The organism is Pinisolibacter sp. DMC19 (genome assembly GCF_056313985.1).
Genome location: NZ_JBQUZF010000005.1, coordinates 279253 through 335163 on the forward strand (window position 1 = coordinate 279253; position 55911 = coordinate 335163).

Sequence of the window (55911 nt, forward strand, 5' to 3'; positions counted from 1 at the left end):
TCGCGCAACTTCTCGCTCGGTCTCGCCATCGGCGGCGGCGGCTCGGTCGCCGACCTGACGCGGCGCGGCACCAAGCTCGCCGAGGGCGTCCATACCGCCGCGGTCGCGGTCGAATACGCCGCTGCGCACGGCATCGAACTGCCGATCACCGCGGCGGTCGCCGACGTGGTCGCCGAGCAGCTCGACGTCGGCGGTGCCATCGAACGGCTGATGAGCCGGCCGCTCAAGCGCGAGGTCGGCTGATCGCCGACCGCGCACGACTCGGTGAATTGCGCGAAGAAGCGGCCCCGCGGGTGGACCCGACGGGTCCCGCCGCCTACATTCCGGCGACGATCAACTCCGGAGTTTCGCGATGCTCTTCGCCGCCATGTGCCACGACAAGTCCGATGCCCTGCCGATCCGGCTCGCCACCCGCGACGCCCACGTCGCCTGGCTGAAGAGCCTCGGCCCGCGCGTCCGCATCGCCGGACCCTTCCTCGACGAGACCGGCGAGATCATGCAGGGCTCGATCGTGGTGATCGAGGCCGACGATCTCGCCGCCGCCAAGGCGACCTTCGCCGAAGACCCCTATGCCGCGGCGGGCCTCTTCGCCTCGGTCGAGATCCGGCCGTGGCGCTGGGTCGTCGGCGCTCCGGCGGCGTGAGGCGACGATGGCGCACTGGCTCTACAAGTCCGAACCGAGCGTCTGGTCCTGGGATGCGCAGGTCGCGGCGGGTGACGCCGGCACCTACTGGGACGGCGTCCGCAATCCGCTCGCCAATGCCAACATGAAGGCGATGGCCGTCGGCGATCGCGGCTTCTTCTACCATTCCAACGAGGGCAAGGCCGTCGTCGGCGTGGTCGAGGTAGTCGCCGCCTGGTCGCCCGACCCCAACGACGTCCGGGGGACCTTCGGCGCGGTGACGCTCAAGGCGGTCGAGGCCCTGCCGCGCGCCGTGACGCTCGCCGAGATCAAGGCCGATCCGCGGCTCGCCGACATGGTCCTGGTCAAGAACTCGCGCCTCTCGGTCCAGCCGGTCTCGGACGCCGAATGGGCACTGATCCGCACGCTCGGCGGGCTCGCGCCATGAGCGGCGCCGAGATCTCCGACAAGCTCGCCTTCATCCGCGCCAACACGCGGCTGCAGGCGCCGCCGCACGTGCCGGAGATCTCGCTCCACCTCGCCGACGAGGCGATGGACCTGTGGAAGCTCACCGAAGAGCAGCTCGACACCCTCGGCCTGCCGCTGCCGTTCTGGGCCTTCGCCTGGGCCGGTGGGCAGGCGCTGGCGCGCTGGGTGCTCGACCATCCCGAGACCGTCGCCGGCCGCGACGTGCTGGCCTTTGCCGCCGGCGCCGGGCTGGAGGCGATCGCGGCGATGAAGTCGGGCGCCAAGCGCGTGCTCGCCACCGAGATCGATCCCTTCGCTCTGGTGGCGCTCGAGCTCAACGCCGGCATGAACGGCGTGTCGATCGGCATCTCGGGCGTCGACGTGTTGGAGACCGGCCTTTCCGGCCTGCCGTATCGTCCCGAAACGGTGCTGCTCGGCGACGTCTTCTTCGAACGCCCGCTCGCCGACAAGGTCGCCGCCTTCGCCGCGTCCTGTGCCGACGAGGGCATCCTGGTGCTGGTCGGCGACCCCGGCCGCAGCTATCTGCCGAAGGAACGCATGGAAACGCTGGCGGAATACCGCGTTCCCACCACCCGCGCGCTGGAGGACGCCGAGGTCAAGAAGACCCGCGTCTGGCGCTTCCTCGGCTGAATTCACCACGATCGCGAGAGACTGTCCGCAGCCGCCCGTCTCGGGGGGTCGCTGGCCCGCGCCTTGCCAATTCCTAACCGATCCTTGACAGCGCGTCCCGAAACGGGACGATCGGGGATGGTTGGAGTGGCGTGATGCGTATTTCGGAGAGCCGATCCGTCTCGATCTGGTCGCGCGACGCGTCGGGTGCGCGCCGGGTGGAGCCGGCCGCGCCGACGGCGGCGAACGACGGCGATCGGGGCGGCGCCTCCGCGGCGCCGGCCGAGGCGCTCTTCGACGAAGCGGTCGAGGCGCCGACGCGGATCGTCCGTCATCGCCCCTTCGCCCCCTTCATCGCCCAGCTGATCGCCAATCGCGAAGGCTTCGCCGAGACGCGTCGCCGCCGCCGGGCCGAACCCGGAGCGGTTTCGGCCTATGCCCGCGTCGAGCGCGGCGAAGGGCTGCTGGTACCCGGCTATCTCGTCGACGTGGCGCGCTGAGGCGGCACGCGGGTCAGGGACCGCGGTCGAAGCCGAAGTCGCGGCGAGCGCCGCGTATGGTGATGGTGAAGCCGCCGACCACGTCGATCAGCGCGATCGCCGTCAGGATGAAGAACACCGAGCTCGCGGCACCGACCACCGTCAGGAACTCGATCAGGTGGGCGACGAAGACGGCGAGCGACAGCGCGTGGTCGACGATCGTCGGCGAAGACGTGCGGGTCGCCTTGACGATCTCGACGAAGAGACAGATCAGCGCACCGAGGATCAGCACGTCGCCGAGCAGCAGCGTGAAGCGCGCGTCGGAGACCATGGTGACGGTGAAGACCGGCTCTACCCAGGGGTCGCCGGCATTGGCGCCGAAGACTCCGGCGATCACCAGATTGTAGACGAGGAGCGGCGCGAGGGTCAGCGGCACGTTGAGGAACATCGCGGACATCCCGGTGTGGTCGAGGAACGGTCCTCGGCTGCATAGCCCGCGACCGCGTCGAAAAAAAGAAGGGCCGGCGCGAGGCCGGCCCTTCGATCTCTTCGGGCTGAGGAACGATCGCTCGTTCCCGCGCCGCGATCACTCGCCCTTGGGCTCGAGGATCTGGCGACCGCGATACATGCCGGTCTTCAGATCGACGTGATGCGGGCGGCGCAGTTCGCCGGAATCCTTGTCCTCGACGTAGGTCGGCGCCTTGAGCGCATCCGCCGAGCGGCGGAAGCCGCGCTTCATCGGCGAGGTCTTTCTCTTCGGAACGGCCATCGTCCATACTCCAGATCAATGGCGCCGGCCTCTCGGGCGGCGCGAAACTTCATGTGGCACCTGAATGCCATCGGTTCCGGTCGGCCGGCCGAAGTCACGCATTTTCGGTGGATCGGCGGGCTTATACAGAACTCGCCGCGGTTTGACCAGAGGAAACGGGCGTTTTTTCGCGCGTCCCGACGAGGCACCGTCGGCGGTGCCGCCGCGCATGCGGAATCCCCTTGGAGCGACGGGCGATTCGCGCTAGCTCGGGAAGCATCGCCCATCCGGACCGATGCCATGCCCGAACTCGTCGCTCTCTCGCCCGCCGCCTTCCTCGACGTGCTCGCCCGCGAGGGCGCGCGGATCGAGGCGGTGCTCGATCGGCTCGTCGACGAGACGGCACTGCCGATGGAGACGGTCCGACCGCCCCGTATCGTCGCCGCCATGCGCCACGCGGTGCTCGGCGGCGGCAAGCGCATCCGGCCGTTCCTGATGATCGAGGCGGCGCGGCTCTTCGGCGTCGAGAGCGAGGGCGTCGCCCGCGCCGCGGCGGCGCTCGAGATGCTGCACTGCTACAGCCTCGTCCACGACGACCTGCCGCAGATGGACGACGACGACCTGCGCCGCGGCCGACCGACGGTGCACCGCGCCTTCGACGAGGCGACCGCCATCCTCGCCGGCGACGCGCTGCTGACCCTCGCCTTCGACACGATGGCCGATCCCGCCACCCATGCCGACCCCGCCGTGCGGGCCGATCTGGTGCTGCGGCTGGCACGTGCCTCCGGCGTCGGCGGCATGGTCGGCGGGCAGATGCTCGATCTCACCGCCGAAGGCCGCTGGAGCGCGGACGGCAAGCCGACGAAGCTCACCGACGCCGAGATCCGCCGCCTGCAGGCGATGAAGACCGGGGCGCTCTTGCGCTTCCCGCTCGAGGCCGGCGCGGTGATGGCCGGAGCGAACACCGCGGACGTCGCCCGGCTCGGCCGTTTCGGCGCGATCGTCGGCCTCGCCTTCCAGATCGCCGACGACCTGCTCGACGTCGAGGCCACCGCCGAAGCCATGGGCAAGGCGACCGGCAAGGACGCCGCGCGTGGCAAGGGCACGCTGGTCGCCCTGCACGGCATCCCGGCGATGCACGCCGAGCTCGACCGGCTGATCGCCGCCGCCGCCGCCGAACTGGCGCCCTGGGGTGAACGCGCCGAGACGCTGCTCGCCGCCGCGCACTTCATCGCCGAACGGCAGAGCTGAGGCGGCACTCCTCTCACCGCCTTCGCAGATGCTCCACCAGGGCGCGCGGCGCCGTCGCGACCCTCAGTGTCGCGACAGATGATCCACCAGGGCGCGCAGCGCCGGGCGCATCTGGCGGCGCGACGGGTGGTGGAGATGGAAGCCGGGGAAGATCGGCATCCAGTCGGTGAGCATCTCCTCCAACCGACCGGCGGCGATGTCCGCGACGACGTAGTCGGAGAGGAGGCAGGTCACGCCGAGGCCGGTCAGGGCCATCTCGAGCAGGGTCGAGCCGTCGTCGACGATCACCCGCGGGCGCGGAAGCAGGGTGAAGGCGCGGCCGTCGCGTTCGAACTCCCAGCGATAGAGCGAGCCGTCCGAGAAACGGCGCAGCAGACCGGGCATGGCCTCGAGGTCCTGCGGCGTTTCCGGCCGGCCGTGGAGGTCGAAGAAGGCGGGGGTGGCGACCACCGCGAGGCGCAACATCGGGCCGATCGCCACGGCGATCATGTCGCGATCGAGCAGCTCGCCGATGCGGATGCCGGCGTCGAAGCCTTCCGCGACGATGTCGACGCGGGCCTCGTCGACGACGATCTCCAGTTCGACGTCCGGGTAGGCTCGACAGAAGTCGGCGAGCCGGCGGTCGAGGCCGAGAGCGAGGGCCGAACGCGGCACCGACAGGCGCAGCCGGCCGGCCGGGCGTTCAGGCCGATCGACCGCCTCGTCGAGGGCGCCGCGGATGGCGTCGAAGGCCGGCGTGAGGCGTTCGACGAGCCGGCTGCCGGCCTCCGTCAGCGCGACCGACCGGGTCGAGCGGTTGAAGAGCCTGACGCCGAGCCGCGCCTCGAGCCCGCTCACCGCATGCGACACCGCCGAGGGCGAGACGCCGAGGCCACGCGCCGCGGCGCGGAAGGAGAGTGTGCGGGCGACCGCCAGGAAATGGTCGAGATCGGCGAGGTCGATGCGGGGCATGGACGAGCCATTGATGAGCCGAATTGAACACGGCGTTGCGAAGACATGAGCTTATCAGAACGATCGCCGTCGCATAGGTTCGGTTCACACCATCGAACGAGGGTTCACCATGCGCACGCGTCGTCTCGGACAAGATCTCGAAGTTTCCGCCATGGGGCTGGGCTGCATGGGCATGAGCCATGCCTACGGCGGCCAGGAGGAGGCGAAGTCGATCGCCACGCTGCACCGCGCCGTCGACATCGGCGTGACCTTCCTCGACACCGCCGAGGTCTACGGCCCCTACGAGAACGAGATCCTGCTCGGCAAGGCGCTGGCGGGGCTGCGCGACAAGGTGACGATCGCCACCAAGTTCGGCTTCAAGATCGCGCCCGAGGCGGGCGACGGCGTCAATCGGATGATCGGCCTCGACGGTCGGCCGGAGAACGCCAAGCGCGTCGCCGAGGCGAGCCTGAAGCGGCTCGGCACCGACGTCATCGATCTCTACTACCTGCATCGCCCCGACCCGGCGGTGCCGATCGAGGAGAGCGTCGGCGCCATGGGCGATCTCGTCCGCGAAGGCAAGGTGCGTTTCGTCGGCGTGTCGGAGACCGATGCCGACCAGCTGCGCAGCGCCCACCGCGAGCATCCGATTGCGGCGATCCAGAGCGAGTGGTCGCTGTGGACCCGCGGCATCGAGGACGAGGTGCTGCCGACGGCGCGCGAACTGGGCATCGGCATCGTGCCCTTCTCGCCGCTCGGCCGCGGCTTCCTCGCCGGTGCGGTCGACGCCTCGACCGAATTCGCCGAGACCGACTTCCGCCGCAACCTGCCGCGCTTCCAGAAGGAGGCGATGGAGGCCAACGCCCGCTTCGTTGCGACGCTCAACCGCATCGCCACCGACCACGGCGTCACCAAGGCGCAGCTGGCGCTCGCCTGGGTGCTGGCGCGCGGCGACGACGTCGTGCCGATCCCCGGCACGCGCCGGATCGACCGGCTGGAGGAGAACGTCGGCGCGGTCGCGATCACGCTGTCGCCCGACGACGTCGCGGCGATCGAGGCGGCGGTGCCGGCGACCGAAGTGGTCGGCGATCGCTACGGCTCGCGCACCTCGGCCTATCTGCCGCAGAGCGAGAAGAAGTGAGGCCCGCTCGGGCGCGCCGTCACTCGGCGGCGCGGCCCTTGCCGAAACGGGTCTCGATGTAGTCGGCGACCATCGTCTTGAAGTCGGCGGCGATGGTCGGCCCCTTCAGCGTCGCGACCTTCGCCCCGTCGACGAAGACCGGGGCGGACGGCGTCTCGCCGGTGCCGGGCAGCGAGATGCCGATGTCGGCATGCTTCGATTCGCCCGGTCCGTTGACGATGCAGCCCATCACCGCGACGTTCAGCGCCTCGACGCCCGGATAACGCTCGCGCCATTCCGGCATCGACAGGCGAATGTGCTCCTGGATCTCGTGGGCGAGTTCCTGGAAGACGGTCGAGGTCGTGCGGCCGCAGCCCGGACAGGCGGCGACGATCGGCGCGAAGGTGCGGAAGCCCATGGTCTGGAGGAGCTCCTGCGCCGCGATGACCTCCTTGGTGCGGTCGCCGCCGGGCTCGGGCGTCAGCGAATAGCGGATCGTGTCGCCGATGCCCTGCTGCAGCAGAATGCCGAGGGCGGCCGACGAGGCGACCAACCCCTTCGAGCCCATGCCCGCCTCGGTCAGGCCGAGATGCAGCGCGTAGTTCGAGCGCGCCGCGATCTCGCAGGAGACCTTCACCAGATCCTGGATCTGGCTGACCTTGGCCGAGACGACGATGCGGTCGCGCGGCAGACCGATCTCCTCGGCCATCTCCGCCGAGAGCAGCGCCGACTGGACCATCGCCTCGTGCATCACCGCGCGGGCGGTCAGCGGGCTGCCCTTGGCCGCGTTCTCGTCCATCAGCCGAGTGAGCAGTTCCTGGTCGAGCGATCCCCAGTTGACGCCGATGCGCACCGCCTTGCCGTGGCGGGCGGCGATCTCGACGATCGCCGAGAACTGGCGGTCGCGCTTGTCCTTGAAGCCGACGTTGCCGGGATTGATGCGATACTTCGCCAGCGTCTCGGCGCAGGCCGGGTGATCGGCGAGCAGCTTGTGGCCGATGTAGTGGAAGTCGCCGACCAGCGGCACCTTCACGCCCCAGCGATCCAGCCGCTCGCGGATCTTCGGCACGGCGGCGGCCGATTCGTCGCGGTCGACGGTGATGCGGACGAGTTCCGATCCGGCGCGGGCGAGGGCGCGCACCTGTTCGGCGGTCGAGAGGACGTCGGCGGTGTCGGTGTTGGTCATCGACTGCACGACGATCGGCGCGCCGCCGCCGATCACCACGCCGCCGACGTCGACGGCGACCGAGGTGCGACGGGAGAGAGGTTCTGCGGTCGGGTAGATCGCGGTCATCGAGAACGGCTCCTGAGGTCGCGGTGGACGAATAGCGATCGTGCCGCCGCCTTCCTTCCGATAGGGTCGATATCCATATCGGTCGAAGCATCATGTCTAGCGAATCGAGGCGCCCATGTCGTCAGCGGAGAAGGGAACCGGCCTTGCGGCGATCGCGCACGGGATCGCCGCGCCCATCGTCTGTGTCGCACTGGCGGTGGTGTTCCTCGTCTTCGGCACGGAACCGGCGGCCTTTCCGGCGCTCGGGCCGGTGCTGTCGCTGGTGCTTCTCGCCGTTCTGCTCCTCACCGTGGTGATCGCCGTGCATCATGCCGAGACCATCGCCCATCGCCTCGGCGAGCCCTACGGCACGCTGGTGCTGACCATGGCGGTGACGGTCATCGAGTGTTCGCTGATCCTCGCGGTGATGCTGTCGGGCAAGGGCAATCCGGCGCTGGCGCGCGACACCGTGTTCTCGGTCTTCATGCTGGTGATGAACGGGCTCGTCGGGCTCTGTTTCCTCATCGGCGGCCTGCGCTGGGGCGAACAGACGTTCCGCGCCACCTCGGCGCGTTCCTATCTGATGGTGCTGCTCCCCTTCGGCGTCATCACCATGGTGCTGCCGGGCTTTACCACCACGGCGGCGGGGCCGTTCTATTCGACGGCGCAGATCGTCTTCGTCTCGGTGGTGACACTCGCGCTCTACGGCATCTTCCTCTACGTCCAGACGGTGCGCCATCGCGGCTTCTTCGACGTCGAGGCGAGCGAAGCGGACATCGCGGCGGCGGCCGCGCCCGGGCCGGGGATGCGGCCCTATCTGCTGCTGTCGCTGTCGCTCGTCGCCATCGTGCTCTTCGCCAAGAGCTTCGCCGCCTCGATCGCGTCCGGGGTCGCGGCGGTCGGGGCGCCGCCGGCGATCATCGGCGTGCTGGTGGCCCTGCTGGTGCTCCTGCCGGAGAGCGTCGCGGCGATCCAGGCGGCCCGCGAAGACCAGCTGCAGCGCTCGATCAATCTGGCGCTCGGTTCGACGCTGGCGACGATCGGCCTGACCTTCCCGGCGGTCGGCGCTCTGTCGCTCGTCATGGGGACGCCGCTCGTCCTCGGGCTCGGGCCGACCGAGATGGTGCTGCTGGCGCTGACCATGGTGGTCTCGATGGTCACCTTCTTCGGCGGGCGAACCAACATCCTCTCCGGCTCGGTGCATCTGGTGCTGCTCGCGACCTTCGTCTTCCTCGTCTTCGTGCCGTGAGATCGGACCTGACGTCTTCCATTCGTCGTACCCGTTGCGGAGGACCTTCATCCTGAGGTGCGAGCGCAAGCGAGCCTCGAAGGGCGAAGGGCCGAGAGGCAAGGCTCGTCGAGGCTTCGCACTTCGAGGCCCGGCTCTGCCGGGCACCTCAGTGTGAAGCCGAACAACGGGACAGCGCCGGAACCTCGCACGTCGATCCCAGACGCCCTTGCGCCGAGAGCCGGGCGGAATCCCGCCCTGCGGCCTTGCGCGCGCGATCGTTCCGGCTAGAGTGCCGGCCGAATTCGATCTCCTCTTTTTCAACGATCCGGAGTGCCGACATGGCCGCGAACGACGTCAAGAAGGTGGTGCTGGCCTATTCCGGCGGCCTCGACACCTCGATCATCCTCAAGTGGCTGCAGGTGACCTACGGCTGCGAAGTCGTCACCTTCACCGCCGACCTCGGTCAGGGCGAGGAGCTCGAGCCGGCGCGCAAGAAGGCGGAACTCCTCGGCATCAAGGAGATCTTCATCGACGATCTGCGCGAGGAGTTCGTCCGCGACTACGTCTTCCCGATGTTCCGCGCCAATGCGCAGTACGAGGGCGACTATCTGCTCGGCACCTCGATCGCCCGTCCGCTGATCGCCAAGCGCCAGATCGAGATCGCCCGCGCCGTCGGCGCCGACGCGGTCTGCCACGGCGCCACCGGCAAGGGCAACGACCAGGTCCGCTTCGAACTCGGCTACTACGCCCTCGAGCCCGACATCAAGGTCATCGCCCCCTGGCGCGAGTGGGACTTCAAGTCGCGCGAGGCGCTGATCGACTTCGCCGAGAAGCACCAGATCCCGATCGCCAAGGACAAGCGCGGCGAGGCGCCCTTCTCGGTCGACGCCAACCTGCTGCACTCGTCGTCGGAAGGAAAGGTCCTCGAGGATCCGTGGATCGAGCCGCCGGAATACGTCCACATGCGGACGATCTCGCCGAAGGACGCGCCGGACGTCGCCACCGAGATCACCGTCGCCTTCGAGAAGGGCGACGCCGTCGCCATCGACGGCGTGGCGATGAGCCCGGCGACGCTGCTCGCCAAGCTCAACGAGCTGGGCAAGGCCAACGGCATCGGCCGTCTCGACCTCGTCGAGAACCGTTTCGTCGGCATGAAGTCGCGCGGCGTCTACGAGACCCCCGGCGGCACCATCCTGCTCGCCGCCCATCGCGGCATCGAGAGCGTGACGCTCGACCGCGGCGCCGCCCATCTCAAGGACGAGCTGATGCCGCGTTACGCGGAGCTCATCTACAACGGCTTCTGGTTCTCGCCCGAGCGCGAGATGCTGCAGTCGCTGATCGACAAGTCCCAGGAGAACGTCACCGGCGAAGTGCGGCTCGAGCTCTACAAGGGCAACGTCCGCGTCACCGGCCGCCGTTCGCCCTTCTCGCTCTACGACCAGGAACTGGTCACCTTCGAGGAAGGCAAGGTCGCCTACGACCACCGCGACGCCGCCGGCTTCATCAAGCTCAACGCCCTGCGTCTGCGCACGCTCGGCCGCCGCAAGAACCGGCTGGGTGCGTGATCGGCGAGACCGGTCGGACATTTTCGGAAGGGCGGCGTCGCGAGGCGCCGCCCTTTCTCGTTTCGGATGCTCTCCGCCCTCACCGCCGCGGGGCGAAGAGGTGAATGGCCAGCGCCAGGCCCTGCATCGTGGCGAAGACCGCCTGGAGGGCGACGACCGGATCGAGGAAGAACGATCCGGCGACACCGCCGAGGAAGCCCGATCCCATCTGCAGGAAGCCGAGGAGCGCCGAGGCCGAGCCGGCGATCTCCGGGAAGGGCGCCAGCACCCGGGTGGTCAGTGCCGGGATGACCAGCGCGACGGCGAAGGCATAGAGCCCGATCGGCGCCATCACCACCGCCCAGCCGGGCTCCAGCGGATGTTCGAGCGAGAGCGTCGCGGCGGCACCGACGAAGGCGATGACGAGGCCCGGCGTCACCAGCCGTTCGGCGCCCATGTGGCCCATCAGGGCGCGGGCGGCGAGACCGCCGACGAAGTAGGAGCCGGTCTGGGCGAGCATGCCCATGCCGAAGAGCGTCGGATCGAGCCCGACGCGGCCGATCAGCACGAAGGGCAGCAGCGTGCCGAGCGCGTAGATCGAGCCGACCGACAGGCCGAGCGACAGCGCGGGCGTGAGGAAACGGGCATCGCCGAAGAGCCGTGCGTAGGCGGCGATCATCCGGCTCGGGCGGACGAGATCGGCCTCGGGCGCGGTGTTGGTCTCCACCATGAAGCGATGGACGACGACGAAGGCGGCGATGCCGAGCAGCAGCATGACGACGAAGATCGCCCGCCATCCGGCGAGCTGCAGCACCACGCCGCCGATGGTCGGCGACACCGCCGGGCCGATCGACAGCACGATGCCGATGGTCGCCAGCACGCGGGCCGATTCCTGGCCGGTGAAGAGGTCGCGGACGATGGCGCGCGACACCGCCACCCCGACCGCGGCGCCGATGCCCTGCACCAGACGCGCGGCGATCAGGATCTCGACCGTCGGTGCGAAGACCGCCACGAAGCCGCCGACGACGTAGAGCGTCAGGAAGACGAAGGCGATCGGCCGCCGACCGAAGGCATCGGAGAGCGGCCCGACGACCAACTGGGTGAAGGCGAAGCCGGCGAAATAGGCGGTCAGCGTCGCCTTGACCAGGCTCATGGTGGTGCCGAAGGCTGCGACCAGCGCCGGCATCGCCGGGGTGTAGAGCGCCATCGACATCGAGCCGAGGGCGGTCAGCAGGGCGCCGATCACCGCGGCACGGGTCGGCGTCATCGCCGCCGCCGGTCGCTCGGCCGGCGGGGGAAGGGTGGACGCGGGTTCGCTCACGAACGGCCCTCCGGCGCTTCGAGGGCGACGAGGGCGGTCCGCACCCGCACCAGCATGTCGCGCAGCTGCGGCACTTCCTCGGGCAGGAGCGCGTCGCTGGGCGCGGCGCGGACCGCGGCGCCGAGCGTCAGCAGACGCTCGAGGGCGGGTGCCGCCGCCGCGGTCGGAACGACGTTCTTGGCGCGGCGGTCGTGGGCGTCGGGTTTGCGCTCGATCAGGCCGCGCTTCTCCAACCGGTCGAGGTGGCCGGTCAGCGTCATCGGCTCGATGAAGAGCGCCTCGGCGAGCCGCGTCTGGCGCTCGCCCGGCCGCTCGACCACGGTCTTGAGCACACGCAGCTCGGCGGCGCGCATGTCGACCTCGGTCGCCGCCCAGGCCTGCTCGAGGCGGCGCCAATAGAGACGCGCCACGTCGGAAAAGAGCGTGCCGAGGGTTTCGTGGGACGATGGAGTCGGGGACGGGATCATGGGTCTCTCGATCTGTTCGTAGCCCATATGATATGTTTCCCTTATCAAATGTCGACCGTCATCCGCCTGTCGTCGCCGGATGGCAGACGATCGCGACGCGCAAGGCTCGGCCGGAGCGGGGCGATCGCGAGGCGTTCCGCCCGCTCGCGCTTGCGAAAAAGGCCCGAAAGGGTTAGAGACGGCGCAATCCGTGAAAGTCCCAAGAAACTCGAGACACGGGCGGCGCAGCATCTGCGGCCGGCCCGATACCGGCAGGCGTTCCCAATGAAGCTCCGCAACATCGCCATCATCGCGCACGTCGACCACGGCAAGACGACCCTTGTCGACGAGCTCCTCAAGCAGTCCGGCACCTATCGTGAGAACCAGAAGGTCGCCGAGCGCGTGATGGACTCCAACGAGCTCGAAAAGGAGCGCGGCATCACCATCCTGGCCAAGGCGACCTCGATCGTCTGGAAGGACGTGCACATCAACATCGTCGACACCCCCGGCCACGCCGACTTCGGCGGCGAGGTGGAGCGCATCCTCAACATGGTGGACGGCGCCATCGTTCTGGTCGACGCCGCCGAAGGCCCGATGCCGCAGACCAAGTTCGTGGTCGGCAAGGCGCTGAAGGTCGGCCTGCGTCCGATCGTGGCGATCAACAAGGTCGACCGTCACGACGCCCGCGCCCAGGACGTCGTCAACGAGGTCTTCGATCTCTTCGCGGCGCTCGACGCGACCGAAGAGCAGCTCGACTTCCCGATCCTCTACGGTTCGGGCCGCTCGGGCTGGATGGCCTATTCGCCCGAGGGTCCGCAGACCGACGGCATGGCGCCGCTGCTCGACCTCGTGCTCGACCACGTGCCGGAGCCGACCGTCGAGGAAGGCCCGTTCCGCATGATCGGCACCATCCTCGAGGCCAACCCCTTCCTCGGCCGCATCATCACCGGCCGCATCTCGTCGGGCTCGGTCAAGCCGAACCAGACGATCAAGGTGCTGGCGCAGGACGGCTCGCTGCTCGAACAGGGCCGCGTCTCCAAGATCCTCGCCTTCCGCGGTCTCGAGCGTCAGCCGATCGAACTCGGCGAGGCGGGCGACATCGTCGCCATCGCCGGCCTGCAGAAGGGCACCGTCGCCGACACGTTCTGCGATCTCTCGATCACCGAGGCGATGCACGCCCAGCCGATCGATCCGCCGACCGTCACCATGAGCTTCCTCGTCAACGACAGCCCGCTCGCCGGCACCGAGGGCGACAAGGTGACGAGCCGCGTCATCCGCGACCGCCTGATGAAGGAGGCCGAGGGCAACGTCGCGCTGAAGATCGAAGAGTCGGCCGACAAGGACTCGTTCTTCGTCTCCGGCCGCGGCGAACTCCAGCTCGCCGTGCTGATCGAGACCATGCGCCGCGAGGGCTTCGAGCTCGCCGTGTCGCGTCCGCGCGTCGTCATGAAGAAGGACGAGGCGACCGGCGAGACGCTCGAGCCGATCGAAGAGGTGCTGATCGACGTCGACGAGGAATACTCGGGCGTCGTCGTGCAGAAGATGGCGGAGCGCAAGGCCGAGATGGCCGAGATGCGTCCGTCGGGCGGCAACCGCCTGCGTCTGGTGTTCTACGCGCCGACCCGCGGCCTGATCGGCTATCAGTCGGAACTGATGACCGACACCCGCGGCACGGCGATCATGAACCGCCTGTTCCACGAGTATGCGCCCCATCGCGGCGAGATCGCCGGCCGTCGCAACGGCGTGCTGATCTCCAACGACCAGGGTGAATCGGTCGCCTACGCGATGTGGAAGCTCGAGGACCGCGGCCCGATGATGATCGACCCCGGCACCAAGGTCTATCGCGGCATGATCATCGGCGAGCACACCCGCGAGAACGATCTCGAGATCAACGTCCTCAAGGGCAAGCAGCTGACCAACATCCGCGCCGCCGGCAAGGACGAGGCGGTCAAGCTGACCCCGCCGATCCGCATGACGCTGGAGCGCGCGCTCGCCTGGATCCAGGACGACGAGCTGATGGAAGTGACGCCGAAGTCGATCCGTCTGCGCAAGGTCTATCTCGACCCGAACGACCGCAAGCGCTTCGCCAAGGCGAGCGCCTGATCCGTTCGACATCCGACAATCGCGACGGCCGCGATCCGACACCGGGTCGCGGCCGTCGCCGTTTCAAGGCGCCGATGCCGCGGAAATCCGCGGCCGGAGCATGATCGGCGCGCAACTTGCTTCGCTGGAGGCATCGGTGGGACCGACGGGGGAATCGTCGGCTTTCTACTGATTGCGAATGCTTTTCACATTCGTTACGGATAGATCTCCAGCCACGGGATGAAGCCCATGATCCCCAGCCACGACGTCTCCCTCCTCGCGTCCTCGCGCGAGCTCCTGTCCCTCGGCCGCCTCGATCGCGGCTGGTCGGGTTGGGTCGCCGGTCTCGCACCGACAGGGGGCAACACGACGATCTCGTGGAACGAGCTCGAGCGTCGTCTGCTCGAGATGGGGCTGGTCGAGGGCGCCCGGGTCGAGATCCTGCACGAGGGTCCGATCGGCGGCGATCCGATCGCCGTGCGGGTCGACGACACCACCGTGGCGCTGCGCCGCCGCGACGCGGCCGTGATCCTCGTCACCGCCGCCGAGTGAGCCCATGAATACCCATGTTCCCGAGATCGCCCTCGTCGGATGCCCGAACGCGGGCAAGACGGCGCTGTTCAACGCCCTGACAGGTTCGCGCCAGAAGGTCGCCAACTACGCCGGCGTCACCGTCGAGCGCAAGGAGGGCGGCTTCGTCACGCCGGCCGGGCGCACGGTGAAGGTGCTCGACCTGCCCGGCACCTATTCGCTTCGCGGCCGCAGCCCCGACGAGATGGTCACCCGCGACGTCGTCCTCGGCGCCCAGGCCGGCGAAGAGATCCCCGACGCCGTCGTCTGCGTCGCCGACGCCACCAATCTGCGCATCGTCCTGCGCCTCGTCATCGAGCTGATGAAGGTCGGCCGGCCGATGGTGCTGGCCCTCAACATGATGGATCAGGTCGAGAAACAGGGCGGCCGCGTCGACGTCGACCGGCTGTCGCAGGAACTCGGCATCCCGGTCGTGCCGATCGTCGCCATCCGCAGGGGCGGCATCGATCCGCTGCTCGCCGCGATCGACCGCCTCGCCCTCGACGGCCCCGATCCGCGGCCGCACGGCTGGCGCGAACCCTCGGCTGAGGAGATCCGCGCGACCCACGCCACCGCCGCCCGCATCCTGCACGACTGTGCCTTCCATCCCGGCGACGAGAAGCTGACGCGCCGGCTCGACGCCGTGCTGCTGCACCCGGTCTTCGGCGTGATCGTGCTGCTCGCCGTGCTGTTCCTGATGTTCCAGGCGGTCTTCACCTGGGCGAAGCCGCCGATGGAGGCGATCCAGGGCGGCATCGCCTGGCTCGGCGCGGTGATCGGCGACGCGATGCCCGAAGGGCTGCTGAAGAGCCTCGTGGTCGACGGCATCATCGCCGGCGTCGGCGCGGTTCTGGTGTTCCTGCCGCAGATCGTCATCCTGTTCTTCTTCATCATCCTGCTCGAGGACTTCGGCTACATGGCGCGGGCGGCGTTCCTGATGGATCGCCTGATGGCCGGGACGGGCTTGCACGGGCGGGCCTTCATCCCGCTCCTCTCCTCCTTCGCCTGCGCCATTCCCGGCATCATGGCCGCGCGCGTCATCGAGAACCGGCGCGACCGCATCGCCACCATCCTGGTGGCTCCGCTGATGACCTGTTCGGCGCGCCTGCCGGTCTACACGCTGATCATCGCCGCCTTCGTGCCGGAGAATGCCGAGGTCTGGGGCTTCGGCCTGCAGGGCCTGACGATGTTCGCCCTCTTCGCCACCGGCATCGTCACCGCGCTCCTCGTCGCCTTCGTCCTGAAGAAGCTCGTGTGGCGGGAGGAGCCCGAGCCCTTCATCATGGAGCTGCCGGACTACAAGTGGCCGCAGCCGCGCAACGTGGCGATCGCCCTGTGGATCCGCGCCGGCGCCTTCCTGCGCCGCGCCGGCACCATCATCCTCGCCATCATGATCCTGATCTGGTTCCTGTCGACCTTCCCGGCGCCGCCCGAAGGCGCCGCGGGTCCGGCGATCGACTGGTCCTTCGCCGGTCGGCTGGGTCACTTCCTGGCGCCGATCTTCGCGCCGATCGGCTTCTCCTGGCAGATCGTCATCGCGCTGATCCCCGGCATGGCGGCGCGCGAGGTCGCGGTCGGCGCGCTCGGCACGCTCTACGCCCTGTCGGCGACCGGCGAGGAGGTGGGCGAGGCGCTGAAGCCGATCCTCGCCGCGCACTGGACGCTCGCCACCGCGATGTCGTTCCTCGCGTGGTACGTCTTCGCGCCGCAATGCGCCTCGACCATCGCGGTGATCCGCCGCGAGACCGGCTCGTGGACATGGGCGGGCGTCCATTTCGCCTACATGTTCACCCTTGCCTATACGGCGTCCTTCGCCACCTATCGGATCGTGGAGGTCCTCACGCGATGAACGACACGATGATCGTCTACGGCGTGGTGCTGGGTGCCGCGCTCTATGTCGGCCTCAAGTACCTGCCCGCCGGCCTCAAGGCCCGCTTCGGCCTCGGTGGCGGCAACAAGTCCTGCGCCTCGGGCTCGTGTTCGACCAAGCCCGACGGCGGTTGCGACGGCTGTCACTGACGGCAGCGGGTCACCTCAGGCGGTGGTTCCCGCGAAACGCGGGTACATCCGCGCGGCGATCGGCGCGGCGCGCTGCGTGCGGCCGAAGCTCATGATGCCGTCGCGCCGCGGCTCCAGCGGCCACTCTCCCTCGACGACATAGGGCCCGCCGCCGCGCGACGCCTTCGACGAGTAGAGGACGAAGCGCTCCGGCGTCCAGGTGCTGCCCGAGAAGCCGCCGCGCAGCGCCAGCCATTCCGCCACGCCTTCGTGCGACACGCCCTTGCAGCGGGCGATCGTCACGTGGGGGGTGAAACGACGCGGCTCGGGAGGGAGCCCGAGCCGTTGGCAGATGCGTTCGTGCTCTCCCTGGAGCTCGACGAGCGCTGCGCTCGGTGCCACCTTGGCGACCAGCGAATGGGGCTGGCGGCCGCCGAAGGCCATGACGCCCTCGATGCGGACCTCGAACCGCGACCGGCGGATGCGCGACATCTCCTCGGCGATCTCGTCGGCGAGCCGCTCGTCGACGTCGCCGATGAAGCGCAGGGTGACGTGGTAGTTCTCCACGTCGATCCACTTGGCGCCGTGCAGGCCGCCGCGCAGGAAGGACAGGGAGAGGCCGAGGCTTTCGGGGACTTCGAGGCCGGTGAAGAGGCGCGGCATGGTCGGGTCCCCCGGGTCGCACCCGGCGGACGCGGCGCCGCCACGTCCGGATCGGGCCGGCGTCGCACGGTCGAATCGCCCTCGCGACACCTCGTGAGGAAATCGTAGCGAAGGACGGCTGCACATCAAGAAGGCGCGGGCGCCGGCATGCCTGCTCTGCGGGCAGTGTGGCCGAAAGGACTCGCCCCGCCGCCCGCACGGAACCTGTCCCGCTCAGATCCGGAACCGCGCGATCACCGGAACATGGTCCGACGGCCGCTCCCAACCGCGCGCCGCGCGCAGCACCTCGACGCCGGCGAGCCGGTCCTCGAAGTGGGGCGAGGCCCAGACGTGGTCGAGGCGGCGACCCTTGTCGGCGGCCGACCAGTCGGCCGCGCGGTAGCTCCACCAGGTGTAGATCTTCTCCGGCACCGGGATCGCCCGGCGCATGACGTCGATCCAGGCACCGCCCTCGCGGATCGCCTCGAAGGTCTCGGTCTCGATCGGCGTGTGCGAGACGACCTTGATGAGCGCCTTGTGCGACCAGACGTCGTCGACCAGGGGGGCGATGTTGAGATCGCCGACCACCACCGAGGGGGTCTCCGCCGCACCGCTGCCGAGCCAGGCCTTCAGCTCGTCGAGGAAGGCGAGCTTGTGGGCGAACTTGTCGTTGATCGCGGGGTCCGGCTCGTCGCCGCCGGCGGGGACGTAGAAGTCGTGCAGCCGGACCGGCAGGCCGGGGACGTCGAGCGTCACCGCGAGATGGCGGGCATCGCCCTTGGCGCAGAACTCGCGGCGCTCTTCCTGGGCGAAGGGGATCTTCGAGACGATGGCGACGCCGTGATAGCCCTTCTGGCCGTTCATCGCGACGTGCTCGTAGCCGAGCTTGCGGAAGGCCGCGGCCGGGAACGAGCCGTCCGGGCACTTGGTCTCCTGCAGGCAGAGCACGTCCGGGGCATGGGAGCCGAGGAACTGCTCGACGATCGGCAGGCGCAGGCGGACGGAATTGATGTTCCAGGTGGCGATGGAGAGCGTCGACGTCAAAGGTCACCTCGTCGGGCGGGGATCGCCCGACGGGTGCGGGGATCGATCGTCAGCGGATGATGGTGCGGTCGATGAAGAACATCTTCTGATCGACCGGCTGGTTGGCCGTGACGTTGTAGATCGCCACCGCCGTATCGTAGCCCTGCGCGTCGGTCACCGTCCACTGGCGCAGCTCGTTCGACTTGCGGTCGAACACCATGGTGAGGCGCCCGTCGCCGAACACCGTCGACTGTTCCAGCACCACCGAGACCAGATCCGGCTCGAGGCTGACGCGGGTGACGCTCGCCTCCGAGGTCAGGTCGATGTGGTCGGCGAGCAGGAAGCGCAGCGGCGTCTTCGACAGCGGATAGAGATCCTGCGTCGCCTGCTTGGTGTTGCGCACCACCACGTCGACGCCGTCGGCGATGATGTCGAGGTTCGACGGCTTGGCGTAGAGGAAGCGGATCTTGCCCGGCCGCGCCATGTGGAACTCGCCCTCGGCCTTGTCGCCGTCGGGGCCGAACTGCACGAACTCGCCGGTCATGGTGCGCACGGCGTTGAAGTACTTGTTGATCGCGCCGAGCGCCTCGCGCTGCTGCGGGGTCAGGCCCGAGGGGGCGACGCCGGCGCCGCCCTGCACCGGCTTGGCGGGCTTGGCCGCGGCCTGCTGGGCCAGCGCCTGCGGCGCGAGGCCGACGACGAGACCGCCGAGGGCGAGGCCGAGGGCGACGCGGCGGGTGGGACGGTGGGTGAAGGGCATCGGGTGTCCTCGAAGACGGGTCCGGAGAGCGCCGAGGCTCGGCGCGCGAACGATTCGGAGGCCATGGTCGGCCACGACCATGGCGGAACTTCGGACGATCAGTCGACGTCGCCGCCGCCGACCAGGATGTCGCGCTTGCCGGCGTGGTTGGCGGCGCCGACGAGACCCTCCTTCTCCATCCGTTCGATCAGCGAGGCGGCCCGGTTGTAGCCGATCTGCAGACGCCGCTGGATGTAGGAGGTCGAGGCCTTGCGGTCGCGCAGCACCAGCGCCACGGCGCGATCGTAGAGATCGGCCGATTCCTCGAGACCGCCGACGTCGCCCTCCGGGCTCGCCTCGTCGTCCTCGGAGGTGATGGAGTCGAGATACTGCGGCGCGCCCTGGCGCTTGAGGTGGTGGACGATCTTCTCGACCTCGTCGTCCGACACGAACGGCCCGTGGACGCGCTGGATGCGGCCGCCGCCCGCCATGAAGAGCATGTCGCCCTGGCCGAGCAGCTGTTCGGCACCCTGCTCGCCGAGAATGGTGCGGCTGTCGATCTTCGACGTCACCTGGAAGGAGATACGGGTCGGGAAGTTGGCCTTGATCGTGCCGGTGATGACGTCGACCGAGGGGCGTTGCGTCGCCATGACGATGTGGATGCCGGCGGCACGCGCCATCTGGGCGAGACGCTGGATGGCGCCTTCGATCTCCTTGCCGGCGACCATCATCAGGTCGGCCATCTCGTCGACGACGACGACGATGTAGGGCAGCGGCTCGAGCGCCAGCTCCTCCTGCTCGAAGATCGGCTCGCCGGTGGTGCGGTGGAAGCCGGTCTGCACCTCGCGGGTCAGCACCTCGCCGCGCGCGTTGGCCTCCGCGACACGGGCGTTGAAGCCGTCGATGTTGCGCACGCCCAGCTTGGACATCTTGCGATAGCGCTCCTCCATCTCGCGCACCGTCCACTTCAGCGCCACGACCGCCTTCTTGGGGTCGGTGACGACGGGGGTGAGGAGATGAGGAATGTTGTCGTAGACCGACAGCTCGAGCATCTTCGGGTCGATCATGATCAGGCGGCACTGCTGCGGCGTCAGCCGATAGAGCAGCGACACGATCATCGTGTTGATCGCCACCGACTTGCCCGAACCGGTGGTGCCGGCGACGAGCAGATGGGGCATGCGGGCGAGGTCGGCGATGACGCTCTCGCCGCCGATCGTCTTGCCGAGGCAGAAGGCGAGCTTGGCCTTGGTGCCCTCGAACTCGCGGGATGCCAACAGCTCGCGCAGGAACACCGTCTCGCGCCGCGCATTGGGCAGCTCGATGCCGATGACGTTGCGGCCCGGCACCACGGCGACGCGCGCCGACACCGCGCTCATCGAGCGGGCGATGTCGTCGGCGAGACCGATGACGCGGGACGACTTCACGCCCGGCGCGGGTTCCAGTTCGTAGAGGGTGACGACCGGGCCGGGACGGACGTGGTTCACTTCGCCCTTGATGCCGAAGTCGTCGAGCACGCCCTCGAGCATGCCGGCGTTCGATTCCAGCACGTCCTCGGTCAGCTCCTTGTCGGGGCCGAGGCGCTTGGGCTCGGTCAAGAGCGACAGCGGCGGGAACTGCCAGCCGTGGGCGGTCTCCACCACGTCGTCGCGCATGCCGACGTCGCGGGCGCCGGGGCGCCCCGGGGTCGGCGGCTTGGCGGCCGGGGTGACGGCGACGCGGCGATCGACCACCGCGGCGGCGGGACCGCGCAAGGGGGCGCTGACGGTCGGACGTTCGACCGGGGCGACCGGCGGCGGCGCGGACGGGGCGCGGCGCAGGTCGGCGGGTTCGTCCTCGAAGGGCGGCTCCATCCAGTCGGCGGCATCGGTCTCGTGTTCCGGCTCCCACTCGTCGTGGGCGGCGGGACGCGGCGCAGGCGCGGCACGGCCGAAGCCGGGCTCGACCCGGCTCGGCTCGGCGCGGGTGCGCAGACCGACCGACGGGCGCGGCGACTCGTCCCAGGAATCGTCCTCGTCGAAGCGGCGCGACGGGCGGCGGAAACGGTCGAAGAAACGGGCGAAGGAGAAGCCGTAGCGACGGTTGTCGAGCGTGTGCGAACGGACGCCGAGGAGGCGCATCAGATTGGCCCGGGCGACCAGCACGCCGTGATGCAGCATGGCGAGCGGCATCCAGCGATCGGCCGGCTCGTCGTCCCAGTCTTCGTCGTCGTCCGAATCCTGTTCGGCGGCGATCCAGCCGAGCGCCTTGAGATCGGCCCAGGCGGTGAAGCCGACGAGGGCGACGCCGGTGACGAGATGGGCGACGTCGCCGCCGCCGAAGATCGCCAGCGGCAGACGCACCAGCATGTCGCCGACCACGCCGCCGAGACCGATCGGCAGCGGCCAGCCGCCGCCGGTCGGCAGCGTCGCCAGCGCACCCGAGGCGGTCACCAGCGCCGCCGCCCACCAGCCGGCGAAGCGGCGGTCGAAACCACCCTCGGCCGTGGTGACGAGGCGCCAGCCGACGACGATCAGCGGCGGCAGGGCGATCGCGGCCGACAGGCCGAAGAGCTGCATGGCGAGATCGGCGAAGATCGCGCCGGAACGGCCGAGCGCATTGTGCGCCGTGGTGCCGGTGGCATTGGAGAAGGACGGATCGGTCGCCGACCAGGTGGCGAGCGCCGCGGCGGCGGCGGCCACGATCGCGAAGACCGCGAGACCGGCGGCGCCGCGCAGGTTGCGCGCCAGCGCGTGGCGCATGTCGCCGGCTGGGGCGTAGCTGGGATGGGCCGAGCGGGTCGAGCGCATGAGCGTGGTCCTTCGAACGAGTTCAGCCGAGCGTTTCGACGATGCGGGCGAGCGCTTCTTCCGTCAGGGCGAGCGATTCGACCATGGCGATGCGCAGATAGCGGTCGCCGGGGTTGGTCCCCGTGGCGCCCGTGGCCGACAGATAGCCGCCGGGAATGGTGCGCACGCCCGCCTCCCGCCACAGCCGTTCGGCCACGACCTCGCCGCCGCCGAGCGCCGCCACGTCGAGCCACAGGAAGAAGCCGCCGGGCGGGGTCTGGTAGCCCCAGCGGGTGCCGAGGATGCGCGTCGCCGCCGCGAACTTGGCGTCGTAGAGCCGACGGTTCTCGACGACATGGGCCTCGTCGGAGAAAGCCGCGACCGCGACCGCCTGAATGGGACCCGGCACCTGCGGCGCCGCCATGTTGCGGAAGGCCACCCAGCGGGCGAGGAAGTCGGGATCGCCAGCGGCGAAACCGCAGCGCAGGCCCGGCAGGTTGGAGCGCTTGGAGAGCGAGTTGAAGGCGACGACGCGGTCGAGCGAGCCGGTCGCCTCCGCCGCGGCGAGCACGCCGTCGGGACGCAGCCCCTCGCGGTAGATCTCGGAATAGCACTCGTCGGCGAAGAGCATGAAGCCGTGGCGACGGGCGAGCGCGATCGCCGCCGTCCAGTCGGCCCGGCTCGCCACCGCGCCCTGCGGATTGGCCGGCGAGGCGTAGTAGAGCGCCACGGTGCGGGCGAGAAGCTCGTCCGGCAGCGCCGCGAGATCGGGCAGGAAGCCGGTCTCCGGCCCCGCGTCGACCATCACCGCCTCGCAACCGGCGGCGACCGCACCGGCGGCATAGGCCTGATAGAACGGGTTCGGCAGTAGGATCGCCGGCTTCGCCGACGTACCGGTCCAGCGCCGACGCGCCTCGAGGGCGGCGTAGAACAGGCCTTCGCGCGAGCCGTTGAGCGGCAGGATGCCGCGTTCGACGTCGACCGTGCCGGTCGCGAGGCCGAAACGGGCGGCGAGCCAGTCGGCGACGGTGCGGCGGAAGGCATCCGTACCCTTGATGGCGGGATAGCGGCCGAAACCGTCGATCTCGCGCGCCAGGACCGGCGCGACGAAGGAGGGCACCGCATGGCGCGGTTCGCCGACCGTGAGGTTGATCGGCGCCCGGCCGGGGGCGTGCGGGGCGAGCAGATCGTTCAGCCGCTGGAACGGCGAGACGAAGGCTTCGGTCGAGGCTCGGGCTTTGTCGGAGGTCATGGTCTTCCGTGCGATCGCGATTCGCCCCGAGCCTAGCCTTCGACGGTTAAACGGCTGTTAACCAAGCCGATCGGCGAGGCCGGTTCCGCGATGTCCGCGCCGCGCGGAGAAAGAAAAACCCCGGAGGTCGCCCTCCGGGGTCTCGTGTTCGCGATCCGAGGATCGGCGCGGGGGGAGGCCCCGCACCGACCGATCGGGATCAGTTGTAGGCGCGCTCGCCGTGGGTCGAGATGTCGAGACCCTCGCGCTCGCCGGACTCGGTGGCGCGGATGCCGAAGATCGCCTTGATGATGAGCAGCGAGACGAGGGTGACGACGGCCGAGAGAGCGGCCGAGGTACCGACGGCCCACAGCTGCGAGACGAGCTGGGCGGAGAGGTCGAAGGACACGGTCGAGGAAGCGTCGACCGCGGCGTAGTTGGTGATGCCGGTACCACCGAGGGCCGGGTTCACGAAGACGCCGGTCAGGATGGCGCCGACGATGCCGCCGATGCCGTGCACGCCGAAGACGTCCAGGCTGTCGTCGTACTTGAAGATCGCCTTGAGCCAGGTGACGGCCCAGAAGCAGATTACGCCGGCGGCGACGCCGATGACGATGGCGCCCATCGGGCCGGCATAGCCGGAGGCCGGGGTGACGGCGACGAGGCCGGCGACGGCACCCGAGACGGCACCCAGGGCCGAGGCATGGCCACGGATCAGGTACTCGGCGAGGGTCCAGGCGAGGGCCGCGGCGGCGGTGGCGACGATGGTGTTGAGGAAGGCGAGGGCGGTCAGGCCGTTGGCTTCCAGGTTGGAACCGGCGTTGAAGCCGAACCAGCCGACCCACAGCAGGCAGGCGCCGATGATGGTGAGCGGCAGGTTGTGCGGAGCCATGTTGTCCTTGCCCAGGCCGATGCGCGGGCCGAGGACGATACAGGCGACCAGACCGGCGACACCGGCGTTGATGTGGACGACGGTGCCGCCCGCGAAGTCGATGGCGCCCTTCTGGAAGAGGAAGCCGGCGGTGCCGGTGACGGCGTCACCGAAGTCGGCGAGCACCTTGGCGACCGCATCCTTGTTGTCGCCGGCAGCGGCGAGCGCATCGAGGAACTTCTTGGCGCTCTCTTCGCCGATGGCGGCCTTGAGCGTGTCGAGGTTCGAGGTGGCGAGCGTGTAGGCATCCGGGCCGGCCCAGAACCACACCATGTGGGCGACGGGCAGGTAGGAGAAGGTGAACCACAGCGTCAGGAACAGCAGGACCGCGCCGAACTTCATGCGCTCGGCGGTGGCGCCGATGATGAGGGCCGGGGTGATCGCAGCGAAGGTCAGCTGGAAGATCACGTAGACGAGCTCGGGAAGCACGACGCCCTTGGAGAAGGTCGCGGTGTTCGCGAAGGACATGCCGGCGGTCGGATCGGCGGTCAGCACGCCCTTCAGGAACAGCTTGTCGAAGCCGCCGATGAAGGGGTTGAGCGCTTCCGAGGCGTTGGTGCTGAAGGCCAGCGAGTAGCCGTAGACTACCCAGAGGATCGCGATCAGCGAGAAGCCGGCGAAGACCTGCATCAGGACGGAGAGGACGTTCTTGGAACGGACCAGACCGCCGTAGAAGAGGGCCAGACCCGGGATCGTCATGAGAATGACGAGCGCGGTCGAGACCAGCATCCAGGAGGTGTCGCCCTTGTTCGGCGTGGGCGCTTCGGCGAAGGCCGAGGCCGCGGAGAGGGCGAGCATGCCCGCCGCGAGGGAGGCGACGCGGGCGCCTCGGGTGAAGGACAGATCGAGCTTCATGTTCTCACTACTCCAAGGGCTCAGAGCGCTTCGGTGTCGGTTTCGCCGGTGCGGATGCGCACGGCCTGGTCGATGCCGTAGACGAAGATCTTGCCGTCGCCGATCTGGCCGGTCTTGGCGGCGGACGAGATCGCCGCGACCACCTTCTCGACCTGGTCGGAGTTGACCGCGATCTCGATCTTGATCTTCGGCAGGAAGCTCACGGCGTATTCGGTGCCGCGATAGATCTCGGTGTGACCCTTCTGTCGGCCGTAGCCCTTGACTTCGGTGACGGTCAGTCCCTGCACGCCGATCGCGGTGAGGGCGTCGCGCACCTCGTCCAGCTTGAACGGCTTGATGATGGCCACTACGAACTTCATGTGGTGGATCCCGTTTCCCTGTGTCCGACCGGAAGGGTCGGAGCCGACTAAAGATCGGTGCGGGCGGGTGAAGGCCCGGCCGACGCCGAGCCTCTGCTTTCAAGTCTCGTGCCAACTGCCGGCGAGACGCGGATTTCCGCAGAAATCAATGATTTCGCAACACCTGTGGCACGCGCCGCATCGCCCCGACCGGTGCGGTGCAGCGAGGCGTGATCAATATTTGGGCAGGGCTTGGGAAAAAGCGGCCGAATCACGGCGAATCACGTCTCGCATATGCTCGAGAATTGGGCGGCTGCTCGATCGCGCGACGTTTCCGCCGGAAAACCGCGGAGTTTCCGCGGTCCGGCGATTCCCCGGCGGGCAGACTGACTCGGTTTCGGGCAGGTCAGCCGGGCGTGCCGGCGGTGCGCGGCGTGGTCTGCCGCATCAGGCCTTCCTGGGCGGCGGAGACGACGAGGCGGCCGTCGCGGGTCCACAGCGAGCCGCGGCAGAAGCCGCGGGCGCCACCGGAGAACGGGCTGTCCTGATCGTAGAGCAGCCAGTCGTCGGCCCGGAACGGCGCGTGGAACCACATGGCGTGGTCGAGGCTGGCGAGCTGCAGCGAGCGGTCGAACACCGAGCGACCGTGGGCGAAGAGCGCGGTGTCGAACAGCGTCATGTCCGAGGCATAGGCCAGCACCGCGGCGTGGATCGCCGGATCGTCGGGCAGCGGCCCGGTGGTGCGGACCCAGACCTGCTGGCGCGGCGGCAGCGGCCGGTCGGAGAGATAGTGGGTGACGTCGGTGGGGCGCAGCTCGATCGGTCGTTCGCGCCGCCAATAGGCCTGGACGTTCTCCGGCGCGCCGGCGAGCATGCGTTCGCGCAGTTCCCTCTCGCCCGGCAGGCTCTCGGGATCGGGCGCCTCGGGCATGGTCACGGAGTGGGTGAGTGCGTCGGTCTCGGCCTGATGGAACGAGGCGATCATCGCGAAGATCGTCGCACCGTGCTGGATCGCCTCGACCCGCCGGGTGGTGAAGGAGCCGCCGTCGCGGACGCGTTCGACCCGGTAGACGATCGGGATGGTCGGATCGCCGGGGCGGAGGAAATAGCCGTGCAGCGAATGCACCGACCGGCGCGAGACGGTGCGGATCGCCGCCACCAGCGCCTGGCCGATGACCTGCCCACCGAAGACGCGCTGCCAGCCGACCTGCGGGCTGCGACCGCGGAAGAGGTCGAGTTCGAGGGTCTCGAGGTCGAGAATGTCGAGGAGACCGGCGACGGCATCGTTCATCGGCGTGGGATCCTGCCCGAAGCGGAAGGGTGATGACGCAAGCGTTGGCATCCGCCGGACGGTGCGTCAAGCGCCGCCCGGAATGGCGGCGATGCGGCAAACGTGGTCGAAGTGCCCCGGCCGCGCTATGTCGAGAGCAACGACGGTCGGTGGGAGGACGAGGGATGGCGCACGCGTTCGATTGCATCGTGGCGGGTGGCGGCCACGTCGGCATCACCACCGCGCTGGCGATGAAACGAGCCGATCCGCGCATGCGGGTGGCCCTGGTCGATCCGACCCCGGCGGGCACCGCCGTCGACGGACGCGCCTCGGCGATCGCCGCGGCGGGACGACGGCTCTTCGACCATCTCGGCGCCTGGGCGGGGATGGCGGAGGCCGCCCAGCCGATCCACGACATGGTGATCACCGACAGCCGCCTCGACGACGCGATCCGGCCGGTGTTCCTGACCTTCGGCGGCACGCTCGACGGCGGCGAGCCCTTCGCCCACATGGTCGACAACGCCGCGATGGTCGCGGCGCTGCTCGCTGCGGCGCGGACGGCCGGCGTCGAGATCCTGATGCCGGAACGGGTGGCCGGCTTCGCCGTCGAAGGGTCGGCGGTCGCGGTCGAACTCGGGTCGGGCCGGACCGTGCGGACGGGCCTGCTGGTCGCCGCCGACGGCGCCCGCTCGCGCCTGCGCGATCTCGCCGGCATCGGGATCGTCCACACCGAACGCGGCCGTTCGGGCATCGTCCTGACGGTCGCCCACGAACGACCGCACGAGGGGCGGGCGTGGGAGCACTTCCTGCCGGCCGGCCCCTTCGCGATCCTGCCGCTCACCGACGACGCCGAGGGCCGGCATCGCTCGTCGCTGGTGTGGACCGAAGCGACCGAGACCGCGGCACGACTGGTCGAGGGCGACGACTTCGTGCTCCGCGCCGAACTCGAACGTCGCTTCGGTCGCGAACTCGGCACGGTCACACCGCTCGGGCGCGCCAGAGCCTTCCCGCTCGGTCTGACGCTGGCCCGCGACTGGGTCAAACCCCGCTTCGCGCTGGTCGGCGACGCCGCCCATGCGATCCCGCCGGTCGCCGGCCAGGGCCTCAACATCGGCCTGCGCGACGCGGCGGTGCTGGCCGAGGTGGTGGTCGACGCGCGGCGCCTGGGGCTCGATCCCGGCCGCATCGACGTGCTCGAGACCTATGCGCGGCGGCGGCGCTTCGACGCGGTCGAGATGGGGGCGACGAGCGAGATCCTCGACCGGCTCTTCGCCATCGATCTGCCGCCGATCCGGGCGCTGCGCGACGTCGGTCTCGGTCTGGTCGACCGCATGGGCGTGCTCAAGGACCGCTTCGTGCAGGTTGCGGCGGGCGTCGTCGGCGACGTGCCGCGATCGATGCGCGGCGATCGGTGACGACGCCGTCACCCGAGAGGCGTCGATGAACGGAAGCTGAATTGATCCCTCAGAAGGGGTTCAGGGGCGGTGTGACAGATTGCGATCGTTCCCGACGGGGCAGGCGACGGTGTCGTCCCCCTCGGACCCACGATCGAGCCCCGGAGGCCGTCATGCATTCGATCATCCGCAAGTCGCTGCTGGCGATCGTCACGGTCGCTTCCGTCATCGGTGCCGGCGCCGTCGCGCCGGCCGCCGCCCAGGGTTGGGGCGGGTGGGATCGCGGCGGCTGGCATCGCGGTGGTTGGGACCGCGGTGGCTGGGATCGCGGCTGGGGCGGGCCCCGCCATCACCACCACTGGTACCGCGAGCGGTGCTGGATCGAGTATCGCCCGGTGCGCGTCTTCACCCCCTGGGGCCCGCGCTGGGAGCAGTCCCGAGTCCGCATCTGCCGCTGACCGGAACCATCGCCGAAAGGCGCCGCACTGACCGGCGGCTCCGTCGAAAGATGGGCGAAACACACGGCATTTCGGGTCGACCGCATCGGTCCGGCGTGTCAGACTTCCACCGTCGGCCGAGGTTCGGCCGGCCAAGGGCGGATCGATCCGTTCACGCGGGTCGCCGTCGAATACGGGGCGAACCGAGACGTTCGTTCCGTCGTCGAGCACGTCGGACAAACCGGCGCGCCGAACCTCCGGGAGGGGTTCATGTCGCTTCTGTCGAAAGCCACCACCTTCGGCTTCCTCGCCGCCCTGGCGATCGGAGCCGCCGTCACCTCGGCCACGCCGGCCGCCGCCCAGCCCTGGGGCGGTCCGGGCTGGAACCGGCCGCATCATCGCCACTGGGCGCCGCCGCCGCGCCGCTGCTGGGTCGAGGAGCGCCGCGTGCGCGTCATGACCCCCTGGGGCCCGCGCTGGGAGCGCCGGACGGTACGCGTCTGCCGCTGAACCGACGGCACATCGTGATCATGACGAACGGCGCCCCTCGGGGCGCCGTTCCTCGTTTCCGGTTCGGGTTCGGCGATCACTGTCGCGACGGCTGGACCAGACGGACGCGGGCCGCCTCGTCGGCGATCGGATCGGGCATCGCGGCGTGGCGCGTGCGGGTCTCGACGACCCGGCGCAGACGGCTCCAGGCCCGCGCCCTCCCCTCGGCACCGATGGCGGCGAGCAACTCGCGCCCGGCACCGCGGCCGCGCCGATCGGGTCGGACGAAGACCGTCTCGAGCAGACCGGTCTCGAGGCCGGTCAGGCAATCGGTCAACTCGTGGACGACGGCGAAACCGACCAGCTCGCCGTCGAGCCGGGCGCCGAACAGGCGGATGCGCGGATCGGCGAGGAGGCGTTCGGCCCAGTAGCGATCCGGGCGCGGCGGCGAACCGCCGTTTGTCTCCTGGACATGGGCGGCGATCAGCGCGGCCAGCGCGCCGGCATGATCGGACGACAGACGCAGGACGTCGGGACTCGTCATCGCGAAAACCTCCAGCCAGAGGTACGTCGACGAAGTGTCCCTCCGTCGCCGCGATCTGGCAAGACGTCTTCGTGATGTTTCAGCCGCTTGGCGTCAGTGGCTCGCCGCCAGCGCCTCGTCGATCTTCGGACCGAGCACCGCGCGGATCGCCCCGTCGGAGAGCGGGCCGATGAACTTGTGCACGATGACGCCGTCGGCGCGCACGACATAGGTCTCCGGCACGCCGTAGACGCCCCAGTCGATGCCGACGCGGCCCTTCTGGTCGAGGCCGGCGGCGACATAAGGATTGCCCATGTCGCGCAGCCAGCGCGCCGCGTTGGCGGGCTCGTCCTTGTAGGCGATGCCGACGAGGCGGACGCGCGGGTCCTTGGCCAGCCGCTTCAAGGTCTCGTGCTCGGTGCGGCACTCGACGCACCACGAGGCCCAGAAGTTGACGATCGTCACCTTGCCGGGACCGGGCGCGCGCAGGTCGGCGGCCGAGAGCCCCGGCATGGCGGACCCGTCCCCGAGCGTCGCCGGCACCGGCGGCAGGGCGAATTCGGGCGCCGTCTTGCCGATCAGCACCGAGGGCAGCGACGACGGATCGCCGCCCTTCTCCAGCTTGTAGAGGAAGAATCCGGCGAGCACGGCGAAGATCGCCAGCGGCAGCACGACGACGAGGCGCGAACGAGGCGCCGACGCCTCGGCGGTCGACGCGGTCTGGGTGTCGAGTTCGGTCACGAGGCGTCTCCCTGCGGGCCGGAGCGGGACCGGCGGCGGACGCCGCGGGCTTCGAGTTCGTCGAGGGCACGGCGCTGGGCGCGCCCGTCGAGCGCCACCCACACGAAGAGGACGACGACGACCAGAACGGAGAGACCGTAGGCGGCGAGAATGAATCCGGCGTGGTTGCCCATGATCACTCGGTCCATTTCTTGTTGGTCGCTGCGCCGCGCGCGATCGAGTTGGGGGCGAGCATGGTGTCACTCCGCTCCCGCGGCTTCGATCATCCGCATGGTGCGGATGCGACGACGGATGATCTCGTTGCGCATCGCCATCAGGTGGATGACGACGAAGAGCAGGCTGAAGGCCACCGCCATGATCAGCAGCGGTACCAGCATCGAGGCGTCGATGGTCGAACCGCCCATGCGGAAGACCGATGCCGGCTGATGCAGCGTGTTCCACCAGTCGACCGAGAACTTGATGATCGGGATGTTCACGACGCCGACCAGCGTCAGCACGGCGGTCGCCTTGGCGGCGCGCAGCGGGTCCTCGATCGTCTCCTGCAGCGCGATCAGGCCGAGATACATGATGAAGAGCACCAGCACCGAGGTGAGGCGGGCGTCCCACACCCACCAGGTGCCCCACATCGGCTTGCCCCACAGCGAACCGGTGGCGAGCGCCAGGAAGGTGAAGGCGGCGCCGATCGGCGCGGCGCACTTGGCCGAGACGTCGGCGAGCGGGTGGCGCCAGACCAGCGTGCCGAGCGCCGAGGCGGCCATCGTCATGTAGCAGAACATCGACAGCCACGCGAAGGGCACGTGGATGTACATGATCTTGACGGTCTCGCCCTGCTGGTAGTCCGCCGGCGCGCGGAAGAAGACGAGCCACAGGCCGACGGCGAAGGTGAGCGCCGTCACGCCCACCAGCCACGGCAGAGCCTTGTCGACCAACCCCATGAAGCGGGTCGGGTTGGCATAGTCGATCAGACGCATCGCTTCGTCCCGAAGTCTGCCCTCGCGGGCGGTTGTTCCGGCCGCGACGCCCCTCGTGCGCGGCCAGCGGTGGTCCGGACTCGTTCTAGATCGGGTCCGCGACGGCATCAATGCGTCGAAGCGCCGACTTTCGCCTTGCGCGGGATCAAGTCCGCGTGGGGTGCCCGCGAGGTGACGCGCGCAGCCCCGAGACGCGGCGGCGCCTCACTCTCCCATATGGCGCAGCGCCGCTGCGCCGGCGACCGGGCCGAGCACCAGGGCGAAGAGGCCGAGGGCGGAGAGGATCGAGAAGGGCGTCGAGAACGGCATGGTGCCATAGAGCACCGCCGTCGCCGAGGAGACGCCGAAGATCATCACCGGCACGGTCAGCGGCAGCACCAGAATGGCGAGCAGCAGACCGCCGCGCTTCAGCGTGACGGTCAGCGCCGCACCGATCGCGCCGGTGAAGGTCAGCGCCGGCGTGCCGACCAGCAGCGTCAGCGTCGTCGCGGCGATCGCTTCGGGCTCCATGTTCATGAAGACGGCGAGGAGCGGCGAGGCGATCACCAGCGGCAGGCCGGTCGCCGCCCAATGGGCGAGGCACTTGACGAGGATCACCAGCTCGAGCGGCGTCTCGCCCATCAGGATCAGGTCGAGACCGCCGTCGTCGCGATCGACCTGGAAGAGCCGGTCGAGCGACAGCAGCGTCGCCAGCAGCGCGCCGATCCACAGGATCGCCGGGCCGATGCGGGCCAGCAGATTGAGATCCGGGCCGACGCCGAAGGGCACGACGGTGACGACGATCAGGAAGAACAGCGCCCCCATCAGCGCACCACCGCCGACACGGGTGGCGATCTTCCATTCGCGGCCGAAGAGGGCGAGGAGCGCGTTCATGCCGCCGCTCCCACGGTCGCAGGCCCGAGGCGGATGCCCTCCATCCGGGGAAACGGCAGCGCGAGATGGGTCGCCGCGACGACGAGGCCGCCGGCATCGAGATGCTCGCCGACGATCGCGATGAGCCGCGCCTCCGAGGCCGCATCGAGCGCCGAGGTCGGCTCGTCGAGGAGCCAGATCGGACGCCTGGTGACGAGCAGCCGGGCGAAGGCGAGGCGACGGCGCTGGCCGGCGGAGAGATAGGCGGCCGGCAGATCGATCAACCGGGCGAGGCCGACCCGATCGAGCGCATCGATGACGCTCTCGCCGGCGACACCGGAGAAGTCGCGCCAGAAGGCGAGGTTCTCGCGCACCGAAAGCTGGTTCTTGAGCGCGTCCTGATGGCCGAAATAGTGGCACTGCTGCGGGATCGACAGCTCGGGGTCGCCGCCCTCGATCCGCATCTCGCCCGAGACCGGGTGCAGCAGGCCGGCGATCAGCCGCAGCAGCGTCGACTTGCCGGCCCCGTTCGAGCCCGTCACCACCAGAGCGACACCGGCACGCGCCTCGAAGGAGAGATCGGCGAGCACGCGCCGACCACCGCGATCGAGCGTCAGCTCTTCGCCCTCGAGACGGACGACGGGTGCTGCCATGCGGGCGCTCTCCTGGGCGTTGCGGCCGGTCACGGCCGCGGGGTCTTCTTCCTAGGGCATCGCCCGTCCGGCGGCAACGGCGGGGCTTCCCCGACCTCGCGCCGGTCTCACCCGGAATTGACTGGCGAGGCGCGGTAGGGCTCCCTATCGTCGAATCTCGGGTAGGCCGATCGGCAGAGAGCAGGCGTTCGGTGAACAGGATCATTTCCCTTGTGGCGGCAATCGCCGGTGCGGCAACGTCGGTGACATTCGCGACGGCGGGAGAGGCTTCGCCTTCGGAACGGCCGATCGCGGTCGTCGAACTCTTCACCAGCCAGGGCTGCGCCAACTGCCCGCCCGCCGACGCCTTCCTGTCGGAACTGGCGCACGAGAACGACGTCGTCGCACTCTCCTATCCCGTCGACTACTGGGACTATCTGGGCTGGAAGGATACCGCCGCCAAGCCCGAGTTCGCCCTGCGCCAGAAGGGCTACGCCGGCCGCCGCGGCGATCGCGACATCTTCACGCCCCAGGTCGTGGTCAACGGCCGCGCCCAGCTCGTCGGCTCCGACCGCGAGAGGATCCGCCGCGAGATCTCGATCGGCTCCGAGATGCGCCGCGACCTCACGGTCGCCGTCGACGTCGAATCGACCGCCGAGGCGGTGAAGATCCATCTGCCGTCGGCCAAGTCGGGCGAACCGGTGCACGCGACCGTGCTGCTGGTGCGCTACGACCATTCCCGCTCGGTGGCGGTCGGCCGCGGCGAGAACACCGGGCGGACGCTGACCTACGCCCATCTGGTGCGCTCCATCCTGCCGATCGGCATGTGGAAGGGGCAGGAACTGACGCTGGAACTGCCGCGTCAGGAGACGCCGGCCGACCCCAATCTCGGCTGCGCCGTGCTGGTCCAGCTGGAAAAGGACGGCCTCCCCGGCCCGATCCTCGGCGCCCGCACCTGCTCGGCCCAGTCGTCGAGCTGAAGGGGGCTGGCGGGATCCGGCAGATCGCTTCGCGATGCCGGATCCGACACGTCGAAAATGCCCTTGTTCGGACAGGACCTTTTCGACGCGTGGAATGCGAAATGCCGATCTGTCGATCGGATTTCCCATCAACCATCGACGAGGCGGGGCTTCTTCTCCAACACCGCCAGAACCCGCTCGAGGTCGTGGCCGCGCTTCAGGATGCGGCCGTGACCGTCGGTGACCGACCAGGCCCCCTGGCGGGCGGCGAGCTTCGGATCCTTGACGATGCGGTGGAGAGGCGTCTCGGCGGTGCGGCGGAAGACCGAGAAGACGGCGCGATCGGGCAGGTGATCGATGGCGTAGTCGCGCCACTCGCCGGCCGCCACCATCCGGCCGTAGACGTTGAGGATGGCCGTCAGTTCGCGCCGATCGAAGGTCACGTCACGCTTGCCGCCGCGGCCGGGGAAGTCGACGACGGCGGCGCCGAATTCCGTGGCGGACGCGGCCTGCGGCTGTCCATCGTCCATGGCGGCTCCTTCTGCCGGTTCGGATGAGATCAGGATGTGCGAGGCGGCGCCGGATGACAAGACGGTGACGCGCGACCCTCGCGGGCATTTGACGCGACGCGCGCGGCTCGCCACTGTCGCCGCCGATCCCATCGCCGACAGGACATCATGGCCGCTCTTCTCTCCGCCCGCCTCGCCGCCGCGCTCGCCGCAGTCCTCCTCCTCGCCGCGCCGGCCGTGGCCGAAGCCCCGGTCGCGCCGCCGACGTCGGGCAAGTCGAGCCTCACGCCGGCCGAGATCGAGACGCGGATCGACGGTCTCCTCGCGCGCATGACGCTCGAGGAGAAGATCGGCCAGATGTATCTCGGCGGCTGGGCCGACGACTTCGACGAGAAGGAGATCACCGCCGGCCGCATCGGCATCGTGTCGAGCGTCGACGTGCCCGAGGCCATGGCGCGCTATCAGAAGCTGGCGCGTGCCTCGCGCCTCGGCATTCCGCTGATCTTCGCCCGCGACGCGATCCACGGCTATCGCACGCTGACGCCGGTGCCGCTCGGCCTCGCCGCCACCTTCGACGGCGACGTGATCGAGGCGGCGGCGCGGGTGACCGGCGAGGAATCGGCCGCCGCCGGGCTCCACATGGTGCTCGGCCCGATGGTCGACCTGTCGCGCGACCCGCGCTGGGGCCGCGTCGTCGAGGGACCCGGCGAGGACGTCCATCTGGCGCAGCTCTTCGCCGCACGGACGGTGAAGGGCCTCGCCGCCGGTGGCGTCGCCGCGACGCTGAAGCATTTCGTCGGCTACGGCGCGGTGCGCGCCGGCAAGGACTATTCGGAGGCCGATCTCTCGACCCCGACGCTGCACGATTCCTATCTGCCGCCGTTCCGCGCCGGCCTCGCAGCCGGCGCCCAGATGGTGATGGCGGCCTTCTCGGTGCTGAACGGCGTGCCGGTGACGGCCGATCCCGCCATGCTGACCGACCTCCTGCGCCGCGACTGGGGTTTCGACGGCATCACCGTCTCCGACTGGGACGCGATCCGCGAGCTGCTCCCCCACGGCGTCGCCGCCGATCGCACCGAGGCGGTCTACAAGGCCGTCACGGCGGGCGTCGACGTCGACATGGCGAGCGGCCTCTATCCCGAGCAGCTGCCGGGGCTCGTCGCCTCCGGCCGAGTGCCGATGGCGCGGATCGACGAAGCGACACGCCGGGTGCTGCGGGTGAAGTTCCGCCTCGGCCTGTTCGAGCCGGCCGCCACACGCCCCGACGTCGATCCGGCGACGACCGCGGCGAAGTCGGCGACGCCGGCCCAGCGCGAGACCGCACGCGAGGCGGCGCGGCGCTCGATCGTGCTCCTGAAGAACGACAAGGACCTGCTGCCGCTCGATCATCCGCCGAAGAAGGTGGTGGTGGTCGGCGGAGCGGCGGCGGATGCCGGCGACTTCATGGGTGCCTGGGGCGCCATGGCGACCCGCGACGACGTCCCCCCCTTCCTCGACGACCTGACCAAGCGCTTCGGCGCGGCGGGCTCCAACGTCTCCTTCGTCCCGGGCTGCGACGACGCCTGCAAGACGACCGACGACTTCGCGGCAGCGGAAACGGCGGCGCGCGACGCCGACATGGTGATCGCGGTGCTGGGCGAGCCCTGGTACATGACGGCGGAATCGACCTCGCGCACCCGCCTCGGTCTGATCGGCCATCAGCAGGAACTCCTCGACCGCCTGTCGGCGACCGGCAAGCCGGTGGTGCTGGTGGTTCTCGCCGGCCGCGCCATGGTGATGACCGAGGCGCTGCCGAAGGCCGCGGCGGCGCTCTACGTCTTCTCGCCCGGCACGATGGGCGGGCCGGCGCTGGTCGACACGCTGATCGGCGCGAACAATCCCTCGGGTCGCCTGCCGATGAGCCTGCCGCGCGCGGTGGGGCAGATCCCGATCGCCTACGACGTGCTGCCGACCGGTCGGCCGTGGCGGCCGGACGACGATCTCGCCTCGCGCTACATGGACGAGGAGGTGACACCGCTCCTGCCCTTCGGCTTCGGCCTCTCCTATACGAGCTTCACCTATTCGGATCTGCGGCTCTCGGCGACGCAGGTTCCCCTCGACGGCACGGTGACGGCCGAGGTGACGGTGACCAACACCGGCAAGCGGCCGGGCCGCGAGATCGTCCAGCTCTATGTCCGCGACCCCGTCGCCTCGATGTCGCGGCCGGTCAAGCAGTTGAAGGGCATCGCGAAGGTCGATCTGGCGCCGGGCGAGGCGAAGCGGGTGGCGATCGCGGTGCCGGTCGCCGATCTCGGCTTCCACGACCGCGACGGCCACTATCGGGTCGAGCCGGGGCGGTTCGAGGTCGGCATGGGCGGATCGTCGGCGGTGGCGCTCGACGCGAGCTTCGAGGCGGTCGCCGCGACGACGTCGCCCTGACGCGCGGTTGGCAAGGGCCGGAAACATCTGCGATAGTCGGCCGACGACCCCTCTTCCGACGGACCCGTGGCCGCCCATGTTCGACACGTTGAAACGCGTCCTCTCCGACCTCGTCGCGCGCGAGCCCGACAGCACCTTCGCCGCCGACGACCCGCGCGTGGCGGTGGCGGCGCTGATGAGCCACGTCGTGGCGGTCGACGGCACGGTCAGTCCGGCCGAGCGGGCGCGCCTGCTCGAGGAACTGGCGGAACGCTACGGGCTGGCGCCCGACGTGGCGCACGAGATCGCCGAGGCCGGGCGGATGCGCGAGCTCGAGAGCGCGGCGCTGCAGAGCTTCACCGCCGGGCTCGAGCGCACGCTCGACATCACCGAACGCCGCGCGATCGTGACGTCGCTGTGGAAGCTCGCCTTCGCCGACGGCGAGGTGCACGAGTTCGAGGACAACGTGGTCTGGCGCATCGCCGACCTGCTCGGCGTGCCCAGCCACGAACGCACCGCGCTGCGCAAGGAAGTCCAGGCCGAAGTGGAGGCGGCGATCGAGGCGGCCCGACCCGCGGCCGAGGGGGCGCCGTGAACGACGATCCGCGTCTGCCCGTCCTGATCGTCCTGCATCAGGAGGCCTCGTCGCCGGGACGGATCGGCCAGATCCTGGAGCGGCGCGGCCACCGGCTCGACATCCGCCGCCCGCGCTTCGGCGATCCGTTGCCCAAGACGCTTTCCGGCCATGCCGGGGCGGTGATCTTCGGCGGCCCGATGAGCGCCAACGACGACGACGAGTGGATCCGCCGCGAGATCGACTGGATCGGCGTGCCGCTGAAGGAGGAGAAGCCCTTCCTCGGCGTCTGCCTCGGGGCGCAGATGATGGTGCGCCATCTCGGCGGCAGGGTGGAGAGCCACCCGCGCGGCGATCTCGAGGTCGGCTGGTTCCAGCTGAAGCCGACGGGCGAGGGGCGCACGATGATGTCGCGTTGGCCGACCGCGGTCTACCAGTGGCATCGCGAGGGCTTCCAGGTACCGGCCGACGCGCGGCTGCTCGCCACCGGCGAGGGCTTCCCGAATCAGGCGATCGGCGTCGGCGCCCGCGCCTACGGCATCCAGTTCCATCCGGAAGTGACGCTGGCGATGATGCATCGTTGGACGGTGCGGGCGCTCGACCGGATGATCGGCCCCGGCGTCCAGACGCGGCGCCAGCATTTCGACGGTCACGACCTGCACGACCGCCAGATGCGGCTGTGGGCCGAGCGCTTCCTCGATCTCTGGCTCGATCCGAAGCGTCGGGACCCCTGAGAGCCGGGCCCTCTTGAAAAGCGAAAGACCCCGCCGCCCGGGGGGAGGGGCGACGGGGCCGGTTCGTATCGTACCGTATGCGGATCTCAGGGGGGAACGGATCTCGCTTCAGGGCCGCTCGCGGACGGCTCCACCCTGGCACCCGACGAACGGCCGGGGGGATTGGGGGGGCTCGGGGTGGCGGTTCGTCACCAAGGTCGAAACCGTCCGCTGCGATGATTGCAATCTGACCGCCCAACGTGGCTCGCGCTTGACCGAATTGGGACGAAATTTCGGCGTCGATCACGAAATCCGGAGCGGGTGGAATCGCTTGGGGCGTCACGGGGTGCAGCCCTCGCCGTGACGCCCTCGCGCTTCGTCGAATTGACGCGAGGTCGCCGTCGTCTATCGTTCGAGACGCACGGCAAGCGGGTAGTATTCCAGTACCTCAGCCGTCGCGCGATTCGCCGTGACGCCGAGGGACACGAAACGCCGATGAACCGCATGCAGAGTGCACGCGACATGATCGACGCGATCGACCGCGAGGCGGTGGCGATCACGCCCCTGTCGCCGCGCGAGCGCGAGTGCCTGCAGTGGACGGCGGCGGGCAAGACCTCGTGGGAGATCGCCGCGATCCTGCGCCTGTCGCGCACCACCGCCGACGGCTACATCGCCTCGGCCACCCGCAAGCTCGGCGCCGTCAACCGCACCCAGGCGGTGGCGGAAGGCATCCGCCGCGGCGTGATCCTCTGATCGTCCGACTGCCAGCTCCATGCGGAGGCCCTTCATGCTGAGGTGCCCGACGCAGTCGGGCCTCGAAGCGCGAAGGGCCGTGTGGCACGGCCCGTCGTGGCTTCGCCCTTCGAGGCTCGCCGGCGCTCGCACCTCAGGGTGAAGCCGAACAGAGCAAGTGCGCCTGTGCGGGCTGCCCGGCCTCAAGCCGCGGCCGGATCGACGCGCTTTCGCCGCCGGGTGACGACCATCAGCGCCGAGGGTGTCACCACCAGCGTCAGGACGGTCGAGAAGGCGAGACCGAAGACGATGGCGTTCGACAGGTGGATCCACCACTGGGTCGAGGGCGCGCCGATCGTCGTCTCGTGCAGCAGCAGGTCGGGATTGACGCCGAAGGCGATCGGCAACACGCCGAGGATGGCGGTGACCGCGGTCAACACCACCGGCCGGGCACGTTCGCGGCAGGTCTCGAGCGCAGCGGCGCGCTTGTCCCAACCCTCCTCCATCAACCGGTCGAAGGTATCGATCAGCACGATGTTGTTGTTCACGACCACGCCGGCGAGCGCGATGATGCCGATGCCGCTCATCACCACCGAGAACGACAGCCCCTCCGCCATCAGGCCGAGGAAGACGCCGATGGTGGAGAAGACCACCGCCGACAGGACGAGCCCGACCGAGGTGAAACGGCCGAACTGGGCGAGCAGCACCGCGAAGATCAGGAAGAGCGCCGTGCCGAAGGCCTTGCCGAGGAAGGCGGAGGCCTTGCGGCGTTCCTCGTCCTCGCCCTTCAGCTTGAAGCGTATGCCGGGACCGAGATCGAGGGTCGAGAGCTCCTTGGTCACCGCCCCCTGCACGTCGGCCGCCTGGACGCCCTCGCGCAGGTTGGCCGAGACGGTGAGGACGCGTTCGCCGTCGACCCGGGTGAGCCGGCCGACGCGCTGGGCGGGTTTGCGCTCCATCACGTTGCCGATCGGCACGGCGCCGACCGGCGAGTTGATGCGCAACTCGTCGAGGGTGGCGAGCGTGCGGCGTTCCGGCGGGAAGCGCAGCACGATGTCGACCGAATCGGTCGTGTCCGAGGGGCGATACTCGGTCAGCTTCAACCCGTTGGTGACGAGTTGGACGGCCGAGCCGACCGTGCCGACCGAGACGCCGTATTTCGCCGCTTCGGAGCGCTTGACCTCGAGCCGCCAGTCGATGCCGGGGATCGGCCGGGCGTCGTCGATGTCGACGATCTCGCCGTGACGCGCCAGCATCGCCGCCACCTTGGCGGCGGCGGCCGGCAGGCTGTCGGGATCGGAGGCCGAGAGCTGCACCTGGATCGGCTTGCCGGTCGGGGGGCCGGCCTGCGGCTTGCGCGGCTCGACCTCGAGGCCGGGCATGTCGGCGGTGCGGGCGCGGATGTCCTCGAGCACGTCCTTGGCGGGCCGGCGTTCGCGCCAGTCGACCATCTCGAACTGGATCACGCCGACCACGTCCTCGGCGACGTCGCCGGCACCACCGCGTTGTTCGCCGACGCGGGTATAGACCCGCTTCAGCTCGGGCATGTCGAGCAGGCGCTTCTCGACGGCGGCGACGGCGAGGTTCTTCTCGAAGAGCGAGAGATTGCCGCGGGCATGGACGTGGACGAGGCCGTAGTCGGGCTCGACCTCGGGGAAGAAGATCACGCCGCTGCCGACCCGGCCGTAGACCTGCGGCACCAGCACCAGCAGCACCACGGCGAGCGCCAGCACGGTCTTGGGGTGATCGACGGCGCGGGTGACCACCGCCATGTACCAGCCGTCCTTCTTCGTCACCTCGTGCTTCGGCGGCCGGCCGAACAGCGAACCGAGCGTCGGCGTGAAGATCAGCGAGAAGATCAGCGATGCCGACAGCGTCGCGATCAGCGTGATCGGCATGTACTTCATGAACTCGCCGACGACGCCGGGCCAGAACAGCAGCGGCGAGAAGGCGGCGACGCGGGTGGCGGTCGCGGCGAAGACCGGCCCCGCCATGCGACGCGCCGCCAACCGATAGGCCGCTTCCGGTGCCATCCCCTCCTCCATCCGCCGCTCGGCGAATTCGGCGACGATGATGGCGTCGTCGACCAGCATGCCGACGGCGAGGATCAGCGAGAACAGCACGACGATGTTGACCGTCAGCCCCGCCAGCGACAGCCACAGGATGCCGAGCAGGAAGGACGTCGGGATGGCGAGGCCGATCATCGTCGAGGCGCGGAAGCCGAGCGACCACAGGATGACGACGAAGACCAGCAGCACGGCGATCAGCACCGAGTTCTGCAGATCGTCGAGCAGGCGGCGGATGTCGGTCGACTTGTCCTGCGAGAAGCCGACGTGGACGCCCTCCGGCAGCTTGGCGGCGAACTGGCCGGCGACCCATTTCACCGCGTCGACGGTCTCGATCAGGTTCGCGCCGGTGCGCTTGACCACTTCGATGGCGATGGCCTGGCGGCCGTCGATGCGGGTGATCGAGGTGGCGTCCTTGAAGGTGCGCTTGACCGAGGCGACCTCGAGCGCGCGGACGACGGCGTTGGATCCGGCGACGATCGGCAGATCGGCGATGTCGGCGAGGCCCTCGATCAGCGACGGCACCTTGACGGCGTAGCGGCCCTGGTCGCCCTCCAGCGTGCCGGCGGCGACGAGCTGGTTGGAGCCGTTGGCGACCGCCAGCAACTGGTCGAGCGAGACGCCGTAGCTCTCGAGCAGCATCGGGTCGACGACGATCTCGACGAGGTCGTCGCGGGCGCCCTGCAGGTCGGCGGAGAGAACGCCCGGTACCTGTTCGATCGCCTGCCTGAGCTCACGGGCGAGCCGCGTCAGCGTGCGTTCCGGCGCATCGCCCGACACCGTCACGACCAGGATCGGGAAGAGCGACAGGTTGACCTCGTGCACCGCGGGCTGATCGGCGGCGGACGGCAGATCGCGCTTGGCGTCGTCGACCTTGGCGCGCACGTCGGCGAGGGCTGCGGCGCTGTCGAAGCCGGCGTTGAACTCGAGCAGGACGAAGCCGCCGCCCTCGTAGGCCTGGCTCCGCATCTCCTTGACGTTGGTGACCGACTTCAGCTTGGTCTCGACCGGGCGCAGGAGCAGGCGCTCGCTGTCCTCCGGCGAGATGCCGCGCAGCGTGAGCTGGACGTAGACGATCGGGATGCGGACGTCGGGCTCCGCCTCCTTGGGGATCGAGACATAGGCGAAGCTGCCGGCGATCAGCGTGAAGATCAGGCAGACCAGCGTCAGCCGCCAGTTGCGGACAGCGGTGTCGACCGGGTTCATTCGACGCTCTCCGCCCGGACCCTGTCGCCGGTCTTGACGAACTCCTGACCGGCGACGATGACGCGGTCGGTCGGCTCGATGCCGGCGAGCCACAGGCCCTCGGGCGTGTCGTCGAGGATCTCGATCTTGCGGAACGCGACGGTGTCGTCCGGCGTCACCACGCGCACGCCGATGGCGCCGTCGTCGGCGAGGCTCAGCACCGAGCGCGGCAGGCGGGTCGCCGGCAGCTTCGCCGAGGCGAGAACGATCTCGGCGGTGAGGCCGGAGGCGATGGCGTTGCCGGGGTTCGGCGCCTCGACCTCGACACGGTAGGTGCGGGTCTTCTCGGCGGCGGCGCGCGAGACGTAGCTGACCTTGCCGGTCACGATCTTGCCCGAGACGAGGCGCACCTCGGCCGGCGCGCCGAGCGCGACGCGACCGACGGCGCGTTCCGACACCTCGCCGGCGACGACGATCGGGTCGAGCGCCAGGACGGTCGCGACCAGCTTGCCGTCGGCGATCGCCTGACCGCGCTCGACCGGGATCTGGTCGACGATGCCGGCGATCGGCGTCGTCAGCGTCTTCTTGTCGACCTCGACGCGGGCGAGTTCGAGGGCCGCGGCTGCGGCATCGACCGCGGCCTTGGACGAGCCGAGGTTGAGGCGCGGGCCGGCACCGGTCGCCGACAGGCGGCTCGCGGCCTCCCATTCGGCCTTGCGCTGTTCGAAGAGGGCTTCCGCCTGCCGCAGCGCGGCGGCGCGGCCCTCGTCGGCGAGGCGGGCGATCACCGTGCCGGCGGCGACGTCGGAGCCCTTGGGGACCGGCAGTTCCTCCACGATGCCGGGGCCGCGGGTGGTGACGGCGACGGTCTTGTTGGCCTCGGTCCGGCCGGAGACGACCAACAGGCGGGCATATTCGGTGACCTTGGCGGAAACGACGCCGACGCGGCGCGCGGTCTCCGCGACCTGACCCGCCTCGCGCGGCGCGGGCTTGCGCGAATCGGCGGTGCCGAAATGGCCGAGGAAGATCCAGCCGAGCATGGCCGCGAGCACGCCGGCCGCGGCGATCCGGTTGAGCGGCAGCCGGCGCAGGCGGGCGAACGGGGCGGAGAGACGGGCGAACAGGGACGTCATGGAACCTCCGGCAGGCGCGCGAGCGCTTCGACGTGCCGAGCGGCCGCCGCTTCCGAGAAACAACAGAAGATCACGTGCAGCGTCTCGAACCCGTGACGTTCGTCGCGGACCGTTCGAACCGCGATCTCGGCCGCCGCGGGGGCCGGATAGGCATAGACGCCGGTCGAGATCGCCGGGAAGGCGATCGAGGCGAGGCCGTGATCGCGCGCCAGCGCCATCGAACTGCGATAGGCCGAGGCGAGCAGGTCCGCCTCGCCCTCGCCGCCGCCGCGCCAGATCGGACCGACGGTGTGGATCACGTGGGCGGCCGGCAGGCGATGGCCGGCGGTGATGCGCGCCTCGCCGGTCGGGCAGCCGCCGAGCGCGCGGCATTCGGCGAGGAGGCCGGGGCCGGCGGCGCGGTGGATCGCCCCGTCGACACCGCCGCCGCCGAGCAGCGAGGTGTTGGCGGCATTGACGATCGCGTCGACGGCCAGCGTCGTGATGTCGGCGACCATCACTTCGTAGCGCGCGCCGTCGATCAGGCGCTCGTGGCGGAGGATCATGCGCGTCACCCCTCGTCGGACGATCGTCCGACACTTAAGGGCAGCCGATGGTCCGGTCGAGGGGTGGCGGCGGAAAAAGTGGCAATTCGTCGCGCCGAAACGGCGTACGACGTCCCGCGGTCCGGCGCCGCGTCGCATCAGCATTGGACGATGCCCACGACGTCGTCGATCGGCGCGCACGCCGCCGCTCCGCGTCGAGCCGACGATCTCGAAAAGTTGCATTGAACATCGAAGAATTTCGGATGCAGGCGCGGACGCGGCGAGATCTGAAAAGATCGATCCGACGTCCAAGTTGTCGGAGTCCGATCCGATCGAGACGCATGCGACTTCGCGACGATTACTATTCGTCGGCGACTCGGCTGAATTCGCGACGAATTCCGGTCTCCGACCGCGTTGATCTCGATCAAAGCGGAGTGCTTCGACTTCGCCCAACCAAGACGAGGGAGGCACGTGGGGTGCCTTGTTCTCGAAGCCGCCGACGGCTTCGTCTGGTTTCGGAGGATGCCCGAATGCTCAAGATCGCCGTGCTCGTATGGATCATGCTGGGGACGACGCTCGCCGGCATTGCGCTCACGCTCACCCTCACGGTGCCCGCGCTGCAGCCCAACGCGATGAAGCTCCTGCCGATCTTCTCGCTCGCCGGCTTCGTGATCGCCATTCCGGCCTCGGTCGTGGTCGCCAAGAAGATCCTGGCCCTGACCAAGGGCATGTGAGACGCAGAGAGACGCATGCGAAGGGGCGGGCCTCCGGTCGGAAGCCCGCCCCTCGTTCGTTTCCGCCGGTCGCCTTCAGGCGGCGCGGCGGTCGTCGGTCAGTTCGTGCAGCAGCCGATCGATCTCGGCGGCCAGACGATCGGCCTCGAGCGACAGCTCGCCGGCCAGTTCGCCGAGACCGGCGGCGGCGCCGTCCGTCTCCTCGGCGATCGCCGGCAGACGGCCGACGGCCTCGATGGATTCGCGCGTCGCCCCGGCCGAGCGCGCGAGGCTCTCGGTGATCTCGCGGGTGGCGACGTTCTGCTCCTCCACCGCGCCGGCGACGGCGGTCGAGAACGCGGTCATGGCGTCGATGGCCGTGCCGATCTCGCCGACGGCGGCGGAGACGTCGTGGCTGGTCGTCCGGATCTCGGTGATCTGCCGTTCGATCTCCTCGGTGGCCTTGGCGGTCTGACCGGCGAGGTTCTTCACCTCCGAGGCGACCACGGCGAAGCCGCGACCCGCCTCGCCGGCGCGCGCCGCCTCGATCGTGGCGTTGAGGGCGAGCAGATTGGTCTGTGAGGCGATGTCGGCGATCAGGCCCGAGATCTCGCCGATGCGGGCCGAGGCCAGCTCCAGCCGCCGGGTCACGTCGACCGCGGTGCGGGCGCGCTGCGTGGCCCGATCGGAGGCGTCGACCGACTGGGCGGTCTGCTGGGCGATCTCGGCGATCGACGAGGACAGTTCGCCGACGGCGTCGACCACCACGCCGTTGTCGGCGGTGACCGCGTCGAGCCCGCGGATGGCTTCGTCGAGGCCGCGCCGGGTGCCGGCGGCGTTGCGCGAGACGACGTCGATGCGACCGTCGATGCGATGCGCGACGTCGCTCAGCTTCGAGACGATGGAGCCGACCGACCAGCGGATCTTGTCGGCGATGCCCCCCATGGCGCGGCGCTCCCGCTCGATCATCTCGCGACGGCGCTCGTCGGAGTTGGCCGCGGCGATCCGCTCGATGGTCCGATCGCGGAAATGGGCGACGGCCCGGGCGATCTGGGCGATCTCGTCGCGGCCCTCGGCCAGTTCGATCGGCGCGTTCAGGTCCTCGTTGCCGAGCAGGCGGATACGGGCGTCGAGCGCGTCGATGTCGCGGATGATCGAGCGCGAGGCGAAGAGCGCGGCGGCCAGCGCCAGGACGGTGACGCCGAAGGCGATCGACAGCATCACGATCAGGGTCGAGCGGAAGCCGGCGATGCGCACGGCGAGCAGGCGGTCGAGCTCGCCGGCCGACGCCTTCCACAGCGCGTCGGCGGTGGAGCGGACGGCCTCGGCCGAGCGGACGACCGGCGCGATGTCGACGCCGTCGCGGTTTCCGTCCTCGCGCAGCGCGCGGCCGACCTTGTCGACGGCCTCGCGGAAGGCGGCGGACGCGTCGGAGAAGCGGGCGAGCGGGTCGGTCAGCGCGGTCTTCAGCGAGCCGTCGGCATTGCCGCGCCAGGCCGAGGCGAGATTGGAGGCGACACCGTCGGAGGCGGCGACGAAGGCGCCGAGGCGGACCATCAGGTCGGCCTTCTGGTCGTCGCTCAACGTGGCGGTCGCCTTCTGGGCGCGGACCATGGCGAGCAGGACCGACGACTGGTCGAGCGCCTCGGGCAGCTTCACCGTGATGCTGTCCTGCACGTAGTAGCTGTCGAGATCGGGATCGAGCGTCAGGTTCGAGCCGTCGGCGACCTTGGCGCCGAGCTCGCGGGCGGCGGCGATCAGGCTCTCGACCTGCGGGTCGCGCCCGGCGGAACCGAGGGCGACCAGCGCCTTCGACAGGGAGGACGAGGCCTCGGCGGACCCCATCGCGTCGTCGAACCGGCGTGCCCGGTCGACGAAGGCGGCGGTGTCGGATCGGCCGGCGAGCGGCGCGCGATCGATCGAGGCGGCGTCCATCAGGATCGGCCAGACCGCCTGGAGATAGACGACGCCGTCACTCTCCTTGGCGGCGAAGGTCATGTCCTTGCGGCTCTGGGCGAAGAACAGCCAGGCCAGGAGGACGATCGGCACGACGAGCAGCGCCACGATGCCGGCGAGCTTGTGGCGGATGGCGAGCGACGGCATGGGAAATCCCGTTTTACGTGAATTTCCCCAACGTAAGAATCGGATGGTTAAATTTTACCAAAGCCATTCGTCGTTCTGCGCGTTCGACGCGAGAATGGCCCATGACGGAATGACGCACCCGGCGGCGGAGGGCCACCGGGTGCGTCGCCGGATGCGTGCGGTATCGCTGCGCGTCAGCGCTGGACGACGACCGGGGTGCCGATCGCGACGCGGTCGAACAGCTCGACCACGTCCTCGTTGAACATGCGGATGCAGCCGTAGGAGGCCCGCGTTCCGATCGATTCGCGGCGATTGGTGCCGTGGATGGCGTATTGGCCGTGGGCGAGCACCATGGCGCGGGGGCCGAGCGGGTTGTTCGGGCCCGGCGGGATCAGATCCGGCAGGGACGGCTTGTCGCGCTTGACCTCTTCCGGCGGACCCCAGATCGGGTTCACTTCCTTGCGGGCGACGTGGGTCTGGCCTTCCCACTCCTTGCCCGGACGGCCGACGGCGACCGTGTAGCGGACGGCCTGACCGCCGCCGAGCATGTAGTAGAGACGGCGCTCGGAGGTCTTGACCACGATCGTCCCGGCCTGGAAGCCGCCGTCCACGGCGACCAGCTCGCGCGCACTCGCGCCCGAGGCCGCGAAGGCGGACAGCGCGAAGGCGGAAGCGACGACGGCCCCCAGCATCTTCGATGATTTCATCACGCAATACTCCCCTCATCCCGTCGAGCGATCGACGATGGGAGAGTCTTGCCAGAGACGTGTTGAATTTTCGGAAGAATCTTCGGTTTACGAATCCTTTGAGCGTGAAGTGAAGTCTCGTCGTCGCGGCAAGGATCCGTAAACCATGGCGGTTCACCCGAACCGATACGGAACCGGTGGACACCCTCCCGATCATCTCGTAGAGATTGCATCTTCAGAAGACACACTGATTTCGAGGGGGCATCCATGCGGTATGACGATGCGTCATGGCACTATGGCGGACGAGGATTTCCGCCCGATCAGCCCCAATCCGCCGCCGGCGTGCACATCGCGTTCTATGTGGCTTGGGCGGTCCTCCGCCAGATGGCTGGCGAAGTGTTCGAGGAAGACGCCGATCTCCTTTCGCGATTTCGAGATCGACTGTTGCCACCTGACGAGATGTATCGAGTCTGGTGCGATGAAAAATTTGCCACTCAGGATTTAAATCCCGAGGCCGCGGCGTTCACATCCCAATATTATGCATCAGAAGACGGACGAACTCTATCGCCTGGCTATTTCGACGATTATGAAACGACATTCTCACACTACGCATCCATATACGAGGTTGTTTGTAGTTGGGCCAATTTCGACATGATTGCTGACGTCATTGATCGACGCTTTTCCGATTGGCGGAAAGGCATCCGGAAGTGACTCTGGCGCCACGCGAAAGGGCCCCGGATCGCTCCGGGGCCCTCGCGTCGCTCCCTTGCCGCCAGGGTCAGTGGCGGTTCTGGCGATTTTCGATCAGGTCGTCGACGACGGTCGGATCGGCCAGCGTCGAGGTGTCGCCCAGGCTGTCGAAGCTGTCCTCGGCGATCTTGCGCAGGATGCGGCGCATGATCTTGCCCGAGCGGGTCTTCGGCAGGCCCGGCGAGAACTGGATCAGATCCGGCGAGGCGATCGGGCCGATCTCCTTGCGGACCCAGGCGACCAGCTCCTTGCGCAGCGTCTCGGTCGGCTCCTCGCCGGTCATCAGCGTGACGTAGGCGTAGATGCCCTGGCCCTTGAGGTCGTGCGGATAGCCGACCACCGCGGCCTCGGCGACCTTCGGGTGGGCGACCAGCGCCGACTCGACTTCCGCCGTGCCCATGCGATGGCCCGAGACGTTGATGACGTCGTCGACGCGGCCGGTGATCCAGTAGTAGCCGTCGGCGTCGCGGCGGCAGCCGTCACCGGTGAAGTACATGCCCTTGTAGGTCGAGAAGTAGGTCTGCACGAAGCGCTCGTGATCGCCGTAGACCGTGCGCATCTGACCCGGCCAGCTGTCGAGGATGACGAGGTTGCCCTCGGTCGCGCCCTCGAGGATGTTGCCCTCGGCATCGACGATCGCCGGCTGGATGCCGAAAAACGGACGGGTGGCCGAACCCGGCTTCAGAGCGGTCGCGCCCGGCAGCGGCGTGATCAGGATGCCGCCGGTCTCGGTCTGCCACCAGGTGTCGACGATCGGGCAACGCTCGTCGCCGACCACGCGGTGGTACCAGATCCAGGCTTCCGGATTGATCGGCTCGCCGACGGACCCGAGGATGCGCAGCGACTTGCGCGAGGTCTTCTTCACCAGCTCCTCGCCGGCGCCCATCAGCGAGCGGATGGCGGTCGGCGCGGTGTAGAAGATGTTGACCTTGTGCTTGTCGACGACGTCCCAGAAGCGCGAGGCCGACGGGTAGGTCGGGATGCCCTCGAACATCAGCGAGGTCGCGCCGTTGGCGAGCGGGCCATAGACGATGTAGCTGTGGCCGGTGACCCAACCCACGTCCGCGGTGCACCAGTAGATCTCGCCCGGGTGATAGTCGAAGACGTACTGATGCGTCATCGAGGCGTAGACGAGATAGCCGCCGGTGCAGTGCTGCACGCCCTTCGGCTTGCCGGTCGAACCCGAGGTGTAGAGGATGAACAGCGGATCTTCGGCGTTCATCGGGGTGGGCGGGCAGTCGGTCGAGACCTTGGCGGCCTCCTCGTCGTAGTAGAAGTCGCGGCCGACCTTCATCTCGACGGCGCCGCCGGTGCGACGCACCACCAGGACCGACTTCACGCCCGGCAGGTTGGCGCAGGCCGCGTCGACGTTGGCCTTCAGCGGCACCTTGCGGCCACCGCGCAGACCTTCGTCGGCGCAGATGACGACCTTGCTGTCGCAATCCTCGATGCGGCCGGCGAGGCTGTCCGGCGAGAAGCCGCCGAAGACGATCGAATGGATGGCGCCGACGCGGGCGCAGGCGAGCATCGCGTAGGCCGCTTCCGGGATCATCGGCAGGTAGATGGTGACGCGGTCACCCTTCTTCACGCCGTGCGCCTTGAGCACGTTGGCGAACTTGGAGACCTCGTCCTTCAGCTGGCCGTAGGTGATCTTCTTGTCGTCGTTCGGATCGTCGCCTTCCCAGATGATCGCGACCTTGTCCGGCGTGGCGGCGGCGTGACGATCGACGCAGTTGTAGGAGACGTTGAGCTCGCCGTCCTCGTACCACTTGATCGACACGTTGTGCGGGTCGTAGGTCGTGTTCTTCACCTTGATGTAGGGCTTCGACCAGTCGAGACGCTTGCCCTGCTCGCCCCAGAACCCTTCGGGATCCTTCACCGACTGCTCGTACATCGCCTTGTACTTGGCGTCGTCGACGAGCGCGGCGGCAGCGATCGCGCCGGGCACCGGATACACGTTGTCGGACATGGATTGAACCTCCCTTGGATTTCGATCTCTTGTTTCGGGGGGCGGACGGCCGCGCACGCGGGTGCGACGAGTTGTCCTCCCCTTCTCCCGGCCGGCATTATGCGACATCCCATCCGTGCGTCTACGAGGGTGGCGGCAGACTTTGGTCGAGATCGCCCCCGAAAAACCCGTGTTTCGCCAGTGCAGCGCGTCGGAAGATAGTCTCATCGACCTCGGTCGGGGGGCACGCCGACGATGGCGACGGCGGATTCGCGGCGCTCTACTGCGGCTCGTTTCGTATGCCGGCGAAGCGTGGCGCTCGAATGCCTCGGGTTGACGTATTGGGCAATATCAATATTGCGGTGCAGCAAGATTTCGGGGCGCCACGACGAGCGGTGTCGCGAAACGGCATCGCTCCTTCGGGATCGTGCGGCCGGGGTGCCCGCATGAAGGGAATTTCATTTGTTGGCGTGGCGCCGGCCGGCTAGGGTCTCGCCGCGATGCCCGAGACGACGACGCCCGATCCGATGACGCCTGCCGCGATGCCGCGCGCGCCCGAGCGCACTGCGGCGCGGAGCATCGTGGCCGTCGCGCTGCTGGCGACGCTCGCCGCCTGCGGCGAGACGCCGACGACGCCCGACCTGACGGTCGAGGCACCGGCCCGCTGGGAGGCCGGCGGCGGCAGGGCGACCGCCGAGATCGGCTCCGACTGGGTCAGGGGCTTCGGCTCGCGCGAACTCGAGGCGCTGGTGGCACTGGCCGATCGCGACAGTCTCGACATCGAGGCGGCGCGCCAACGGATCACCCAGGCGGAGGCCGAACTGGCGTCGAGCCGGGCCGATCTCGCACCGAGCGTCGACGGCAGCGCCCAGACCGGCCGCACGGTGACGCCGGGAACGCGTTCGGCGTGGTCGCCGCCGTTCCGGGCGAGCGTCTCCGACAGCTATCAGCTCGGGCTCTCGGGTTCGTGGACCATCGACATCTCCGGCCGCCTCAGGGCGCTGGCGGCTTCCAAGGAAGCGAGCGTGCGGGCGGCGGCGATCGAGCGCGACGCGGTGCGCCTCACCACCGCGACGGCAGTCGTCGACGCCTGGCTCCGGGTCGGCGCGGCGCGCGAGCAGATCCGCATCGCCCGCGAGAGCGTGGCGACGGCGGAGCGGACGCTCTCCATCTATCGCCGCCGGCTCGAGGTCGGCACGGCCACCGCGCTCGACATCGCCCAGCAGGAGAGCCTCGTCGCCAGCCAGCGCGCCGCGATCCCCGATCTCGAGATCACCGCGCGGCAGACCAAGAACGCGCTCGCCGTGCTGACCGGGCGGATGCCCGAGGCTCTGGAGCCGAAGGTCTCGAGCGTCTCGGCCGTCACCGTGCCGACCGTTCCGGCCGGGGTGCCGTCGCGGCTGATGTTGCGCCGGCCCGACATCGCCTCCGCCGAGGCCTCGCTCGAGGCGCAGGCGGCGAACGTCGACGCGGCGCGGGCGGCCTTCCTTCCGGAGTTCTCGCTGACCGGGTCGACCGGTCTCGCCTCGGCCTTCCTCAAGAATCTGATGCGGCCCGACGCGGTCGCCTCGCAGGTGGCGGCGAGCCTGACGGCGCCGATCTTCGACGCGGGCGCCCGTGGCGCGGCGCTCGATGGGGCGACGGCGCGCCATGCCGAGCTGGTCGCGACCTATCGCACCACGGTCCATCAGGCCTATGCCGACGTCGAGAACGCCCTCGTCGCGATCGAGCAGAACCGGCGCCACGAACAGCTGCAGCGCGCCGTGGTCGCGGCCGCGCGCAAGGCGCAGAAGCTGACCGAAGAGCGGCTGTCGGAAGGCACGATCGACGTCACCAGCGTGCTCGAGGCCGAACGCACGCTGTTCCAGGCCGAACAGACGCTGATCGGCGTCCGCCTCGCCCGCCTCCGGGCGGCGGCGACGCTCGCCGGCGCGCTGGGCGGCGGCTGGTCGAAGACAGGGGCGGTGATCGCCGCCGACGGAGCGACGCGATGACGCGCAATCGGATCCTGCTTCTGGGAGCGGCCGCCGTCGTGGTGGCGGTGCTCGGCTGGAGCGGCAAGCTTCCCTTCTTCCGTGGCCAGCCGGCGCAGGTGGGCGAGAGTCTGCCGCCCGGCCCGCCCGGTTCCTCGCCGATCGGCGGTTCGCGGCGCTCGGGCATGCGCAGCGACGGTCCGGTGCCGGTCCTGGCGGCCAAGGTGGCGCGCGAGGACGTCGCGCTCTTCGTCGAGGGTATCGGCACGGTGCAGGCCGACGCCATGGTGACGGTCCGCGCCCAGGTCTCCGGCCGCCTGCTCGAAGTGCGTTTCAAGGAAGGCCAGGAGGTCGCCGAGGGCGACGTGCTGGCGGTGATCGATCCCGCCGCCTATCAGGCGACCTTCGATCAGGCGAGCGCAAAACGCGATCAGGACCTCGCCGATCTCGCCAATGCCCGCGCCGATCTCGAGCGCTACGAGCGGCTGGCGAAGTCGGAAGCCGGTTCGCGCCAGCAGGCCGACCAGCAACGCACCTCGGTCGCCAAGCTCGAGGCGCAGACTCGGGTCGACAAGGCGGTGATGGACGCCGCCCGGATCGATCTCGACCACACCCAGGTCAAGGCGCCGATCGCCGGACGCACCGGCGTCCGCGTGGTCGACGTCGGCAACATCGTCTCGACCTCGGACACGGCCGGCCTCGTCTCGATCGCCCGCATCCATCCGATCTCGGTCGTCTTCACGGTGCCGAGCCGCGAGCTGCCGGCCCTCCTCGCCGCCAAGGCGCGCGGCGACGTTCCGGTGACCGTGGTCGGCTCCGACCGCAAGTCGGCGCTCGAGACCGGCGTCGTCACGGTGATCGACAACCAGGTCGACACCACGACCGGCACGGTGAAGCTCAAGGCGAGCCTGCCCAACACCGAGACACGGCTGTGGCCGGGTCAGTTCGTCGATCTCCGCGTCGCCGTCTCGACGATGAAGGCGGTGCCGACCGTCCCCTCCGCCGCGGTCCAGCGCGCCGCCGACGGGGCCTGGGTCTATGTCGTCGGCGACGACGACAAGGTGAAACGGCGGATGGTCACGGTGCGCCGTCAGGACGAGACGCGCGCGGTGATCGCCGACGGCCTTTCCGACGGCGAACGCGTCGTGACCACCGGCTTCGCCCGGCTCACCGACGGCGCCGCCGTCCGGGTCGACGCCGAACCGGCGGCGGATGCCGCCAAGCCGGCCGACGCGACCAAGCGACCGCACGGTGCCGCCGGAGCGCCGCCGGCAAACGGTTCGTCTCGGACGCCCGCGGCGCCCGGCCCCTCGCAGGCGCCTGCCGCGCCGGGTGCCGGACCGAAGCCATGAGCGTCTCCTCGCCGTTCATCGCCCGACCGATCGCGACGTCGCTGCTCGCGGCGGCGCTTCTGGTCATGGGCGTGCTCGGTTTCTGGAAACTGCCGGTCTCGTCGCTGCCCCAGGTCGACTTCCCGACGATCGAGGTGACGACGCGGCTCCCCGGCGCCGATTCCGCGACCACCGGCGCCGTCGTGACGGCCCCGCTCGAACGGCAGTTCGGCCAGATCGCTTCGATGTCGGTGATGACGTCGGAGAGTTCCTACGGGCTGTCGCGCATCACGCTGCAGTTCGCCCTCGACCGCGACATCGACGCGGCGGCTCAGGACGTGCAGGCGGCGATCAACGCCGCGGCGGCGACGCTGCCGACCGACCTGCCCTATCCGCCGGTCTATTCCAAGGTCAACCCGGCCGACACGCCGATCCTGACGCTGGCGCTGACCTCCGACACCGCGCCGCTGCGCCAGCTCTCCGACCTCGCCGACACGCTGATCGCGCAACGCATGTCCGAGATCTCCGGCGTCGGCCGCGTCTCGATCGCCGGCGGCGTGCGCCCGGCGCTCAGGGTCAAGGCGGACTTCGAGCGACTGGCGAGTTTCGGCCTGTCGCTCGCCGACGTCCGCACCGCGATCGCCGCCGCCAATCTCGCCGGATCCAAGGGCGCGCTCGACGGGCCGCGCCAGTCGTGGTCGATCGGCGCCAACGACCAGATCACCACGCCCGCCGACTTCGGCCGCGTCGTCGTCGCCAAGAAGAACGGCACGCCGGTGCTGCTCTCCGACGTCGCCACCATCGAGGAAGGGCTCGAGGATGCCTTCGTCGGCGGCTGGTACAAGGGCCGCCGCGCCGTCGTGCTCGACATCCAGAAGCAGCCGGGCGCCAACATCGTCGAGACCGTCGACCGATTGATGAAGGAAGTGCCGCGCCTCGCCCGTTCGATGCCGGCCGGCGTCGGGCTCGAGGTGGTGCACGACCGCACCACGACGATCCGCGCCTCGATCGCCGACGTCGAGTTCACGCTGGTGCTCTCCTGCGCGCTGGTGGTGATGGTGGTGCTCATCTTCCTGCGCTCGGTCCGGGCGACGATCATCGCGGCGGTGACACTGCCCTTGTCGATCGTCGCGACCTTCGCGGTGATGTGGGCGGCGGGCTTCAGCCTCGACAACCTGTCGCTGATGGCGCTGACCATCGGCACCGGCTTCGTCGTCGACGACGCCATCGTGATGATCGAGAACATCGTGCGACGGCGCGACGGCGGGCTCTCGGCGCTGGCCGCCGCCCGCGAGGGTGCCGGCGAGATCGGCTTCACCGTCGTGTCGCTGACCCTGTCGCTGATCGCCGTCTTCATTCCCCTCCTCTTCATGACCGGCCTCGTCGGCCGCATGTTCCGCGAATTCGCGCTGACGCTGTCGATCGCCGTCGTCGTCTCGGCCGTGGTGTCGCTGACGCTGACGCCGATGATGTGCTCGCGCCTGCTGAAGAAAGGCGAGGAGACCGACGAGCGCTCGATGCTCGGCCGCCTTCTCGCAATCGCCGAGGCGCCGATCGAGGCGATGGCGCGCGGCTACGAGGCCTCGCTCGGCTGGGCCTTGGCGCATGGGCGGCTGATGCTCGGCCTCACCGCCGCCTCGCTCGCCGCCACCGCGCTCCTCTATGCCGCGAGCCCCAAGGGCTTCCTGCCGGGGCAGGACACCGGCCTGATCTCCGTGGTGCTGGAAGGCGCGCCGCAGGCCTCCTTCGCCGAGATGACGCGGCTGCAGGAGCGCGTCACGCAAGCCTTCTCGACCGACCCGGACGTCGCCGGCGTCGTCTCGGTGGTCGGCATCGGCGGGCTCAACGCCACCGGCAACACCGCGCGCCTGACCGTCGATCTGAAGCCGCGCGACGCGCGCTCCGCCAGCGCCGACGACGTCGCGGTCAGGCTCAGGCGGATCGGCGAGACGGTGCCGGGTGCGGCGGTCCACGTCCAGCCGGTGCAGGACGTCCGCATCGGCACCCGCTCGTCGCGATCGCAGTACCAGTACACGCTGACCGGCACCTCGGCCTCCGCGGTGTCGCGCGAGGCGGACGCGCTGGTCGAGGCGCTCGCCGGGCGGCCGGAATTCGCCCACGTCACGCTCGAGACGCGCGACGACGGGCAGGCGGTCCACGTCGAGATCGACCGCGAACGCGCCGGACGGCTCGGCGTCTCGGTCTCGGCGATCGACGACGCGCTGCAGGACGCCTTCGCCCAGCGCCGCGTCTCGACCATCTATGCCCAGACCAACCAGTATCGCGTCATCCTCGAGGCGGATCTCGCCGGCGGCACCGATGCCTCGGTGATCGACCGCATCCGGGTCGGTGCGACCGGCGGCGGGCAGGTACCGCTCGGAGCGGTGGCGCGGATCGAACGGCGCACCGCGCCGCTCTCGATCGCCCGCGTCGACCAGTTTCCGGCGGCGACGCTCTCCTTCGATCCGGCGCCGGGCTGGTCGCTCGACGCCTGTCTCGACGCCATCGACCAGATCCGCGCCGGTCTCGGCGACAGCGGCGTGATCGGCCGGGCGGATGCCGATGCGGCCGAGTTCGCCCGTTCGCTCGCCTCGCAGCCCTGGCTGATCCTGGCGGCGGTGGCGACGATCTACGTCGTGCTCGGTGTGCTCTACGAGAGCTTCGCCCATCCGCTGACCATTCTCACGACCCTGCCGTCCGCCGGCGTCGGCGCGCTGATCGCGCTGCGGGTGACCGGGCTCGAACTGTCGATCGTGGCACTGATCGGCATCGTGCTGCTGATGGGCATCGTCAAGAAGAACGCGATCATGATGATCGACTTCGCCATCGTCGCCGAGCGCGAGCGCGGTCTGCCGCCGCACGAGGCGATCGTCGAGGCCTGCCGCCTGCGCTTCCGGCCGATCATGATGACGACGCTCGCCGCCCTGCTCGGCGCCGTGCCGCTCGCGCTCGCCCACGGCACCGGCTCGGAACTGCGCGTGCCGCTCGGCGTGACGATCATCGGCGGTCTGCTGCTGTCGCAGCTCCTGACGCTCTACACGACGCCGGTCGTCTATCTCGCGGTCGAGCGGATTCGGGCGAGGCTCGGTT

General features: G+C 69.5%; 53 protein-coding genes (2 of these 53 cut by a window edge). 26 read left to right on the forward strand and 27 right to left on the reverse strand.

Annotation, left to right across the window (positions count from 1 at the left end; genetic code table 11):
- From ACT53U_RS14525 to ACT53U_RS14545, 5 genes are all read left to right on the forward strand, one after another.
- Positions 1-243 carry the 3' portion of an NAD(P)H-dependent glycerol-3-phosphate dehydrogenase gene (locus ACT53U_RS14525; protein WP_476156207.1) on the forward strand. 768 nt of this gene lie to the left of the window's left edge, so 243 of the gene's 1011 nt are visible here — the last part of the coding sequence; the start codon falls outside the window, past its left edge; the stop codon is at positions 241-243.
- A gap of 109 nt (positions 244-352) precedes the next feature.
- On the forward strand, positions 353-643 hold the full coding sequence (locus ACT53U_RS14530; protein WP_476156209.1) for a YciI family protein: 291 nt from the start codon (positions 353-355) through the stop codon (positions 641-643).
- Positions 644-650: 7 nt separating this feature from the next.
- The gene (locus tag ACT53U_RS14535; RefSeq protein ID WP_476156211.1) at positions 651-1070 is read left to right on the forward strand and encodes an EVE domain-containing protein; all 420 of its coding nucleotides are present in this window, start codon (positions 651-653) and stop codon (positions 1068-1070) included.
- Positions 1067-1741, forward strand: coding sequence for a class I SAM-dependent methyltransferase (locus ACT53U_RS14540; RefSeq protein ID WP_476156213.1), 675 nt, complete (start codon positions 1067-1069; stop codon positions 1739-1741). Before ACT53U_RS14535 ends, ACT53U_RS14540 begins: the two co-directional genes overlap by 4 nt.
- A 134-nt stretch (positions 1742-1875) precedes the next feature.
- Positions 1876-2220 (forward strand): hypothetical protein, encoded by a 345-nt coding sequence (locus ACT53U_RS14545; protein WP_476156215.1) that lies wholly within the window; start codon positions 1876-1878, stop codon positions 2218-2220.
- A 13-nt stretch (positions 2221-2233) separates the two neighbouring features.
- Here ACT53U_RS14545 and ACT53U_RS14550 read toward each other — a convergent pair whose 3' ends face one another.
- The gene (locus ACT53U_RS14550) at positions 2234-2656 is read right to left on the reverse strand and encodes a hypothetical protein (RefSeq protein WP_476156217.1); all 423 of its coding nucleotides are present in this window, start codon (positions 2654-2656) and stop codon (positions 2234-2236) included.
- Positions 2657-2785: 129 nt separating this feature from the next.
- Positions 2786-2968, reverse strand: a complete 183-nt coding sequence (gene rpmF, locus ACT53U_RS14555; RefSeq protein ID WP_476133700.1) for a 50S ribosomal protein L32 — start codon at positions 2966-2968, stop codon at positions 2786-2788.
- A 279-nt stretch (positions 2969-3247) separates the two neighbouring features.
- On the opposite strand from rpmF, the gene ACT53U_RS14560 reads away from it, so the two are divergent.
- The gene (locus ACT53U_RS14560; protein WP_476156219.1) at positions 3248-4198 is read left to right on the forward strand and encodes a polyprenyl synthetase family protein; all 951 of its coding nucleotides are present in this window, start codon (positions 3248-3250) and stop codon (positions 4196-4198) included.
- 63 nt (positions 4199-4261) lie between these two features.
- Here the strand turns inward: ACT53U_RS14560 and ACT53U_RS14565 are convergent, their stop codons facing one another.
- On the reverse strand, positions 4262-5149 hold the full coding sequence (locus tag ACT53U_RS14565; RefSeq protein ID WP_476156221.1) for a LysR family transcriptional regulator: 888 nt from the start codon (positions 5147-5149) through the stop codon (positions 4262-4264).
- Positions 5150-5258: 109 nt separating this feature from the next.
- On the opposite strand from ACT53U_RS14565, the gene ACT53U_RS14570 reads away from it, so the two are divergent.
- Positions 5259-6269, forward strand: a complete 1011-nt coding sequence (locus ACT53U_RS14570; protein ID WP_476156223.1) for an aldo/keto reductase — start codon at positions 5259-5261, stop codon at positions 6267-6269.
- Positions 6270-6288: 19 nt separating this feature from the next.
- Here the strand turns inward: ACT53U_RS14570 and ispG are convergent, their stop codons facing one another.
- Positions 6289-7542, reverse strand: coding sequence for a flavodoxin-dependent (E)-4-hydroxy-3-methylbut-2-enyl-diphosphate synthase (ispG, locus tag ACT53U_RS14575; RefSeq protein ID WP_476156225.1), 1254 nt, complete (start codon positions 7540-7542; stop codon positions 6289-6291).
- A gap of 115 nt (positions 7543-7657) precedes the next feature.
- Here ispG and ACT53U_RS14580 point away from each other — a divergent pair, with 115 nt between their 5' ends.
- The gene (locus ACT53U_RS14580) at positions 7658-8770 is read left to right on the forward strand and encodes a calcium:cation antiporter (RefSeq protein WP_476156226.1); all 1113 of its coding nucleotides are present in this window, start codon (positions 7658-7660) and stop codon (positions 8768-8770) included.
- Positions 8771-9090: 320 nt separating this feature from the next.
- Positions 9091-10317, forward strand: coding sequence for an argininosuccinate synthase (locus ACT53U_RS14585; protein ID WP_476156228.1), 1227 nt, complete (start codon positions 9091-9093; stop codon positions 10315-10317).
- Positions 10318-10396: 79 nt separating this feature from the next.
- Here ACT53U_RS14585 and ACT53U_RS14590 read toward each other — a convergent pair whose 3' ends face one another.
- Entirely contained in the window at positions 10397-11617 is a 1221-nt protein-coding gene (locus ACT53U_RS14590) for a multidrug effflux MFS transporter (RefSeq protein ID WP_476156230.1), read from the reverse strand.
- Positions 11614-12084 carry a MarR family winged helix-turn-helix transcriptional regulator gene (locus tag ACT53U_RS14595; RefSeq protein ID WP_476156232.1) on the reverse strand — a complete coding sequence of 157 codons (471 nt, stop codon included), beginning with the start codon at positions 12082-12084 and terminating at the stop codon, positions 11614-11616. Before ACT53U_RS14595 ends, ACT53U_RS14590 begins: the two co-directional genes overlap by 4 nt.
- Before the next feature lie 264 nt (positions 12085-12348).
- Between ACT53U_RS14595 and typA the strand changes: the two genes are divergently transcribed.
- The 4 genes from typA (at position 12349) to ACT53U_RS14615 (ending at position 16734) form a co-directional block, all read left to right on the forward strand.
- Complete coding sequence (typA, locus tag ACT53U_RS14600; protein WP_476156234.1) at positions 12349-14166, forward strand: translational GTPase TypA; 1818 nt, start codon at positions 12349-12351, stop codon at positions 14164-14166.
- Positions 14167-14394: 228 nt separating this feature from the next.
- On the forward strand, positions 14395-14697 hold the full coding sequence (locus ACT53U_RS14605; RefSeq protein WP_476133718.1) for a FeoA family protein: 303 nt from the start codon (positions 14395-14397) through the stop codon (positions 14695-14697).
- Positions 14698-14701: 4 nt separating this feature from the next.
- On the forward strand, positions 14702-16564 hold the full coding sequence (feoB, locus tag ACT53U_RS14610) for a ferrous iron transport protein B (RefSeq protein WP_476156236.1): 1863 nt from the start codon (positions 14702-14704) through the stop codon (positions 16562-16564).
- Positions 16561-16734 (forward strand): hypothetical protein, encoded by a 174-nt coding sequence (locus tag ACT53U_RS14615; RefSeq protein ID WP_476156238.1) that lies wholly within the window; start codon positions 16561-16563, stop codon positions 16732-16734. The genes feoB and ACT53U_RS14615 overlap by 4 nt, the downstream gene beginning before the upstream one ends.
- A 15-nt stretch (positions 16735-16749) precedes the next feature.
- On the opposite strand, the gene thpR is transcribed toward ACT53U_RS14615, so the two are convergent.
- The 8 genes from thpR to tesB form a co-directional block, all read right to left on the reverse strand.
- Positions 16750-17376: an RNA 2',3'-cyclic phosphodiesterase gene (thpR, locus tag ACT53U_RS14620; protein ID WP_476156240.1), complete on the reverse strand. Its 627-nt coding sequence runs from the start codon at positions 17374-17376 to the stop codon at positions 16750-16752.
- Between the two features lie 213 nt (positions 17377-17589).
- A complete protein-coding gene (locus ACT53U_RS14625) occupies positions 17590-18399 on the reverse strand; it encodes an exodeoxyribonuclease III (RefSeq protein WP_476156241.1) in 810 nt (269 codons plus the stop codon).
- A 49-nt stretch (positions 18400-18448) separates the two neighbouring features.
- Complete coding sequence (locus ACT53U_RS14630) at positions 18449-19138, reverse strand: outer-membrane lipoprotein carrier protein LolA (protein ID WP_476156243.1); 690 nt, start codon at positions 19136-19138, stop codon at positions 18449-18451.
- 98 nt (positions 19139-19236) lie between these two features.
- Complete coding sequence (locus ACT53U_RS14635) at positions 19237-21903, reverse strand: DNA translocase FtsK 4TM domain-containing protein (protein ID WP_476156245.1); 2667 nt, start codon at positions 21901-21903, stop codon at positions 19237-19239.
- A 22-nt stretch (positions 21904-21925) separates the two neighbouring features.
- Complete coding sequence (locus tag ACT53U_RS14640; protein WP_476156247.1) at positions 21926-23134, reverse strand: aminotransferase class I/II-fold pyridoxal phosphate-dependent enzyme; 1209 nt, start codon at positions 23132-23134, stop codon at positions 21926-21928.
- A 199-nt stretch (positions 23135-23333) separates the two neighbouring features.
- Positions 23334-24887, reverse strand: coding sequence for an ammonium transporter (locus tag ACT53U_RS14645; protein ID WP_476156368.1), 1554 nt, complete (start codon positions 24885-24887; stop codon positions 23334-23336).
- 32 nt (positions 24888-24919) lie between these two features.
- Positions 24920-25258, reverse strand: coding sequence for a P-II family nitrogen regulator (locus ACT53U_RS14650; protein WP_476133732.1), 339 nt, complete (start codon positions 25256-25258; stop codon positions 24920-24922).
- A gap of 385 nt (positions 25259-25643) precedes the next feature.
- Positions 25644-26528, reverse strand: coding sequence for an acyl-CoA thioesterase II (tesB, locus tag ACT53U_RS14655; RefSeq protein ID WP_476156249.1), 885 nt, complete (start codon positions 26526-26528; stop codon positions 25644-25646).
- Positions 26529-26692: 164 nt separating this feature from the next.
- On the opposite strand from tesB, the gene ACT53U_RS14660 reads away from it, so the two are divergent.
- The 3 genes from ACT53U_RS14660 to ACT53U_RS14670 all read left to right on the forward strand — a co-directional run bounded on the left by ACT53U_RS14660 (position 26693) and on the right by ACT53U_RS14670 (position 28848).
- The gene (locus tag ACT53U_RS14660) at positions 26693-27922 is read left to right on the forward strand and encodes an FAD-dependent monooxygenase (RefSeq protein WP_476156250.1); all 1230 of its coding nucleotides are present in this window, start codon (positions 26693-26695) and stop codon (positions 27920-27922) included.
- A 152-nt stretch (positions 27923-28074) separates the two neighbouring features.
- Positions 28075-28359, forward strand: a complete 285-nt coding sequence (locus ACT53U_RS14665; RefSeq protein WP_476156252.1) for a sulfur globule protein precursor — start codon at positions 28075-28077, stop codon at positions 28357-28359.
- A gap of 249 nt (positions 28360-28608) precedes the next feature.
- Complete coding sequence (locus tag ACT53U_RS14670; protein WP_476156254.1) at positions 28609-28848, forward strand: hypothetical protein; 240 nt, start codon at positions 28609-28611, stop codon at positions 28846-28848.
- A gap of 76 nt (positions 28849-28924) precedes the next feature.
- On the opposite strand, the gene ACT53U_RS14675 is transcribed toward ACT53U_RS14670, so the two are convergent.
- The 6 genes from ACT53U_RS14675 to ccmA form a co-directional block, all read right to left on the reverse strand.
- Positions 28925-29371 carry a GNAT family N-acetyltransferase gene (locus ACT53U_RS14675; RefSeq protein WP_476156256.1) on the reverse strand — a complete coding sequence of 149 codons (447 nt, stop codon included), beginning with the start codon at positions 29369-29371 and terminating at the stop codon, positions 28925-28927.
- Positions 29372-29464: 93 nt separating this feature from the next.
- The gene (locus ACT53U_RS14680; RefSeq protein WP_476156258.1) at positions 29465-30091 is read right to left on the reverse strand and encodes a DsbE family thiol:disulfide interchange protein; all 627 of its coding nucleotides are present in this window, start codon (positions 30089-30091) and stop codon (positions 29465-29467) included.
- Positions 30088-30279, reverse strand: a complete 192-nt coding sequence (gene ccmD, locus ACT53U_RS14685; protein WP_476156260.1) for a heme exporter protein CcmD — start codon at positions 30277-30279, stop codon at positions 30088-30090. The genes ACT53U_RS14680 and ccmD overlap by 4 nt, the downstream gene beginning before the upstream one ends.
- A 51-nt stretch (positions 30280-30330) precedes the next feature.
- Entirely contained in the window at positions 30331-31062 is a 732-nt protein-coding gene (locus tag ACT53U_RS14690) for a heme ABC transporter permease (protein ID WP_476156262.1), read from the reverse strand.
- 204 nt (positions 31063-31266) lie between these two features.
- A complete protein-coding gene (gene ccmB / locus ACT53U_RS14695) occupies positions 31267-31935 on the reverse strand; it encodes a heme exporter protein CcmB (protein WP_476156264.1) in 669 nt (222 codons plus the stop codon).
- Positions 31932-32567 carry a heme ABC exporter ATP-binding protein CcmA gene (ccmA, locus tag ACT53U_RS14700; RefSeq protein ID WP_476156266.1) on the reverse strand — a complete coding sequence of 212 codons (636 nt, stop codon included), beginning with the start codon at positions 32565-32567 and terminating at the stop codon, positions 31932-31934. Before ccmA ends, ccmB begins: the two co-directional genes overlap by 4 nt.
- 191 nt (positions 32568-32758) lie before the next feature.
- Between ccmA and ACT53U_RS14705 the strand changes: the two genes are divergently transcribed.
- Positions 32759-33526: a DUF1223 domain-containing protein gene (locus ACT53U_RS14705; protein WP_476156268.1), complete on the forward strand. Its 768-nt coding sequence runs from the start codon at positions 32759-32761 to the stop codon at positions 33524-33526.
- A 128-nt stretch (positions 33527-33654) separates the two neighbouring features.
- Here ACT53U_RS14705 and ACT53U_RS14710 read toward each other — a convergent pair whose 3' ends face one another.
- Complete coding sequence (locus ACT53U_RS14710; protein WP_476156269.1) at positions 33655-34035, reverse strand: DUF2794 domain-containing protein; 381 nt, start codon at positions 34033-34035, stop codon at positions 33655-33657.
- A 147-nt stretch (positions 34036-34182) separates the two neighbouring features.
- Here ACT53U_RS14710 and ACT53U_RS14715 point away from each other — a divergent pair, with 147 nt between their 5' ends.
- The 4 genes from ACT53U_RS14715 (at position 34183) to ACT53U_RS14730 (ending at position 38451) form a co-directional block, all read left to right on the forward strand.
- On the forward strand, positions 34183-36432 hold the full coding sequence (locus tag ACT53U_RS14715; RefSeq protein ID WP_476156271.1) for a glycoside hydrolase family 3 N-terminal domain-containing protein: 2250 nt from the start codon (positions 34183-34185) through the stop codon (positions 36430-36432).
- 76 nt (positions 36433-36508) lie between these two features.
- Positions 36509-37006, forward strand: coding sequence for a tellurite resistance TerB family protein (locus ACT53U_RS14720; RefSeq protein WP_476156273.1), 498 nt, complete (start codon positions 36509-36511; stop codon positions 37004-37006).
- Entirely contained in the window at positions 37003-37719 is a 717-nt protein-coding gene (locus ACT53U_RS14725; RefSeq protein WP_476156274.1) for a glutamine amidotransferase, read from the forward strand. The genes ACT53U_RS14720 and ACT53U_RS14725 overlap by 4 nt, the downstream gene beginning before the upstream one ends.
- Before the next feature lie 483 nt (positions 37720-38202).
- Positions 38203-38451, forward strand: a complete 249-nt coding sequence (locus tag ACT53U_RS14730) for a LuxR C-terminal-related transcriptional regulator (RefSeq protein ID WP_476156275.1) — start codon at positions 38203-38205, stop codon at positions 38449-38451.
- Positions 38452-38633: 182 nt separating this feature from the next.
- Here the strand turns inward: ACT53U_RS14730 and ACT53U_RS14735 are convergent, their stop codons facing one another.
- From ACT53U_RS14735 to ACT53U_RS14745, 3 genes are read right to left on the reverse strand one after another with little or no spacing between them, the layout of a single operon-like run.
- A complete protein-coding gene (locus ACT53U_RS14735) occupies positions 38634-41702 on the reverse strand; it encodes an efflux RND transporter permease subunit (protein WP_476156279.1) in 3069 nt (1022 codons plus the stop codon).
- Positions 41699-42814: an efflux RND transporter periplasmic adaptor subunit gene (locus tag ACT53U_RS14740; protein WP_476156280.1), complete on the reverse strand. Its 1116-nt coding sequence runs from the start codon at positions 42812-42814 to the stop codon at positions 41699-41701. The genes ACT53U_RS14735 and ACT53U_RS14740 overlap by 4 nt, the downstream gene beginning before the upstream one ends.
- On the reverse strand, positions 42811-43359 hold the full coding sequence (locus ACT53U_RS14745; protein WP_476156282.1) for an O-acetyl-ADP-ribose deacetylase: 549 nt from the start codon (positions 43357-43359) through the stop codon (positions 42811-42813). The genes ACT53U_RS14740 and ACT53U_RS14745 overlap by 4 nt, the downstream gene beginning before the upstream one ends.
- Positions 43360-43868: 509 nt before the next feature.
- Here ACT53U_RS14745 and ACT53U_RS14750 point away from each other — a divergent pair.
- A complete protein-coding gene (locus ACT53U_RS14750) occupies positions 43869-44072 on the forward strand; it encodes a hypothetical protein (protein ID WP_476156284.1) in 204 nt (67 codons plus the stop codon).
- Positions 44073-44147: 75 nt separating this feature from the next.
- Here ACT53U_RS14750 and ACT53U_RS14755 read toward each other — a convergent pair whose 3' ends face one another.
- A complete protein-coding gene (locus tag ACT53U_RS14755; RefSeq protein ID WP_476156285.1) occupies positions 44148-46154 on the reverse strand; it encodes a methyl-accepting chemotaxis protein in 2007 nt (668 codons plus the stop codon).
- 173 nt (positions 46155-46327) lie between these two features.
- Positions 46328-46840, reverse strand: a complete 513-nt coding sequence (locus ACT53U_RS14760; protein WP_476156286.1) for a L,D-transpeptidase — start codon at positions 46838-46840, stop codon at positions 46328-46330.
- A 246-nt stretch (positions 46841-47086) separates the two neighbouring features.
- Here ACT53U_RS14760 and ACT53U_RS14765 point away from each other — a divergent pair, with 246 nt between their 5' ends.
- Positions 47087-47530 (forward strand): DUF7832 domain-containing protein, encoded by a 444-nt coding sequence (locus tag ACT53U_RS14765; protein WP_476156287.1) that lies wholly within the window; start codon positions 47087-47089, stop codon positions 47528-47530.
- A gap of 67 nt (positions 47531-47597) precedes the next feature.
- On the opposite strand, the gene acs is transcribed toward ACT53U_RS14765, so the two are convergent.
- On the reverse strand, positions 47598-49538 hold the full coding sequence (gene acs / locus ACT53U_RS14770) for an acetate--CoA ligase (RefSeq protein ID WP_476156288.1): 1941 nt from the start codon (positions 49536-49538) through the stop codon (positions 47598-47600).
- Positions 49539-50017: 479 nt separating this feature from the next.
- Here acs and ACT53U_RS14775 point away from each other — a divergent pair, with 479 nt between their 5' ends.
- The 3 genes in view from ACT53U_RS14775 to ACT53U_RS14785 are tightly spaced (each overlapping or abutting the next) and all read left to right on the forward strand, a layout consistent with a single transcriptional unit that may run on beyond the window.
- Positions 50018-51511 (forward strand): efflux transporter outer membrane subunit, encoded by a 1494-nt coding sequence (locus ACT53U_RS14775; protein WP_476156289.1) that lies wholly within the window; start codon positions 50018-50020, stop codon positions 51509-51511.
- Positions 51508-52842 carry an efflux RND transporter periplasmic adaptor subunit gene (locus ACT53U_RS14780; protein ID WP_476156290.1) on the forward strand — a complete coding sequence of 445 codons (1335 nt, stop codon included), beginning with the start codon at positions 51508-51510 and terminating at the stop codon, positions 52840-52842. The genes ACT53U_RS14775 and ACT53U_RS14780 overlap by 4 nt, the downstream gene beginning before the upstream one ends.
- Positions 52839-55911, forward strand: partial view of an efflux RND transporter permease subunit gene (locus ACT53U_RS14785; protein ID WP_476156291.1) — the 5' portion only. 53 nt of this gene lie beyond the right edge of the window; 3073 of the gene's 3126 nt are visible here — the first part of the coding sequence; the start codon lies at positions 52839-52841; its stop codon lies off the right edge, out of view. The genes ACT53U_RS14780 and ACT53U_RS14785 overlap by 4 nt, the downstream gene beginning before the upstream one ends.

Bases quoted from the DNA above. Each gene is read 5' to 3' on its own strand.
- ACT53U_RS14540 (WP_476156213.1), top strand. From the start codon at position 1,067: ATGAGCGGCGCCGAGATCTCCGACAAGCTCGCCTTCATCCGCGCCAAC.
- ACT53U_RS14755 (WP_476156285.1), bottom strand. From the start codon at position 46,154: ATGCCGTCGCTCGCCATCCGCCACAAGCTCGCCGGCATCGTGGCGCTG.
- ACT53U_RS14640 (WP_476156247.1), bottom strand. From the start codon at position 23,134: ATGACCTCCGACAAAGCCCGAGCCTCGACCGAAGCCTTCGTCTCGCCG.
- ACT53U_RS14765 (WP_476156287.1), top strand. From the start codon at position 47,087: ATGCGGTATGACGATGCGTCATGGCACTATGGCGGACGAGGATTTCCG.
- ACT53U_RS14715 (WP_476156271.1), top strand. From the start codon at position 34,183: ATGGCCGCTCTTCTCTCCGCCCGCCTCGCCGCCGCGCTCGCCGCAGTC.
- ACT53U_RS14580 (WP_476156226.1), top strand. From the start codon at position 7,658: ATGTCGTCAGCGGAGAAGGGAACCGGCCTTGCGGCGATCGCGCACGGG.
- ACT53U_RS14720 (WP_476156273.1), top strand. From the start codon at position 36,509: ATGTTCGACACGTTGAAACGCGTCCTCTCCGACCTCGTCGCGCGCGAG.
- ACT53U_RS14730 (WP_476156275.1), top strand. From the start codon at position 38,203: ATGCAGAGTGCACGCGACATGATCGACGCGATCGACCGCGAGGCGGTG.
- ACT53U_RS14675 (WP_476156256.1), bottom strand. From the start codon at position 29,371: ATGACGAGTCCCGACGTCCTGCGTCTGTCGTCCGATCATGCCGGCGCG.
- ACT53U_RS14535 (WP_476156211.1), top strand. From the start codon at position 651: ATGGCGCACTGGCTCTACAAGTCCGAACCGAGCGTCTGGTCCTGGGAT.
- ACT53U_RS14665 (WP_476156252.1), top strand. From the start codon at position 28,075: ATGCATTCGATCATCCGCAAGTCGCTGCTGGCGATCGTCACGGTCGCT.
- ACT53U_RS14780 (WP_476156290.1), top strand. From the start codon at position 51,508: ATGACGCGCAATCGGATCCTGCTTCTGGGAGCGGCCGCCGTCGTGGTG.
- ACT53U_RS14750 (WP_476156284.1), top strand. From the start codon at position 43,869: ATGCTCAAGATCGCCGTGCTCGTATGGATCATGCTGGGGACGACGCTC.
- ACT53U_RS14650 (WP_476133732.1), bottom strand. From the start codon at position 25,258: ATGAAGTTCGTAGTGGCCATCATCAAGCCGTTCAAGCTGGACGAGGTG.
- ACT53U_RS14760 (WP_476156286.1), bottom strand. From the start codon at position 46,840: ATGAAATCATCGAAGATGCTGGGGGCCGTCGTCGCTTCCGCCTTCGCG.
- ACT53U_RS14615 (WP_476156238.1), top strand. From the start codon at position 16,561: ATGAACGACACGATGATCGTCTACGGCGTGGTGCTGGGTGCCGCGCTC.
- ACT53U_RS14660 (WP_476156250.1), top strand. From the start codon at position 26,693: ATGGCGCACGCGTTCGATTGCATCGTGGCGGGTGGCGGCCACGTCGGC.
- ACT53U_RS14585 (WP_476156228.1), top strand. From the start codon at position 9,091: ATGGCCGCGAACGACGTCAAGAAGGTGGTGCTGGCCTATTCCGGCGGC.
- ACT53U_RS14690 (WP_476156262.1), bottom strand. From the start codon at position 31,062: ATGCGTCTGATCGACTATGCCAACCCGACCCGCTTCATGGGGTTGGTC.
- ACT53U_RS14565 (WP_476156221.1), bottom strand. From the start codon at position 5,149: ATGCCCCGCATCGACCTCGCCGATCTCGACCATTTCCTGGCGGTCGCC.
- typA (WP_476156234.1), top strand. From the start codon at position 12,349: ATGAAGCTCCGCAACATCGCCATCATCGCGCACGTCGACCACGGCAAG.
- thpR (WP_476156240.1), bottom strand. From the start codon at position 17,376: ATGCCGCGCCTCTTCACCGGCCTCGAAGTCCCCGAAAGCCTCGGCCTC.
- ACT53U_RS14570 (WP_476156223.1), top strand. From the start codon at position 5,259: ATGCGCACGCGTCGTCTCGGACAAGATCTCGAAGTTTCCGCCATGGGG.
- ACT53U_RS14630 (WP_476156243.1), bottom strand. From the start codon at position 19,138: ATGCCCTTCACCCACCGTCCCACCCGCCGCGTCGCCCTCGGCCTCGCC.
- ACT53U_RS14605 (WP_476133718.1), top strand. From the start codon at position 14,395: ATGATCCCCAGCCACGACGTCTCCCTCCTCGCGTCCTCGCGCGAGCTC.
- ccmA (WP_476156266.1), bottom strand. From the start codon at position 32,567: ATGGCAGCACCCGTCGTCCGTCTCGAGGGCGAAGAGCTGACGCTCGAT.
- ccmD (WP_476156260.1), bottom strand. From the start codon at position 30,279: ATGGACCGAGTGATCATGGGCAACCACGCCGGATTCATTCTCGCCGCC.
- ACT53U_RS14735 (WP_476156279.1), bottom strand. From the start codon at position 41,702: ATGAACCCGGTCGACACCGCTGTCCGCAACTGGCGGCTGACGCTGGTC.
- acs (WP_476156288.1), bottom strand. From the start codon at position 49,538: ATGTCCGACAACGTGTATCCGGTGCCCGGCGCGATCGCTGCCGCCGCG.
- tesB (WP_476156249.1), bottom strand. From the start codon at position 26,528: ATGAACGATGCCGTCGCCGGTCTCCTCGACATTCTCGACCTCGAGACC.
- ACT53U_RS14545 (WP_476156215.1), top strand. From the start codon at position 1,876: ATGCGTATTTCGGAGAGCCGATCCGTCTCGATCTGGTCGCGCGACGCG.
- ACT53U_RS14530 (WP_476156209.1), top strand. From the start codon at position 353: ATGCTCTTCGCCGCCATGTGCCACGACAAGTCCGATGCCCTGCCGATC.
- ACT53U_RS14635 (WP_476156245.1), bottom strand. From the start codon at position 21,903: ATGCGCTCGACCCGCTCGGCCCATCCCAGCTACGCCCCAGCCGGCGAC.
- ccmB (WP_476156264.1), bottom strand. From the start codon at position 31,935: ATGAACGCGCTCCTCGCCCTCTTCGGCCGCGAATGGAAGATCGCCACC.
- ACT53U_RS14740 (WP_476156280.1), bottom strand. From the start codon at position 42,814: ATGACGTCCCTGTTCGCCCGTCTCTCCGCCCCGTTCGCCCGCCTGCGC.
- ispG (WP_476156225.1), bottom strand. From the start codon at position 7,542: ATGACCGCGATCTACCCGACCGCAGAACCTCTCTCCCGTCGCACCTCG.
- ACT53U_RS14710 (WP_476156269.1), bottom strand. From the start codon at position 34,035: ATGGACGATGGACAGCCGCAGGCCGCGTCCGCCACGGAATTCGGCGCC.
- ACT53U_RS14595 (WP_476156232.1), bottom strand. From the start codon at position 12,084: ATGATCCCGTCCCCGACTCCATCGTCCCACGAAACCCTCGGCACGCTC.
- ACT53U_RS14745 (WP_476156282.1), bottom strand. From the start codon at position 43,359: ATGATCCTCCGCCACGAGCGCCTGATCGACGGCGCGCGCTACGAAGTG.
- rpmF (WP_476133700.1), bottom strand. From the start codon at position 2,968: ATGGCCGTTCCGAAGAGAAAGACCTCGCCGATGAAGCGCGGCTTCCGC.
- ACT53U_RS14775 (WP_476156289.1), top strand. From the start codon at position 50,018: ATGCCCGAGACGACGACGCCCGATCCGATGACGCCTGCCGCGATGCCG.
- ACT53U_RS14560 (WP_476156219.1), top strand. From the start codon at position 3,248: ATGCCCGAACTCGTCGCTCTCTCGCCCGCCGCCTTCCTCGACGTGCTC.
- feoB (WP_476156236.1), top strand. From the start codon at position 14,702: ATGAATACCCATGTTCCCGAGATCGCCCTCGTCGGATGCCCGAACGCG.
- ACT53U_RS14550 (WP_476156217.1), bottom strand. From the start codon at position 2,656: ATGTCCGCGATGTTCCTCAACGTGCCGCTGACCCTCGCGCCGCTCCTC.
- ACT53U_RS14670 (WP_476156254.1), top strand. From the start codon at position 28,609: ATGTCGCTTCTGTCGAAAGCCACCACCTTCGGCTTCCTCGCCGCCCTG.